59 protein-coding genes and 2 tRNA genes (1 of these 61 running past the window's edge) are annotated in these 54,419 nt (G+C 69.4%); 27 read left to right on the top strand and 34 right to left on the bottom strand.

Going from position 1 to position 54,419, the window contains the following annotated elements:
• The 3 genes in view from FVP33_RS18470 to FVP33_RS18460 are tightly spaced (each overlapping or abutting the next) and all read left to right on the top strand, a layout consistent with a single transcriptional unit that may run on beyond the window.
• A protein-coding gene (locus tag FVP33_RS18470; RefSeq protein WP_147785168.1) for a nuclear transport factor 2 family protein crosses the window boundary here: on the top strand, positions 1-393 show its 3' portion. 36 nt of this gene lie to the left of the window's left edge; only the last 393 of its 429 coding nucleotides appear in the window; its start codon lies off the left edge, out of view; its stop codon occupies positions 391-393.
• A complete protein-coding gene (locus FVP33_RS18465; protein ID WP_147785167.1) occupies positions 390-1,217 on the top strand; it encodes an SDR family oxidoreductase in 828 nt (275 codons plus the stop codon). The genes FVP33_RS18470 and FVP33_RS18465 overlap by 4 nt, the downstream gene beginning before the upstream one ends.
• Positions 1,192-1,530: a hypothetical protein gene (locus FVP33_RS18460; RefSeq protein WP_222706791.1), complete on the top strand. Its 339-nt coding sequence runs from the start codon at positions 1,192-1,194 to the stop codon at positions 1,528-1,530. Before FVP33_RS18465 ends, FVP33_RS18460 begins: the two co-directional genes overlap by 26 nt.
• 36 nt (positions 1,531-1,566) lie before the next feature.
• On the opposite strand, the gene FVP33_RS18455 is transcribed toward FVP33_RS18460, so the two are convergent.
• From FVP33_RS18455 to FVP33_RS18440, 4 genes are all read right to left on the bottom strand, one after another.
• Positions 1,567-1,938, bottom strand: coding sequence for a hypothetical protein (locus FVP33_RS18455; protein ID WP_147785166.1), 372 nt, complete (start codon positions 1,936-1,938; stop codon positions 1,567-1,569).
• Positions 1,939-2,050: 112 nt separating this feature from the next.
• Positions 2,051-2,569, bottom strand: a complete 519-nt coding sequence (locus FVP33_RS18450; RefSeq protein ID WP_147785165.1) for a hypothetical protein — start codon at positions 2,567-2,569, stop codon at positions 2,051-2,053.
• A gap of 12 nt (positions 2,570-2,581) precedes the next feature.
• Positions 2,582-3,433 (bottom strand): patatin-like phospholipase family protein, encoded by an 852-nt coding sequence (locus FVP33_RS18445; protein ID WP_147785164.1) that lies wholly within the window; start codon positions 3,431-3,433, stop codon positions 2,582-2,584.
• 55 nt (positions 3,434-3,488) lie between these two features.
• Positions 3,489-5,579, bottom strand: a complete 2,091-nt coding sequence (locus FVP33_RS18440) for an MMPL family transporter (RefSeq protein WP_147785163.1) — start codon at positions 5,577-5,579, stop codon at positions 3,489-3,491.
• 52 nt (positions 5,580-5,631) lie between these two features.
• Here FVP33_RS18440 and FVP33_RS18435 point away from each other — a divergent pair, with 52 nt between their 5' ends.
• From FVP33_RS18435 to FVP33_RS19630, 4 genes are all read left to right on the top strand, one after another.
• Positions 5,632-6,165, top strand: coding sequence for a MarR family winged helix-turn-helix transcriptional regulator (locus tag FVP33_RS18435; protein ID WP_147785162.1), 534 nt, complete (start codon positions 5,632-5,634; stop codon positions 6,163-6,165).
• A gap of 52 nt (positions 6,166-6,217) precedes the next feature.
• A complete protein-coding gene (locus tag FVP33_RS18430; protein WP_147785161.1) occupies positions 6,218-6,916 on the top strand; it encodes a hypothetical protein in 699 nt (232 codons plus the stop codon).
• Between the two features lie 95 nt (positions 6,917-7,011).
• Positions 7,012-10,893 (top strand): SCO7613 C-terminal domain-containing membrane protein, encoded by a 3,882-nt coding sequence (locus FVP33_RS18425; RefSeq protein WP_147785160.1) that lies wholly within the window; start codon positions 7,012-7,014, stop codon positions 10,891-10,893.
• A gap of 201 nt (positions 10,894-11,094) precedes the next feature.
• Positions 11,095-11,262: a DUF2510 domain-containing protein gene (locus FVP33_RS19630; protein WP_187270806.1), complete on the top strand. Its 168-nt coding sequence runs from the start codon at positions 11,095-11,097 to the stop codon at positions 11,260-11,262.
• A 27-nt stretch (positions 11,263-11,289) separates the two neighbouring features.
• Here the strand turns inward: FVP33_RS19630 and FVP33_RS18415 are convergent, their stop codons facing one another.
• The 9 genes from FVP33_RS18415 to FVP33_RS18375 all read right to left on the bottom strand — a co-directional run bounded on the left by FVP33_RS18415 (position 11,290) and on the right by FVP33_RS18375 (position 19,965).
• The gene (locus FVP33_RS18415) at positions 11,290-11,943 is read right to left on the bottom strand and encodes a response regulator transcription factor (RefSeq protein ID WP_246142422.1); all 654 of its coding nucleotides are present in this window, start codon (positions 11,941-11,943) and stop codon (positions 11,290-11,292) included.
• A gap of 48 nt (positions 11,944-11,991) precedes the next feature.
• Positions 11,992-13,335 (bottom strand): sensor histidine kinase, encoded by a 1,344-nt coding sequence (locus FVP33_RS18410; protein ID WP_246142421.1) that lies wholly within the window; start codon positions 13,333-13,335, stop codon positions 11,992-11,994.
• A gap of 668 nt (positions 13,336-14,003) precedes the next feature.
• Entirely contained in the window at positions 14,004-15,470 is a 1,467-nt protein-coding gene (locus FVP33_RS18405; protein WP_147785158.1) for an amidohydrolase, read from the bottom strand.
• A complete protein-coding gene (locus FVP33_RS18400; RefSeq protein WP_147785157.1) occupies positions 15,467-16,081 on the bottom strand; it encodes an FMN-binding negative transcriptional regulator in 615 nt (204 codons plus the stop codon). The genes FVP33_RS18405 and FVP33_RS18400 overlap by 4 nt, the downstream gene beginning before the upstream one ends.
• Positions 16,078-17,064, bottom strand: a complete 987-nt coding sequence (locus FVP33_RS18395; protein WP_147785156.1) for an Fpg/Nei family DNA glycosylase — start codon at positions 17,062-17,064, stop codon at positions 16,078-16,080. The genes FVP33_RS18400 and FVP33_RS18395 overlap by 4 nt, the downstream gene beginning before the upstream one ends.
• A 2-nt stretch (positions 17,065-17,066) precedes the next feature.
• The gene (locus tag FVP33_RS18390; RefSeq protein WP_147785155.1) at positions 17,067-17,552 is read right to left on the bottom strand and encodes a ribose-5-phosphate isomerase; all 486 of its coding nucleotides are present in this window, start codon (positions 17,550-17,552) and stop codon (positions 17,067-17,069) included.
• Positions 17,553-17,562: 10 nt separating this feature from the next.
• On the bottom strand, positions 17,563-17,916 hold the full coding sequence (locus FVP33_RS18385) for a cupin domain-containing protein (RefSeq protein WP_147785154.1): 354 nt from the start codon (positions 17,914-17,916) through the stop codon (positions 17,563-17,565).
• Positions 17,916-18,497, bottom strand: a complete 582-nt coding sequence (locus FVP33_RS18380) for a hypothetical protein (RefSeq protein WP_147785153.1) — start codon at positions 18,495-18,497, stop codon at positions 17,916-17,918. The genes FVP33_RS18385 and FVP33_RS18380 overlap by 1 nt, the downstream gene beginning before the upstream one ends.
• Positions 18,498-18,540: 43 nt before the next feature.
• Positions 18,541-19,965, bottom strand: a complete 1,425-nt coding sequence (locus FVP33_RS18375) for an NAD(P)/FAD-dependent oxidoreductase (protein ID WP_147785152.1) — start codon at positions 19,963-19,965, stop codon at positions 18,541-18,543.
• Between the two features lie 228 nt (positions 19,966-20,193).
• On the opposite strand from FVP33_RS18375, the gene FVP33_RS18370 reads away from it, so the two are divergent.
• The 4 genes from FVP33_RS18370 (at position 20,194) to FVP33_RS18355 (ending at position 25,063) form a co-directional block, all read left to right on the top strand.
• Entirely contained in the window at positions 20,194-20,787 is a 594-nt protein-coding gene (locus FVP33_RS18370; protein ID WP_147785151.1) for a hypothetical protein, read from the top strand.
• 122 nt (positions 20,788-20,909) lie between these two features.
• A complete protein-coding gene (gene pepN, locus FVP33_RS18365; RefSeq protein WP_147785150.1) occupies positions 20,910-23,468 on the top strand; it encodes an aminopeptidase N in 2,559 nt (852 codons plus the stop codon).
• A 120-nt stretch (positions 23,469-23,588) separates the two neighbouring features.
• Positions 23,589-24,611: a mechanosensitive ion channel family protein gene (locus tag FVP33_RS18360; RefSeq protein ID WP_425460959.1), complete on the top strand. Its 1,023-nt coding sequence runs from the start codon at positions 23,589-23,591 to the stop codon at positions 24,609-24,611.
• Positions 24,608-25,063 (top strand): globin, encoded by a 456-nt coding sequence (locus FVP33_RS18355; protein WP_147785149.1) that lies wholly within the window; start codon positions 24,608-24,610, stop codon positions 25,061-25,063. Before FVP33_RS18360 ends, FVP33_RS18355 begins: the two co-directional genes overlap by 4 nt.
• 4 nt (positions 25,064-25,067) lie before the next feature.
• On the opposite strand, the gene FVP33_RS18350 is transcribed toward FVP33_RS18355, so the two are convergent.
• The 6 genes from FVP33_RS18350 to hutH are packed head-to-tail and all read right to left on the bottom strand — an operon-like array spanning position 25,068 to position 32,453.
• On the bottom strand, positions 25,068-26,081 hold the full coding sequence (locus tag FVP33_RS18350; RefSeq protein ID WP_222706794.1) for an agmatine deiminase family protein: 1,014 nt from the start codon (positions 26,079-26,081) through the stop codon (positions 25,068-25,070).
• 8 nt (positions 26,082-26,089) lie between these two features.
• A complete protein-coding gene (locus FVP33_RS18345) occupies positions 26,090-27,097 on the bottom strand; it encodes a nitrilase-related carbon-nitrogen hydrolase (protein ID WP_425460958.1) in 1,008 nt (335 codons plus the stop codon).
• 53 nt (positions 27,098-27,150) lie between these two features.
• Positions 27,151-28,293, bottom strand: coding sequence for an imidazolonepropionase (gene hutI / locus FVP33_RS18340; RefSeq protein ID WP_187270811.1), 1,143 nt, complete (start codon positions 28,291-28,293; stop codon positions 27,151-27,153).
• A 5-nt stretch (positions 28,294-28,298) separates the two neighbouring features.
• Complete coding sequence (locus FVP33_RS18335) at positions 28,299-29,216, bottom strand: arginase family protein (RefSeq protein ID WP_147785146.1); 918 nt, start codon at positions 29,214-29,216, stop codon at positions 28,299-28,301.
• Between the two features lie 10 nt (positions 29,217-29,226).
• Positions 29,227-30,888, bottom strand: coding sequence for a urocanate hydratase (hutU, locus tag FVP33_RS18330; RefSeq protein ID WP_147785145.1), 1,662 nt, complete (start codon positions 30,886-30,888; stop codon positions 29,227-29,229).
• Positions 30,885-32,453, bottom strand: a complete 1,569-nt coding sequence (gene hutH, locus FVP33_RS18325; RefSeq protein WP_147785144.1) for a histidine ammonia-lyase — start codon at positions 32,451-32,453, stop codon at positions 30,885-30,887. The genes hutU and hutH overlap by 4 nt, the downstream gene beginning before the upstream one ends.
• Positions 32,454-32,536: 83 nt before the next feature.
• Here hutH and FVP33_RS18320 point away from each other — a divergent pair, with 83 nt between their 5' ends.
• On the top strand, positions 32,537-33,304 hold the full coding sequence (locus FVP33_RS18320) for an IclR family transcriptional regulator (protein ID WP_147785143.1): 768 nt from the start codon (positions 32,537-32,539) through the stop codon (positions 33,302-33,304).
• 554 nt (positions 33,305-33,858) lie between these two features.
• Positions 33,859-35,508: an FAD-binding dehydrogenase gene (locus FVP33_RS18315; RefSeq protein ID WP_147785142.1), complete on the top strand. Its 1,650-nt coding sequence runs from the start codon at positions 33,859-33,861 to the stop codon at positions 35,506-35,508.
• Positions 35,509-35,718: 210 nt separating this feature from the next.
• On the opposite strand, the gene FVP33_RS18310 is transcribed toward FVP33_RS18315, so the two are convergent.
• Together FVP33_RS18310 and FVP33_RS18305 are read right to left on the bottom strand one after the other, a co-directional pair.
• Positions 35,719-36,363, bottom strand: coding sequence for an NUDIX domain-containing protein (locus FVP33_RS18310; RefSeq protein WP_342779882.1), 645 nt, complete (start codon positions 36,361-36,363; stop codon positions 35,719-35,721).
• An 11-nt stretch (positions 36,364-36,374) separates the two neighbouring features.
• Positions 36,375-37,052, bottom strand: coding sequence for a DUF8185 domain-containing protein (locus tag FVP33_RS18305; protein WP_147785140.1), 678 nt, complete (start codon positions 37,050-37,052; stop codon positions 36,375-36,377).
• A gap of 65 nt (positions 37,053-37,117) precedes the next feature.
• Between FVP33_RS18305 and FVP33_RS18300 the strand changes: the two genes are divergently transcribed.
• Together FVP33_RS18300 and FVP33_RS18295 are read left to right on the top strand one after the other, a co-directional pair.
• Positions 37,118-37,984 (top strand): acyl-CoA thioesterase, encoded by an 867-nt coding sequence (locus FVP33_RS18300; RefSeq protein ID WP_147785139.1) that lies wholly within the window; start codon positions 37,118-37,120, stop codon positions 37,982-37,984.
• A gap of 101 nt (positions 37,985-38,085) precedes the next feature.
• The gene (locus tag FVP33_RS18295) at positions 38,086-38,931 is read left to right on the top strand and encodes an aldo/keto reductase (protein ID WP_246142420.1); all 846 of its coding nucleotides are present in this window, start codon (positions 38,086-38,088) and stop codon (positions 38,929-38,931) included.
• A gap of 35 nt (positions 38,932-38,966) precedes the next feature.
• On the opposite strand, the gene FVP33_RS18290 is transcribed toward FVP33_RS18295, so the two are convergent.
• Entirely contained in the window at positions 38,967-39,665 is a 699-nt protein-coding gene (locus FVP33_RS18290; protein WP_147785138.1) for an anti-sigma factor family protein, read from the bottom strand.
• Positions 39,662-40,168 carry a sigma-70 family RNA polymerase sigma factor gene (locus FVP33_RS18285; RefSeq protein WP_281289418.1) on the bottom strand — a complete coding sequence of 169 codons (507 nt, stop codon included), beginning with the start codon at positions 40,166-40,168 and terminating at the stop codon, positions 39,662-39,664. Before FVP33_RS18285 ends, FVP33_RS18290 begins: the two co-directional genes overlap by 4 nt.
• A 188-nt stretch (positions 40,169-40,356) precedes the next feature.
• On the opposite strand from FVP33_RS18285, the gene FVP33_RS20120 reads away from it, so the two are divergent.
• Both FVP33_RS20120 and FVP33_RS18275 read left to right on the top strand, forming a co-directional pair.
• The gene (locus tag FVP33_RS20120) at positions 40,357-40,899 is read left to right on the top strand and encodes a Rieske (2Fe-2S) protein (RefSeq protein WP_281289417.1); all 543 of its coding nucleotides are present in this window, start codon (positions 40,357-40,359) and stop codon (positions 40,897-40,899) included.
• A complete protein-coding gene (locus tag FVP33_RS18275) occupies positions 40,899-41,405 on the top strand; it encodes a hypothetical protein (protein ID WP_147785136.1) in 507 nt (168 codons plus the stop codon). Before FVP33_RS20120 ends, FVP33_RS18275 begins: the two co-directional genes overlap by 1 nt.
• Before the next feature lie 40 nt (positions 41,406-41,445).
• On the opposite strand, the gene FVP33_RS18270 is transcribed toward FVP33_RS18275, so the two are convergent.
• From FVP33_RS18270 to msrA, 6 genes are all read right to left on the bottom strand, one after another.
• Positions 41,446-41,931, bottom strand: a complete 486-nt coding sequence (locus tag FVP33_RS18270; protein ID WP_147785135.1) for an acyl-CoA thioesterase — start codon at positions 41,929-41,931, stop codon at positions 41,446-41,448.
• A gap of 2 nt (positions 41,932-41,933) precedes the next feature.
• Positions 41,934-43,616, bottom strand: coding sequence for an energy-dependent translational throttle protein EttA (gene ettA / locus FVP33_RS18265; protein WP_147785134.1), 1,683 nt, complete (start codon positions 43,614-43,616; stop codon positions 41,934-41,936).
• Between the two features lie 58 nt (positions 43,617-43,674).
• Positions 43,675-44,187 carry a DUF6993 domain-containing protein gene (locus FVP33_RS18260; RefSeq protein WP_147785133.1) on the bottom strand — a complete coding sequence of 171 codons (513 nt, stop codon included), beginning with the start codon at positions 44,185-44,187 and terminating at the stop codon, positions 43,675-43,677.
• A gap of 119 nt (positions 44,188-44,306) precedes the next feature.
• Complete coding sequence (locus FVP33_RS18255) at positions 44,307-44,843, bottom strand: single-stranded DNA-binding protein (protein WP_222706790.1); 537 nt, start codon at positions 44,841-44,843, stop codon at positions 44,307-44,309.
• 88 nt (positions 44,844-44,931) lie between these two features.
• Complete coding sequence (locus FVP33_RS18250; protein ID WP_147785132.1) at positions 44,932-45,177, bottom strand: methyltransferase; 246 nt, start codon at positions 45,175-45,177, stop codon at positions 44,932-44,934.
• A 48-nt stretch (positions 45,178-45,225) separates the two neighbouring features.
• The gene (gene msrA / locus FVP33_RS18245; protein WP_147785131.1) at positions 45,226-45,753 is read right to left on the bottom strand and encodes a peptide-methionine (S)-S-oxide reductase MsrA; all 528 of its coding nucleotides are present in this window, start codon (positions 45,751-45,753) and stop codon (positions 45,226-45,228) included.
• Positions 45,754-45,863: 110 nt separating this feature from the next.
• Between msrA and FVP33_RS18240 the strand changes: the two genes are divergently transcribed.
• The 3 genes from FVP33_RS18240 to FVP33_RS18230 all read left to right on the top strand — a co-directional run bounded on the left by FVP33_RS18240 (position 45,864) and on the right by FVP33_RS18230 (position 48,356).
• Positions 45,864-46,868: an aldo/keto reductase gene (locus FVP33_RS18240; protein WP_147785130.1), complete on the top strand. Its 1,005-nt coding sequence runs from the start codon at positions 45,864-45,866 to the stop codon at positions 46,866-46,868.
• An 85-nt stretch (positions 46,869-46,953) separates the two neighbouring features.
• Positions 46,954-47,202: a hypothetical protein gene (locus FVP33_RS18235; protein WP_147785129.1), complete on the top strand. Its 249-nt coding sequence runs from the start codon at positions 46,954-46,956 to the stop codon at positions 47,200-47,202.
• Between the two features lie 104 nt (positions 47,203-47,306).
• Positions 47,307-48,356, top strand: coding sequence for a hypothetical protein (locus FVP33_RS18230; protein ID WP_147785128.1), 1,050 nt, complete (start codon positions 47,307-47,309; stop codon positions 48,354-48,356).
• A 21-nt stretch (positions 48,357-48,377) separates the two neighbouring features.
• On the opposite strand, the gene FVP33_RS18225 is transcribed toward FVP33_RS18230, so the two are convergent.
• The 4 genes from FVP33_RS18225 to FVP33_RS18210 all read right to left on the bottom strand — a co-directional run bounded on the left by FVP33_RS18225 (position 48,378) and on the right by FVP33_RS18210 (position 49,841).
• Positions 48,378-49,040, bottom strand: coding sequence for a hypothetical protein (locus FVP33_RS18225; protein WP_147785127.1), 663 nt, complete (start codon positions 49,038-49,040; stop codon positions 48,378-48,380).
• 126 nt (positions 49,041-49,166) lie between these two features.
• Positions 49,167-49,239, bottom strand: a tRNA-Arg gene (locus FVP33_RS18220).
• A 27-nt stretch (positions 49,240-49,266) separates the two neighbouring features.
• Positions 49,267-49,527, bottom strand: coding sequence for a thioredoxin family protein (locus FVP33_RS18215; RefSeq protein ID WP_147785126.1), 261 nt, complete (start codon positions 49,525-49,527; stop codon positions 49,267-49,269).
• Between the two features lie 35 nt (positions 49,528-49,562).
• Positions 49,563-49,841 (bottom strand): oligoribonuclease, encoded by a 279-nt coding sequence (locus FVP33_RS18210; protein ID WP_147785125.1) that lies wholly within the window; start codon positions 49,839-49,841, stop codon positions 49,563-49,565.
• Positions 49,842-49,946: 105 nt separating this feature from the next.
• On the opposite strand from FVP33_RS18210, the gene FVP33_RS18205 reads away from it, so the two are divergent.
• The 7 genes from FVP33_RS18205 (at position 49,947) to FVP33_RS18175 (ending at position 54,274) form a co-directional block, all read left to right on the top strand.
• Entirely contained in the window at positions 49,947-50,384 is a 438-nt protein-coding gene (locus tag FVP33_RS18205; protein WP_147785124.1) for a MarR family winged helix-turn-helix transcriptional regulator, read from the top strand.
• Entirely contained in the window at positions 50,384-51,622 is a 1,239-nt protein-coding gene (locus FVP33_RS18200) for an MFS transporter (RefSeq protein ID WP_147785123.1), read from the top strand. Before FVP33_RS18205 ends, FVP33_RS18200 begins: the two co-directional genes overlap by 1 nt.
• Before the next feature lie 667 nt (positions 51,623-52,289).
• Positions 52,290-52,913, top strand: coding sequence for an oligoribonuclease (gene orn, locus FVP33_RS18195; protein WP_147785122.1), 624 nt, complete (start codon positions 52,290-52,292; stop codon positions 52,911-52,913).
• 67 nt (positions 52,914-52,980) lie between these two features.
• A tRNA-His gene (locus FVP33_RS18190) sits at positions 52,981-53,053 on the top strand.
• A gap of 89 nt (positions 53,054-53,142) precedes the next feature.
• Positions 53,143-53,448 (top strand): ATP-dependent Clp protease adapter ClpS, encoded by a 306-nt coding sequence (gene clpS, locus FVP33_RS18185; RefSeq protein ID WP_147785121.1) that lies wholly within the window; start codon positions 53,143-53,145, stop codon positions 53,446-53,448.
• Complete coding sequence (locus tag FVP33_RS18180) at positions 53,445-53,924, top strand: DUF2017 domain-containing protein (protein WP_147785120.1); 480 nt, start codon at positions 53,445-53,447, stop codon at positions 53,922-53,924. The genes clpS and FVP33_RS18180 overlap by 4 nt, the downstream gene beginning before the upstream one ends.
• Positions 53,924-54,274: a metallopeptidase family protein gene (locus FVP33_RS18175; protein WP_147785119.1), complete on the top strand. Its 351-nt coding sequence runs from the start codon at positions 53,924-53,926 to the stop codon at positions 54,272-54,274. The genes FVP33_RS18180 and FVP33_RS18175 overlap by 1 nt, the downstream gene beginning before the upstream one ends.
• Here FVP33_RS18175 and FVP33_RS18170 read toward each other — a convergent pair.
• On the bottom strand, positions 54,271-54,419 hold a 149-nt coding region (locus FVP33_RS18170), incomplete at its 5' end, for an integrase core domain-containing protein (protein ID WP_147785118.1). The genes FVP33_RS18175 and FVP33_RS18170 overlap by 4 nt on opposite strands.

Below are 54,419 nucleotides of genomic sequence, written 5' to 3'. Positions count from 1 at the left end.
AGGCTCGCCGCCGCGACCAATGCCCACGACCTGGACGCCCTCGTCGATTGCTTTGCCGATGACTACCTCAACGAGACACCAGCTCACCCGTCACAGAGCTTCACCGGCGCCGAACAGGTCCGGCGAAACTGGGCTCAGCTGTTCGCCGGCATACCTGACCTCCGGGCGCTGGTGCTGAGCACCGCCGTCGACGGAGCGGTGGCCTGGACCGAGTGGGAGCTGTCGGGAACCCGCCGTGACGGTGCGCCACAGCTGATGCGCGGAGTCATCATCTTCACAGTGGCCGAGGGTCGAGCCACTTCGGCGCGGTTTTATCTCGAGCCCGTGGAACTCGACGGCCCCGACGCCGACGCCGCTGCGGCTCGAGTTGCGGCTGCCGGCCCACGACCATGATTCTCGTCGTCGGCGGTACCGGGACTCTCGGAAGACCCCTCATGGCCAGGTTGGCAGCGCGCGGGGTGCCCCTGCGCGTTCTCACCAGAGACTCGGGGCACGCCGCCGCGCTGCGAGCGACAGGCGTCGAGGCGGTCGAGGGAGACGTGCGCGACCCCGCGGCCGTCACCGCAGCCGTCAACGGATGCGACACCGTCATCAGCGCCATCCACGGGTTCGCGTCCGGGCGAGGAATCAGTCCGGCCGCCATCGATCGAGATGCGAATATCTCCCTCGTGCGGGCCGCCGTCGACGCCAACGTGGATCACATGATTCTCGTTTCGGCCTACGGCGCGTCCGCATCGCATCCGATGAGCCTGCACCGGATGAAGTTCGCTGCAGAACAGGCCCTGCAAGCGAGCGGACTGCACTGGACGATCATCCGTCCGACCGCGTTCCTCGAGACCTGGACGAAGCTCATCGGGGCGAAGCTCCCCACCGGAGGGGCGGCCCGCGTCTTCGGTCGCGGAGACAATCCGATCAACTTCGTGGCCGTCACAGAGGTGGCGAGTGCCCTCGATCGGGCCGTCTTCGACGAAGGGTGGCGAGGCCGCTCAGTCGATGTCGTCGGCACCGACTCCATCACCTTGAACCAACTTGCGGAACGCCTGACTGCGGCGGCCGGCTCGTCGTCCCGCACCGATCATGTTCCCCTCTTGGCGCTCCGCGCGCTCTCCATTCTCGCCAGACCCGTCGCTCCGGCATTCGCCAGAATGGCTCACGCTGCCGTGGAGATGGACACCTCGAACATGGAGGTCGATGGCCCTGCACCTGCCGCGAAATGAAGCGTACAGTGTGGCCATGAATGAGGAAAAGGGCGTCGACGAGCACCGCGGAGGGCACAGATTCGTCCATTTCATCGACTGGTTGAACCACAAACTGGTCGGGGTGATGGGGCCGCCACCGATTGGCCCGTACGACGCGATTGTGAAGAAGGTCGGGGATGCCGTGTGCCCCGTCTGCGGCAGGCCGATGTCCGAACACATCATCGATCACTCGACGCCGAACACGCTGTTGACCTGCCCCGTGCCGCACCAGCCCCTGGCGGAGAACTACGAGCCGATCAACGAGTTCGGGATGCCGAAACGCGACCGCTGACTCGACCGTCGCCCGCACCAGTGGGAGCCATCGACGTCAGCCGACGAGTTCCTCCACGAGTTGGAAGCTGATCGACTCATCGTGTTCCGCTTCCGCCTCCGCTTCCGGCTCCGGCTCGGGTTCGTCGCGCGCCACGCGTCGCCCGGCCGAGCGGGTGGAGTTTTCGACGGCGCCGAGGCCGAGTTCGAGCAGTTGCTCCTCGCTCCAGCCCGCGGCAAGCGCGGCATGCCGGGCGGTGTCGACAGCGGTGATCGTGGCCTCGAGCGCGCTCAGCCGCACGGCGAGTTGGTGCACCAGATCCATCCGGCGGCTCATCTCGGCCTCGATGATCGCCTTGGCGGCGACCGTCGAGTTGTCGGGATCGAACGTCTGCCGGGATAGGTAGTGCACCTGCGCGTAGGACCTCATCCCTTAAAGATGTTGCATCCCGCGATTGACGCCCAGTCCCCAGTAGGGGGGACGTTTTTGTACCCCGTTCTGTGGGGTGCCTCAGTCGTTGTACCCCGTACTCCGGGGTGTCTCAGTCGGCCGTGAGGAGGCTCACGCGGTCGGCCAGATAGGCGTCCAGAGTGGAGACGCCCTGGCCATCCGCCCCACCCCAGCGCACCAGGACTGAGCCGTCGACCAGGGCGAGCGGCCCGGATCCGGCACGCAGGCTCCCCGCGTCGACGGCGAGGGGGACGAACCCGAAGTTGACCACGTCACCGCGAGCGAACGGACCCCGAGACGCCGTGCGCCGGGCGGCACGGCGCAGTTCGGCGGCGGGCGACTGGTTGGTCACTCGGCCGGGTTCCACCGCGCGGGTGACGGATCCCGTTGCGAAGAGGCTCCCGGACCGGTCGAGCAGGAGCACCCCCAGACGCCAGGCCCGGCCGGCCGGCACCATCGCCTCCGCGGTGCGGAACACGGAGAACCCCCGGGAGGGCCTGAGGATCGCCAGCGCCTCGTCCCTCACGCCGGCAGCGTCCAGCACGCCGATGGTGCCGGCCAGCAACTCCCGCACCTGGCGCTCGACACGCTCGGCCTGCTCGTCAGGCACCGTCGTTGACCGTCATCGCCAGAATCGGACGATCTCGGGGGCGAGTCGTCGGCCCAGATCGCGGCCGGCGAGCGCGGACGCCCGACGCACACCCGGATCGAGGGGGTTCGGCCCGAACGCGGCGATCGCGTCGGCGTCCGCAAAGACCGTGTGGATGCGGGCGGGCGCGAGGGTGTCGAGCTCGGCGGCGGAGATTGTCGGGCCCGCCGGGGACGATTCCGGCCCCGGCACGAGGATGAGTACCTGGCCGGACCCGGCGGCGAGGTCCGCGTTGGCGATCGTGCGCATCCCGCCGTCCATATAGTGGCGACCGTCGATCTCGACTGTGGGCCACACCCCGGGCACCGCACAGCTCGCGGCGACCGCGTCGACGAGGTCGACCCCGGAATCGCGGTCGAATACCCGGAGCTCGCCGGTCGCCGTGTCCACCGCGGTGATGAGGAGCGGGCGATCCGGCCAGGACTGCGAGGGCAGGCGGGCCGCGATGATCGCGAGACGGGTTGCGGCTGGGACGGTCTCGGCATCCCGGGCGATCACGCCGAGGCGACGTCTGGCCTCCTCGGGCGACGTCGAGCCCGCGAGCGCGTCGGCAATCATCGCCCCGAACTCGGCCAGGTCGATGTGCACGAACAGCTCGGCGGACTCCTCGGAGACCTGGGAACCGAACAGGCCCTCCAGTGCCGCACCGCTCGCCACCTGGGCGGCGACCGCGGATCCGGCGGATGTCCCGACCAGCAGTGTGTCGTCGCTCAGAATCCTTCGGCAGGCGTCGGGTTCCGCCTCCTGCAGACCGCGCAGCACCCCGATCTCCCAGGCGATTCCCGCCACTCCGCCACCGGCAAGAACAACTGCACTCTGTGTCATGCGAACGACCCTACGTGAGCCGGATGACTTCGGCCCGCGGCGGCACTGTTCTCGGTCAGCTCGCCGGAACGTGGACCGGCTCGGCCGTGCTGGAGTCGCGCGGTGCGCGGGACGGCCACCAGAAGCTGTCCCCGGTGAGGAAGACCAGCGCCGGCACGAGAACGGTCCGCACGACAAGGGTGTCGAGGAGCACGCCGATGCAGACGATCACGCCGATCTGGGTGAGCGCCACCACCGGCAGCACCCCGAGCACCGCGAAGACCGCGGCGAGCAGGATGCCGGCGCTGGTGATCACACCGCCGGTGGAGGCGAGTGCCCTGATCATGCCCTCGGTGGTGCCGTGGAGGATCCTCTCCTCCCGCGCGCGGGTGGTGAGGAAGATGTTGTAGTCGACACCGAGGGCCACCAGGAAGAGGAACGCGAACAGGATCACGTTCGTGTTGAAGGCCGGGAAGCCCAGGAGGTGCTGGAAGATCCAGTTCGACGCGCCGAGGCTGGCGAAGAAGGTCGCGAGCACGCTCGCGATCAGCAGCACGGGGGCCACGAGCGAGCGCAGGAGCAGGGCGAGGATCACGAACACGATCACGAGGATGATCGGGATGATGAGGTCCTGGTCGCGCTGCGATGCCTGGCGGGTGTCGAGAGCCGTCGCATCCGTGCCGCCCACGATCGTCCTGGACGCCGCCCCGCTGGCGTCCGCGAACCCGGAGCGCAGCTTCGTGATCGTGGCGAAGGCGGCGTCGCTTCCGGGGGCGGCGGCGAGGGAGACCTCGAGGCGGGTGAGTCCGTTGGCGCTCTCCCCCGGTCGAACCGAGTCGACCCCGTCGGTGGCCGAGGCGAGTTTGGCGGCGTCCACGGCCACGGCATCCGGGGCGAGAACCACGGTCTGGCTGGTGAGGCCGGCCGAGAACGACCTGTCGACGATCTTCTGCGCGACGACGGACTCCGGGTTGCCGAGCAGCTGCTCGGTCTGGGAGAGGCCGACCGAGAATCCGATCAGACCGAGGCTGAGGGCGCCGACACCGACCAGCGACACCCCCGTGATGACGGCAGGGCGACGCGAGACGCCGCGTCCGAGCCTCGTCCAGAAGCCGGCCCGCTGCGGCGACGCGGCGTGCTCGTGCACGCGCGGAACGAAGGGCCAGAAGAGACCTCGTCCGCAGACCACCAGGGCGGCCGGCAGCACGAGCAGGGCGAAGGCGATCGCGACCACGACACCCACGGCACAGGCGAAGCCGAGCGCGCGGTTGCCGGCGAGTTCCGCGAAGAGCAGGGTGACGAGACTCAGCGCGACCGTTCCGCCGCTTGCCGCGATCGCCGGTCCGGCGCTCTTCACGGCGGTGAGCATGGCCGCCGATCGGTCCTGTGTACGCAGGAGTTCCTCGCGATAACGCGCAACGAGCAGCAGCGCGTAGTTGGTGCCGGCACCGAACACGAGTACCGAGAGGATGCCGGAGACCGAGGCATCGATGGTGACCCCGAGGGGCTTGGCCAGGGCGCCGGCGACGATGCCGGCAAGACCGTCTGCCGTGCCGACGACGGCGAGCGGAACGATCCAGAGAATGGGGCTGCGGTAGGTGACGATGAGCAGCACCGCCACGACGATGACCGTCACGAGAAGGAGCTTCACGTCTGCCCCGGCGAAGGCGTTCGAGATGTCGGACTGGAAGCCCACCGCTCCCGTGAGGTAGCTGTTGAGGCCGGAAGGCAGGTCCTTGGCTGCGACAGCGCGGAGGGCGTCGGCGGCCGTGCCGACGTCCTTCTCGACCGTGCTCTTGTCGAGCGGCACGACCGAGATCGCCGCGGTTCCGTCGTCGCTGAAGCGCGGCGCGGTGGCCCTCGGTGCGGTGGACTCGGTGCCGAGCGCGGCGGACCTGGCCGTGATGGCCTCCCTGTCGGCGGCGGTGAGCGCCTTGCCGTCCCGGCTCCAGACGACCACGGCCGCGGTCTGTTCCGCCGACGGGAACTTGGCGAGGGCGGCATCGACCTGGGCCGCCTGGCTCGAGTCCGGCAGCCCGGTGGAGGGGAAGCCGGCGGACTTGGTGGCGGGCAGCAGTGCGAAGAGCAGTCCGACAGCCACGATGGTGCCGGCGAGCACTGCCCAGGCCGTGCGACGGCCGCTGATGAAACGCCAAATGGCGGTCATTTTTCTCCAAGTTGATTGATTGCTAGATCGTTTAGCTATCTCACGGATTAGCATGTCCCGTGTGGAAGAAAAGCGCAAGTCCGATTCGCCGGTCGAACCGGCATCACTCGCGCCCGCAATATCGGCGAACACCGGAGGGGTCGCCCTCCCCGATTCGGGACTGATCGGCGCACAGCTGCGCGAGATCCTCACCCTCTCCACCGCCTTCGAGCGGCATCTTGGTCGGGCACTCTCGGTGAACGACACGGACCTCGCCGCCATGGAGCACCTGATCAGCCACGGGCCCCTCAGTCCGAGCGAACTGGCCAGACACCTCACGATCTCCACCGCGGCCACCACCATCGTGATCGATCGCCTCGTGGCCGTCGGGCACGCGCATCGGGAGGCGCACCCCCACGACCGACGCAAGATCGTGGTCGTGCCGACGCCGGCGTCGGTTCGCGCGACCTTCGAGGCGCTGATGCCCCTCATCGGCGGCGTCGCCTCGGTGACCAACGAGCTCTCGGCCGAGGATCGCAGGACGGTCACCGACTTCCTCGCGTCCGTCGTGGGCGTCTATCGGAGGGCGCTCGAGCCTCCGGTCTGATGCCGCCCGCCGGGTCTTTCGTCGGTCGGCGCCGGGGGTGCAGAATTCTCGCATGGAGGAACCGAGCGGATCGGATCAAGCGAACGGCGTGCCGGCCTCCGTTCGCGCCCAGCTTCTCGCGACCGAGCACTGGAGCCTGCTCGCCTCTCGGGGAAGCACCCAGAGCGAAGTGCTCACCCGGATCAGCATCTTCCTCACCCTGGTCTCCGCCGGACTCGTGAGCATCGCGCTGGTCGGACAGGCCACTCAGTTCTCCGGTACCTTCCGACTGTTCGCCGGCATTCTCCTCATCGTCGTGATCGTCGTCGGGATTCTCACCCAGGTTCGGGTGTCCAACGTTTCGCTCGAGGACCTCATGTACGTGCTCGCGATGAACCGGCTTCGGGCAGCCTACGTGGAGCTCGATCCCGGCATCGCGCCGTACCTGATGGCCTCCCCGTACGACGATCGCGCCGGCTCCGTCCAGACCTACTTCTTCCTCGGGCGCCGTCGAGGAACAACCCAGATTCTCGGCAGCAGCATGGTGTTCATCATCGCCGTCAACGCGACGCTGATCGGCCTGCTCGCGTCGTCGGTCGCGAGCGAATTGGGCGCTGTGACCGCCGCCGTGATCGCGATCGGAGCGGCATCCGGGCTCGCATTCTTCGGGCTGAGCCTCGCTCGCGGGGCGCGACGCTACTTCGGACTGTGGAAGACCTACACCCCGCTGCACCCCGGCCCGGCCGAGTCAACCCCGCCACCGGCGGATTAGGCGAGGAATTCTTCACAAGTCGAGCGGTGCGCGGAAGTGGCCCCTCGGCATGCCGCTAATCTGAGCGCACGACCGTTCAGAGGGGCACGAGAGCAATGGCCGAACCAGACACCGATTTCAGGGCCTATGCCGGGATGGTCGCCTTTCCGCGCGGCCCGGGCGACCTCACCTCGACGACGTCCTGCCCGGCCTGCTTCAGTCCGCTGCGCAGGGAGGTGTGCCCGGAATGCGGCCTCGACCTCGGCAACCCGGCATCCGCGGAGCTGGCGGCCGCCTCGACGCACGCCGCCGCCCTCCTCGACCGCCGCCTCGACCTCATCGGCCGCATCCGTTTCGAGACGGCGCAGGTCCTCGCCGCGCGCCGGTCGACGGCGGCCGCCTTCGCCGCGGCCGCGCCCGTGCTGTCGTCGCCCGCCCGCGAGGCCGCGCCTGCGCCCGATTCGCTCGGGTCGGCGCCGTCAGCGCCTCCCGTGTCGTCTCTGCCGTCGGCGCCGACCACGCCTCCCCCGTTCTCCGGGCCTCCCGCGTCGCCAGCCGGGGGATCTCCCGCCTCTCCGACCGCGCCACGCCGCTCCGGCGTGCAGGTGATCCTGCTGGTCGTGGGCATCTCGCTGCTCTCCGTGGCTGCGATCTTCTTCCTGGTCTACGCGTTCATCAACTTCGGCATCCTCGGCCGGTCACTCATCATCGGCGCGATCACCGCGGCGGCGTTCGCGGTGGCGTCCCTGCTTCGCCGTCGGGACCTCACGGCCACGGCGGAGGGCATCGCGGTGCTCGCGGCCGTGCTCGCCTACCTTGACGTCTACGCCCTGCGCGCCAACGACTTCTTCGGCCTCGGCGCGAGCAACGACGAGCTCTACTGGGGCGTGGCCCTGGTCGCGACCGCCGTGCTGTTCGTCGGCTGGAATCGGCTGTCGGGGCTTCGAACCGCCAGCGTGGTCGGCTTCGCCGCGATCGCGCCGGGGGCGGGACTGCTCGTGTCCGGTTTGGGTGAGCGCACGGATGGCGCCACCAGGACGGTCTTCGCCCTGGGCGCGGTGGCGGTGGCCGGCCTCGCCCAGGTCGCGGCGGGACGACGCGGCACGCCGACGAGACGCGGGTTCACGGGCACCCCGGAGCGGGCCATTCTGCTGTCGAGCGCCGCTCTCGCCCTCGTCGCCGGGTTCGCCGCAAGTTTCGCACTTCCGGGTGCCGGCGTGTGGACGAGCGCGGTGGCCATCGCGGCGCTCGCGGTGATCGCCCTGTTTCATGTCGCGGCACTGGGCATCGCCGCCCCCGGGCGCTCGGTCTCGAAGGCGTTCGGGGCGGTCTTCGCGGTGCTCGGCGGAGTGCTCTCCGCCTCCGTCGTCGCTTCGACGGTGATCCGCGGCGTGGACGATCGAGTCGCGGTGATCGCGCCCTCCGTCGCCGCCGTCACGGTGGCACTGCTGTTCGAGCTGGCCTCCCGACGGGGCCCTCTCGCCCTCGCCCTCCAGACCCGCACCGCCGCCATCGCGGCCGGGGTGATCGCGGCGATCACCGGGCTCGTGCCGGTTTTCACCGCGGTGGCCGGCACGGTCCTTCCCGTGGCCGGTTCCCTGCTGAGGTCGTGGAAGGTGAGCCCGACGTCCGAGATCTCCCGGCTCGATGACCACTTCGGACTCGCCGTCCTGGCCCTGGCGTCGATCGGAGTGATCGCGACCGGCTTCTGGACCGCCGGCCGCTCCCTCCGCGGGAGGGCCGCCGTGCTCGCGTCGTTCGCCGCAGCGGTGGCCGTGCTCGCCGTGCCATTGCTCTCCATGCTCTGGCTCGTGCTGGCCGGCTGGCTGCTTCTGGCCGCGGTGTCCCTCGCGCTGCTCGTCGCCGCGCCCGGCCGACCGCTCGTCGCCCGCGTGGGCCGAGGGTCCCTGGTCGGGGCGCTCGCGGCATCCGCGGCCCTCGCCTACTTCGTGGGCTGGGCGAGCACGGGCACCTGGCTCGCCGCCTCGATCGCGGCCGTCCTGCTCCTGCTCGCGGCCCGCGGCATCCCGCGCACGACGTCGGTCCCCGCGACGGCCGTTCGCGCGGCCCTGCTCGGCACGGCCGTCGGCGTGCTCCTCATCGGCTCCGCCGCCCTCGCACGGCAACTCGCCCTGGACGGCGCGCCCTCCCCCGCCGTCGATCTGCTCAACCTGAGCCGGGCCGTCGAGATCGCCGCGATCGTGCTTCTCGTGCTCGCCGCAGTCGGCCGCGGACGACTCGTCTCCGAGGCCGACCGGCGCACGGTGTTCTGGATGTCGATCGCCGCGGCGGGCGGTTTCGCCACGACCGCCCGTCTGGCGTTCGCCGCGCCGGGCGGCGACCGAGGACCCCTGTTGCCCGAGCCGGCGACCGGGCTGGTCGTGAACGCCCTGCTGTTCGCGGCGCTCGTGGCCTGGGTTGCCGTGCCGACCCTGTCCGCGTTGCGGATCGAGCGGATCGTCGCATCGATCGCCCTCGGCCCGGCGCTGCTGCTCGTGGTCGATTCCTTCGCCCACGTTCTCCACTTGCCGGAGTTCGCCCTCACGGTGGTTCCGGTCACCTCCGCCGTGCTGGCGAGCGCGGGGGGCCTCGCGGTCGCCATGCTCCGGCCGGCGAGCGCCCGCTGGCCACGCGAGGTGGGAATCGGTCTCGTCGCACTGCCGGCACTCGCGAGGGCCGTCCTCGACCGCCACGAGTCCGGCTGGCTCGTGCTCGTGCTTGCCGCGGTCGCCGCGCTGATGCTCGCGATCGGACGTGACGGCTTGTTCGCCTCGAGTTCCCCCCGGCGCCGGGTGGGCTGGGTGGCGCTCGGGCTCGCCACCGTCGGGCTGTGGTGGCACCTGTCCGACGACAGGGTGCTCGGCCTCGAACCCTACGTGCTGCCCGTTGCCGGCGCGCTGCTGCTCATCGCGCTGCTCGTCTGGCGGGCCGAACCTCGCGAACCGCACGACACCCCGAGCCGGTCCGCGCCGCTCATCGCGCTCGGCGGCCTGCTCGTCGCCATCCTGCCGCTGGGACTGGACGCGGCGACCGGCGGGCCGGCTCGCGCGCTGGTGGTGGGCGCCGTGTCGGCCGTGTTGCTCGTGGCCGGGAGCGTGATCCTCGGCGGTGCCACCATTCGCCCATACCTCGATGCCGCCGCGCTCGCCGGTGCGATCGGCGTCATCGTCGTGACGGCCGGACGCTCGATTGCCATCAGCCTCGAGCCGGGCAGCGCTTCGGCGATCGTTGACGGTTGGCTGGTCGGCGGAATGGTCCTGCTCGTCGGGGCCGCATTCGGGCAGGCGAGGGTGCGCGGCGACTCCCACGACGCGATTCGCTCGGTCGCCAGCCAGGCTCTCGGAATCATCGCGATGACCTCCACCCTGCTCATCGAGCTCTCGATCTTCTCGCCAGACGGCCTGGGGCCGCTGCGAGCACTGAGCCTCGTGCTGCTCTTCGCCGCGCTGCATGTGATCGCCTTCCTCGTCAACCGCGCGCCGTTCAGCCGAGCGGTGGGCTGGCTCGCCATCGCCTACGCGGCGGTCGCCGGCATCGGTGGAGTGGCGTCCGGCGCGCTGGACTCGATCGAACTCGCGTCGATTCCGGTGGCCCTCGCCCTGCTCGCCACGGGGGCGACGGTGCTCGCCGGCTCCCCCGCGGCCCGGAGCTGGGCCTGGCTCGCCCCGGGGATCACCGCGCTTCTTGTTCCGTCGCTTCTCGCGACGGCGGTGGATGCCCCGCTCTGGCGACTCGTCGGCCTCGGCGTGGCGAGTGTCGCCGTCGTGATCGCCGGCGTCCGCTGGCGGCTGCAGGCGCCGTTCCTGATCGGTGCCGTGGTGGCGCTCGTGCACGCGATAGCCACCTTCGCCCCGCAGATCCGGCTCGTCTACGATTCGGTGGAGTGGTGGTTGTGGCTCGCGGTGGGCGGTGTGATCATCGTGGTCATCAGCGCCCGCTTCGAGAAGAGTATGCGCGGTCTTGCGACGCTCGCGACGCGCATCCGATCCCTGCGGTAGCACCCCCCAGACGGGGGCTGCCTGTCCTCTAAAAGGGGGACTAGGGTCGAAACAACCTCACCCGAGAGGTCTCTACCCGACATGCCCGTTCCCCGCTGGGCTTTCAAACGCTGTGCCTTCACCCGCTGTGCCTTCTACCCGCTGTGCTTTCACCCGACTGGCCCTCCCCCGAAGAGGGCTCCACCCCCAGGAGCTTTCACCATGTCACTCAACGACACTTCCGTGCCCGCAGGTTGGTACCGCGATCCGCTGGGCCTCCCCCAGCTTCGCTGGTGGAACGGCACGAACTGGACCAACAAGGTGGAGGAACCGCGCCCGGAACTCCAGATCGCCGAGAGCATGGATCGGGCGACGGCCGTCACTCGCTGATCGACCGGCGGGCCGCACCGGCCTCGACTAGCGCTGCAGCCAGGCGAGTACGGCGAGCACGCGGCGATGGTCGCTGCCCGAATCGTCGAGTCCCAGCTTCTGGAAGATCGACGTGACGTTCTTCTCGACTGCGCCCGTGCCGATCACCAGCTGGGCAGCGATCGCCGCGTTGGTGCGGCCCTCCGCCATGAGGGTGATGACCTCGCTCTCGCGCGGCGTGAGCCTCTCGAGCGGGTCGTGCCGGCGACCGATGAGCTGGGCGACCACCTCCGGGTCGAGCACCGTGCCGCCAGACGCGATGCGCTCGATCGCGTCCTTCAACTCGTCGAGGGACGCGACCCGGTCCTTCAGCAGATAGCCGATGCCACCGGTGCCCGACGACAGCAGGTCCTGGGCGTAGGCCACCTCGACATATTGCGAGAGCAGCAGGATCCCGACCCCTGGCAGCAATTGTCTCGCCCGGATCGCGGCGCGCACGCCCTCGTCGCGAAAGGTGGGCGGCATCCGCACGTCGAGCACGACGAGGTCCGGGGCGAGTTCCACGAGGCGTTCCAGCAGGAGGTCGGCGTTCGCGAAGGCGCCGACGACCTCGTGACCCGCCTCCACGAGAACCCGCACGAGCCCTTCGCGCAACAGCACCGAGTCGTCGGCGACGAGAACGCGCAGGGGGGTATCGATCACGACACCACCCTATTGCCCGCCCGGGCCGCGACCCGGTCGGGCCCGGCCTCAGTAAGTGACGGGGAGGTGCGCGCTCACCCTGGTCGGACCGCCGACGGGGCTCGAGACGGAGAGGATGCCGCCGAGACCGCGCACACGCTCGTCCAGGCCGGCGAGGCCATGCCCGTCCGTGACCGCCGCCCCGCCGGTTCCGTTGTCGGTGACGGTGAGGTCGAGCCAGGTCGAGTCCGGCTCCGGCACTCGGCGCAGCGCGACCCTCAGTTCGACGTCGGTCGCCGACGCGTGCTTGGCCACGTTGGTGAGGAGCTCACTCGCCACGAAATAGGCGTTGCGCTCGATCTCCTGCGGTAGATCCACGTCGGCCGCCAATTCGTTGACGAGCCTGATGGGCACGGGGCTGCGCACGGTGAGCGACTCGAGGGCCGCGACGAGCCCCCGGTCGAGCAGGATCGGCGGGGCGAAGCCACGCGAGAGGGCCCTCAACTCTTCCAGGGCCTCTCGCGACTGAACCATGGCCTCCGCCATGAGGGCACGGGCCTTCTGCGGGTCGGTGTCCAGCTGCCGGTCGGCGGCGGCGAGGTCCATCTGAAGGCGCACCAGTCGCTGCTGCGGCCCGTCGTGGATGTCTCGCTCGAGGCGACGCAGCGAGTGACCCTCGGCGGAGACCGCCGCGCCGCGCGACGCGCTGAGAGCGATCACCTCGCGCTGCAGGGCATCGGACCGGAAGGCGCCGAGTACCCCGCGAGCGATCACGTGGTGGAGCAGCACGAGTCCGCGGGTGACGAAGGGCAGGGTGGCGATCACGACGAGGCCGATCGCGGCCGTGAACACGACCTCGAGCGCGTCTCGAGCGCCGCCCTGGGCCGATGCCCCGAAAAGCCCGAGCAACCAATCGGCGAGGTACCAGTTGCCGTCGCCCTTCGGCACCGTGCGCCACCAGAGTCCGTAGCTGAGCGCGCCGAGGCCCACCGACACCCAGACCACGGTGATCACCCAGGTGATCAGGGAGATGGCGAAGTTGATGACGAGGGTATGGAGCAGGTACAGCCAGTAGTGTCCGTTGCCGAGCACCGATCGGAGCCAGCCCCAGAACCCCTCGCGTGCGCGGGCATCCTGCCACTCCGGACGCTCGATGCGTGGACGGCCCGCCCACTCGAGGCGCACGAGCTCGAGGATGCCGAAGCCGCGCGAGACGTAGAGCGCCCCGATCAGCAGGAACGCGCCAATGAAGAAGGTGACGAGGGTGCCTGCGCCCGCGCTCAAGAGGGTGACGGCGACGGCGAAGCCCACCACCGCGATGGGGAGGGTGAGGATGAGGAATCCGAGCTCTCGGGGAACTTTCCTCCACAGTCGCCAGTACGCGGCCGGTCGTTTCGAGGGCGGGGTGCTCACAGCACCCAGAGTGCCAGACTCTGAGGTCATAGGGGCGGTGTCGGTGATTGTCATAGCTCCAGCATCGCGAGTGCTTCCCCGCTCGCCCACCCGGCTGGCTCACGGATACGTGGTGGGGTTTACCCCCGGCCTTGCGGTTCCTCGCTCGCGTTTGGGCCGGGTTGTGCGGGACGGGTTGTGCAGGACGCGTTGTGCAGGACGCACTGCTCACCCAAACGACTCGTTGCGCAGGACCTCCTCCCGCCACACGCCCGCCCACCCCACAGACTCCAGTTCTGCAGGACACGTTCTGCAGGACGCTGCACGCCCGACAACACGTTGTGCAGGACAGTCTCTGCGGGACATCGGAAGGACACGGAGCAGAGAACAGGGTGGAGGTTGCGCGTTCTGCACAGCCCGCTGAAGACCGAAGCCAGGTCGGTGACCGTCCTGCACAACTCGACCGACGGCGATGCGTGCGGCGCGGCTCGGCGCGGGCTGTCCTGCACAGGCCGTCCTGCATAACGGGAGTCTGCGGGGTGGGCACCCGGTCCCTGTCCTGCAGAACGTGTCCTGCAGAACTGGAGTCTGTAGGGCGGGCACCGGGGCAACCGGGCCGCGTCCTGCAGAAAGCAGAAGGTGTCCTGCACAGGGTGTCCTGCACAACGTGCCGCGCACGAGCGGCACGGCTAGAGGGCCGAGAAGGTCCAGCTTCCGGCGAGCATCGTCGCGGCGACCGGCATGCGGCGGAGGGCGTCGGGCGCGGCCACGAGGGGGTCGAGATCCAGGACCACGAGATCCGCGTCCTCGCCGACCGCCACGCGCGAACGGCCGTTTGTGGACGCCACGAGCGCCTCGGCCGCCGAGATCGCCTGCTCCGGATGCCACGGCTCCAGCCCGTCGCGGGAACGTCCGACCGCAGCCGCCATGGTCACCCACGGGTCGAGCGGAGCGACCGGGGCATCCGACCCGAGGAGCAGCTGCGCCCCGGCATCGAGGAGGCTGCGCAGCACGAAGGCCCGGCCGGTGCGTCCGGCCCAGTATCGGTCGGCGACGCCGCGGTCGTCCATGGCCTGTTCGGGCTGCACGCTCGCCGCCACGCCGAGGGCGGCGAAGCGCGGCAGGTCTGCGTCGAGCAGCAGCTGGGCGTGCTCGATTCGACCGCGGCATCCGACCGCCTGGAACGCGTCGAGGGCGATGCGGTTGGCTTCGTCGCCGATGGCGTGAACGGCGGGGAGTAACCCGGCGCCGGATGCTCGCATCATCAGATCGGTGAGCTCGTCCCCCGGCACCGTCAGGATGCCGTTCGGGCGATCGGAGTGCTCGAGGCCCGGGTAGACGTGCGCGCAGTAGGCGGTACGGGTGTTGAGCGAGCCGTCGATGAGCACCTTGAACGGTCCCATCGTGAGCAGGCCGCCCGTTCCCGCGATCACCTCGCCGGTGAACCGCCCGGCGGCGATCGCCGCCTCGAGGTGCTCGGTGTAGACGCCTGCTGAGATCCGCAGCGAATCGAATCCCGCGGCGAATCGGCGACCCCAGACCGGGATGTTGTCCGCCATCTCGAAGTCCACTACGCCCACCACGCCGCGGCCGGCCGCCGCCCGCGCGGCCTCGCTCACCCACGCGTCGAGCACGGCGTCAGGCACGTCCTGGAGCGCGGCCGTGACCGGGAAGGCCTCGTCCTCACGGAGGATTCCGGTCGAGCGGCCGGCATACCCGAACCGCCCGAGAGCGGCGGAGTTGAGCCAGCAGCAGTGCAGGTCACCGCTCACGAGTACCACGGGCACGGTGTCCACCTGCGAATCGAGCAGCGCGGCGGAGGGCGCATCCGGCCACAACCCATCGCGAAAGCCGAACCCCACGAGCGGAAGCCCGGCCTCCGGCGGAGCCGTGCGGAACGCCTCGCCCATCACTCGGGCGGCCTCGGCGGCGGATGTCGCGGTCGAGAGATCGACCCGGCGCTGGGCGAGGGCATGCTGAGTGAGATGGACGTGGTTGTCCCACAGGCCCGGGATCACGAACCGGCCGCCGAGGTCGACGGACTCGTCACCCGACAGCTCGCCGCCGATCGCCGAAATCGATCCGTCGGACACGAGCAGGTCGGTGGGAGGCGCGCCCGCGCCGACAATCCGCGCGTTGCGCAGCACAATGCTCATTCGCCGTGCACCCGTCTCATCTCGCGCGCGAGAGCGGGTTGGGCGTAGTTCGCGCCGTGCTCGAGCTCGTCGATGATTGTCGCGACGACCTCGGGCGACTTGTTCTGGCTGAGTTTGAGCCGCGCATCGAAGCGCGTCACCCGCAGGCGGAAGCCCGCCGTGCCGTGCACGATCCGCCTGGCGTATTCCTCGTTCTGTTCGAGCCGTGCCGGATGCGGCATCCGGTTCTCGAAGAAGTCCACGAGGTCGCCGAGCACGCGGTAGTTCTCCTCGTCGGAGAGGATTTCGGGGGTGCCGTAGAGGTGAGCGGTCACGTGATTCCAGGTGGGGACGGCCGGGACCGCCCCGTACCAGCCGGGCGAGATGTAGCCGTGTGGACCCTGGATGATCACCAGCACCTCGTGCCGCCCCAGCTCGTGCAACTGCTCGTCCGGTCGCCCGACGTGGCTCACGATGCTGATGCCGTCCGCGTCCTCCTCGAGCACCACCGGGTAGTGCGAGGCGACGATCCCGGTCGCCGTGCTCGACACGATCGTGGCCCACGGGTTCTCCCGGATGAGCCTCTTGACCTCGGCCTCATCCTCGAGCAGGAAGGCTGGCGTGCGCCTCATGCCTGGTCCCTGGGGCACCAGTAGAGCTTGCGCCCGCCGAGCTCCTCCATGACGATGTTCGTGCCGCAGACCCGGCAGGGCAGACCGGCGCGGTGATAGACCCAGTGCCGGTCGTCGCGGGAGGCGAGCGCCTTGCGGTAGTCGTCGGGGTCGAGGTCGTCCATGGTGAGCATCTGGCCGGTCGCGACGCCCGTCGCGAGGAGCCTCGTCCAATCGCGCCACAGCTCCCGCAGCGTCTGCTCCGGAACCAGCTTGCCCGGAGTATGCGGGTTGAGACGTGCGCGGAAGAGAAGTTCGGCCCGGTAGACGTTGCCGATTCCGCTGACGACTCCCTGGTCCATGAGCAGGAGGGCGATGGGGGTCGGCTTCCGACGCACCACGCTCACGAAACGCTCCTCGCCCTCCGCCGCGTCCACCTCGAGCGGGTCCGGGCCGAGCTTCGCGATCGTGGCCTCCACCTGATCGGGCGTCAGCACCTCGCACGCGGTGGGGCCGCGCAGGTCCGCCACGGCATCGTCGGTGAGCAGCCGCACCCGCACCGCGCCGATCGGCTCCGGCGGAAAGACGTCGATCGGCTCCTCGAGTTTCTCCTGCTCCGCCATCCGCAGGCGGGTCCGCCGGGGCGCGCCGATGCTCGACAGCGAGCTCTCCGAGCCGTTCGCGCCGTCCTGGTCGGCGACCGTTCCTCGCTGGTTGGTCTGGCCCATCCGACCGTTCGCCGCGGCGACGGTCGCGTCGACGGTGATGTCGCCCGCGAAGTCCCAGGCGCCGTAGATTCCCAGATGCACCCGCAGCCACAGGTCATTGTCGAAGCGGAGGAACATCTGCTTTCCCACGGCCCTGGCCTCGGTGATCGTGTGCCCGTCGAGCCGAGCCGCACCGTCCACGAAGCGTCCCTGCGGCGAGGAAACGCGCACCGGATGCCCGACGAAGTGCAGCCCGAACTGGCGGGCGATGCGGTGGACGGAGTGGCCCTCTGGCACGGTCAGTCGATCTCGTGGCCGGCGATGAGCCCCGTGGCCTCGTATTCTGCGAGCTGCGCGATGCGGCGCACGTGGCGCTCCTCGCCCGAGAACGGCTCCGCGATGAACGTGTCTATGAAGAGCTTGGCCTCGTCGACGGTGTGCTGGCGGGCACCGATCGAGATGAGGTTCGCGTCGTTGTGCTGGCGCGCGAGCAACGCTGTCGACACATTCCAGACGAGTGCGGCGCGGGCGCCGAGCACCTTGTTCGCCGCCATCTGCTCGCCGTTGCCCGACCCGCCGAAGACCACGCCCAGCGCCTCGATGCCGGAGCGCTGGTCGGCCACGACCGCGCGCGCGGCGTTGATGCAGAAGCTCGGGTAGTCGTCGAGCGGATCGACGACGGTCGGCCCGTGGTCGACTACCTCGTGGCCCGCAGAGCGCAGGTGCTCCTGAAGGTCGGTGCTGAATTCGAGTCCGGCGTGATCGGTGGCGATGTGGATGCGCATGCTCACCAATTTAGGCGATGTAGACCTTGCGAATCGTCTCGGTGACCGTCCACACCGTGCGCTGTCCCGCGGCGAGCCGACCGACCGTTCCCGGGCCGAGCTGCAGAACGGTGCCGTCGTGGTCGAAACGCACGGTCGCCCGGCCCGCGATCACCACGAAGACCTCGTCCGACTCCACGTCGCGCATCGAGCCGGGGGTCATCTCCCATACCCCGATCTCCTCCGCGCCTATGTCCCCCGCGCCACGCGTGCAGAGCACCGCCGAGCCCGTCATCGGTTCACCGGCGACCACCTGCTCGCCGGCCACCGCCTCGAGTTCGAGATCGAGATCGACGGCGGCGACCGCGGAACCAGCATCGAGCATCACGGCTTCCAATACCCGACCTTGCCGAGAAGCTGCACCTCGGGGTCGGACCCGGCAGGAACCGGCACCTCCGGAGGGAACACGCCCATGGCGCGGAAGTCTGCGATCTGCGGCCCGAGGATCTGCCAGAGGCCGTCGACGAGAGGCTCGGGCAGGGAGAAGTCGAGGCCGAGCGAGTGGGCGATGGACCAGGCCTGGAAGGCGCGGTAGGTGCTCGTGTGCACAAGGTAGTCGCCGAGCGAGAAGTCGCCGTAGCTGAGGTGCACGATCCGGTCGAAGTCGAGATCGCGGGACACGGCCTCCATCGCCGCATCGTTGATGTCGTCGTAGCTCGCGATCGGGTCGTCACCGAGCAGGTCCCCGTCGTGGCGGGTGCCGACCTCCTCCGCGGTGCGGCCGGCCAGCACATCCGGAACCCACGCCTCGTCGTACGCGTGGTAGGCGATGATGTCGCGAAGCGTCGGGTTCGGCTTGCGCGACCACTCGGCGGGGGCGGGCTGGGCCAGCTGGTCGTGATCGATCATGTCGATCACATCGCGCAGCGCCGCGTCGGACATGAGAAAGAGATCCTGTTGATTCATGCTCGGAGGCTACTCCGGGGCGCCGACACCCCGGGGTGCACCGCTACGAATCGAAGCCGAGGCCCACGGCATCCAGGGTCTTCAGCAGCACGTTGCGCTTGCCGGAGTTGTGGTCTGCCCGGTCAAGGGCCCACCGGGTCGCCTGCACCGCCGCATAGGTGGCCGGCTCGGGAGGGAAGGGAAGCGGCATCTCGCGCACCATGCGCAGTTGCGTGCGCTCGGTCTGCTCGCCGGAGAGCTGGTCGAGCATGACGTTCGCCGCGAACCGGGTCGCGGCCACCCCGAGGCCGGTGAACCCCGCGGCGTAGGCGACGCGGCCCTGGCGGGCGAGCCCGAAGAAGGCGCAGAACCGGCTGCTCGTGTCGATGACCCCCGCCCAGCGGTGGCTGAATCGCACGCCCTCGAGCTGCGGGAAGGTCGTGAAGAAGTGGCTCGCCAGGGTGCGGAAGGTCTGCGGACGATCCTCGTACTCGCTGCGGATGCGCCCGCCGTAGTGGTACACGGCGTCGTACCCGCCCCACAGGATGCGATTGTCGGCGGTCAGCCGGTAATAGTGGAACTGGTTGGCGAGGTCGGCAACGCCCTGCCTGCCCTCCCAGCCGATGGAGGCGAGTTGCGCTGCGCTGAGCGGCTCCGTCATGAGCACGTGGTCGTACACCGGCACCGTGTGCAGCCGGTAGCGCTTGAGCAGCGAGGGGAAGGCGTTGGTGGCGAGGGCGACCCGGTCCGCGTGCACGAAGCCACCGTCCAGCGTGAGCGTGACCGGGCCGTTCGGCAACTCGCTGTCGATTGCGCGCACCGGCGAGTGCTCCACGATCTGGACGCCCGCCTCGACGCACGCCCTGGCGAGTTCCGCGGCGAGCCTCGCCGGGTGCACCATCGCCGTGTCCCGCTTGCTCCAGAGGCCCCCGAGGTAGGTGGGCGAATTCACCCGGCCTCGAATCTGCTCGGCGTCGAAGAAGATCTCGTCGACGCCGTCGTGGGCGTCCCGGAGCTCGGCGACCTGGTAGTCCTCCACGGCCACGGCGAGAGACCCCGTTCGTTCGAACTGGCAGTCGAGACCGAGACGGGCGACGGTGGCCTCGATCTCATCGAGGTTCTCGGCGCCGAGCCGATCGAGCTGTTCCAGCTCGTCGGCGAACCGGTTCTGCCCGTTCGCCTCCCCGTGGGTGAGGGTCGCCTCGCAGAAGCCGCCGTTGCGTCCGGATGCCGCCCAGCCCACCGTCTTGCCCTCCAGCACGATCACCCGCAGCGAGGGATCCCGCTCCTTCGCCTGCAGGGCCGTCCAGAGGCCGGCGTATCCTGCCCCCACGATCGCGAGATCGACGTTCGCGGTGCCCCGGTGCCGGGGGAAGGATGCCCGCGTGCCGAGGTCGTCGAGCCAGAACGGGGCGAGCCTCGAACCGTCGAGCGAGGCCGCGACGACGCGGGGGTCGGGAAGAGAACGTTCGAACACCATGGTGGCCATGGGCCAACCATACTGAGCGCACCCCGAGACGGTCGAATGTGGCGCCCACGCGCCGCATCCAGCCAGACGGGGTCTGGTTTTGGCGCGTTTCGAGGCGCACACTTGATTCACCAGTTGCGAGAGTGGCGGGAGGCACCTCAAATGTCGCGATCAAGGAACGTATCACCCGAACTCATGCCCGTGCTGTCACGAGGCAAACATCGAAGCCCCAAAAGCGGTGCGTGCTTCATGGAGTACGCGTCCTGGCTTGCCGGCGAAAAATGGAGCGACCATCCGGCCTGCACCCATCCCGCGCTGGCCTCGCTCGCGAGGATGGTGAATGACTGCAGCTCGGATGCCGCACGCAGCGAGCTCGTCACCCACATCCCCTCGGTGGTGGGCCTGAACGGCACGGATCCGTACATCGGACTCCTCGTCGCCGCGCGAGCGGCGAGTGTTGCCCTGCCGATCGCCAGCGAGGGCCGACAGCGCGCGCTGGCCGCCGGCATCCTCCGCTGCGACGAACTCCTCGCCATCTCCGGTGACCCCGCGGTCGCCGCGACGAGGGAGCGGATCGCGGAGGCGCTGCGGCTCACGCCGGGGGCGGCGGAATGGGCGCATGCCTTCCTCGCGACCTCGGGTTCGCTCAACCCGCGGTCGACCCCCCTCATGACGGATGCGATCATCCGCACCGCGGTGGTGGGCATCGCCGAGGCCTGCGTGACGGATCAGGATGCTCGTCTGCGCGCCCTGCTGGTCGCCGTGATCGGCGACGTCCAGTCACGGGTGCCGCGGGCCGTCACGTCCGGCGCGACGTCTCGGCAGTTCTCCCGCGCCGACTGAGCAATCGTGGGTTCCGGGCCGGATGCGGTCCGGAACCCGCTCCTTGCGCGCGGATTGGCGTCTCCGACGGTCGCATTAGGCTGGCTCTCGGACACAATCCCCCCGCTGTGAAGGAGCAACACGTGCCAGGAGAGAACCTCACCAGAGTCGAGGCAGCAGAGCGTAAGGCGCTCATTGCGGTCGAAAGCTACGATGTCACGCTCGACCTCACCACGGGGAGCGAGGTGTTCCGCAGCACGACGACCGTGCGCTTCACGGCCACTGCCGGGGCCTCCACCTTCATCGACGCCTTCACTCGCACCGTGCACTCGGTGACCCTCAATGGCACTCCGCTCGACCCAGCCGCCGTGAGCGACGGCGTGCGCATCCAGCTCGACGACCTCGCCCAGCAGAACGAACTCACCGTCGTCGCGGATGCCGAGTACACCAACACGGGAGAGGGCCTGCACCGTTTCGTGGACCCGGTCGACAACGAGGTGTACCTCTATTCGCAGTTCGAGGTTCCGGATTCGCGCCGCGTGTTCGCGGTCTTCGAGCAGCCCGACCTCAAGGCGTCGTTCGCCTTCACGGTCACCGCACCGGCGCGCTGGCAGGTCGTGAGCAACTCCCCCACCCCCGAGCCCGTCGTCGACGGCGACGCGGCCACCTGGGCCTTCTCCCCCACCCCGGTGCTGTCGTCGTACGTGACCGCGCTGATCGCCGGCCCGTACGAGGTGGTGCGCAGCGAGCTCACGAGCCGCGACGGTCGCGTCATCCCGCTGGGAATCTTCGCGCGCAAGTCCCTCTTCGAGTTTCTCGACTCCGACTACATCTTCGAGAAGACCCGCCAGGGCTTCGCGTACTACGAACAGAAGTTCGACTATCCCTACCCGTTCGCCAAGTACGACCAGCTCTTCGTACCGGAGTTCAACGCCGGAGCCATGGAGAACGCCGGAGCGATCACCTTCACCGAGACCTACGTCTTCCGGTCGAAGGTCACCGACGCGATCAAGGAACGACGCGTCGTCACCATCCTGCACGAGCTCGCCCACATGTGGTTCGGCGACCTCGTCACGATGAAGTGGTGGAACGACCTCTGGCTCAACGAGTCCTTCGCGGAGTGGGCCTCCACCATCGCCACCGCGGAGGCCACCGAGTGGACCGGTGCCTGGACCACCTTCCAGGCGATGGAGAAGAGCTGGGCCTACCGTCAGGACCAGCTTCCTTCGACCCATCCCGTCGTCGCGACGATCACTGACCTCGAAGACGTGCAGGTCAACTTCGACGGCATCACCTACGCCAAGGGCGGCTCGGTTCTCAAACAGCTGGTGGCCTGGGTGGGCATCGATGCGTTCTTCGCCGGCGTCGCCGCCTACTTCAAGAACCACGCGTACGGAAACACGGAGCTCGCCGACCTTCTGGCCGAGCTCGAGATCACGAGCGGGCGATCGCTCGGTGACTGGTCGAAGCTCTGGCTCGAGACCGCCGGTGTCAACACCCTGCGTCCGGAGATCACGACGGATGCCGACGGTTCGATCGCGTCCTTTGCGGTTCTGCAGACCGCCGCGGCCGACTACCCGACCATCCGTCCGCACCGCCTCGCCGTGGGCTTCTACGACCTCGCAACGGAGGGCGAGAACAGCGGCAAGCTCGTGAGGGTGCACCGAGTGGAGCTGGATGTCGACGGCGAGCGCACCGAGGTGCCGCAACTGATCGGGGTGGCCAGGCCCGCCCTCGTGCTGCTCAACGACGACGACCTCGCCTACGCGAAGATCCGTCTCGACGAGGCCTCGCTCGCCGTGGCGCTCGAGCACCTCAAGGACATCGAGAACCCGCTCGCCCGTTCCCTCGTGTGGGGCGCGGCCTGGGACGCTACCCGAGATGCCGAGACGCCCGCGAGCGACTACGTGCGGCTCGTGCTCGGCAACATCGCGACCGAGACGGAATCGACGACGACCCGCACGACGCTCGGTCAACTCGGTCTCGCCACCAAGCAGTACGTGGCACCCGAGCGGCGAACCGAGACGCTGATCCGCGTGGGCGACGCCCTCTGGTCGCTCGCCCGCAACGCCGAGGCCGGATCGGACGCGCAGTTCCAGTTCGTGAAGTTCTTCGCGTCGCTCGCCTCCACTCCCGCGCACGCCGCGGCACTGAGGGGCCTGCACGATGGCACGGCACCCCTCGACGGGCTGGAGATCGACACCGACCTCGGCTGGGAGATCCTCGAAGGACTCGTACTCAACGGCGAGGCCGGAGCGGACGAGATAGCGGCGGCGCTCGCGAAGGACAACACCTCAAACGGCCAGCAGGCCGCGGCGCGGGCGACGGCCACCATCCCCACCGCGGAGGCGAAGCTCGCCGCGTTCGAGTCGCTCGTCGACCCGGCCGGCGCCGAGCCGTCGAACGCGATCGTGCGCCAGACAGCCGTCGGCTACCAGCACACCAACGACCCGTCGTCGCTCGAGCCGCTAGTGGCCCGGTACTTCGGCGCACTCGGTGACATCTGGAAGAGCCGCAGCTACCACATCGCCGAGACGCTCGTCGTGGGCCTCTACCCGGCGCCGCTCGCCTCGCAGGCCCTCGTCGAGGCGACGAAGGCCTGGCTGGACGCCAACCAGGAGATCCCCGCGCTGCGCCGCCTGGTGATCGAAAACCTCGCTGGCGTGGAGCGCGCGCTCCGCGTGCAGGCGAGGGACGCGTAACCGCAGCCGCGGAACGCTTCCGGGCGTGCGCGGTCATTCCGGGTCGGCACGCTGGCCCGGGCTGACCGCCCACGCCCGGGATGCCCGAGCCTCACAACCGGCGCCGGTAAACTCGGTGCAATGATGACTGCGGTGACGACAGACGGCTGGACCGCATTCTGGGCGACCATGCACGACATCTACCAGATGACCTTCGTTAAGGTGATCGTGATCATCGTGGTCGCCATCGCGGTGCGCCTGATCTCGCGAGTCGTGATCGACCGGGTGGTCAACCGGATCGTCAACGGGGTGAAGAAGCGCCAGAACGCGCAGGACACCCAGGCCCTGATGACCTCGCCGATGAGCGCCGTGCGCATCGTGCAGCGCACCCGCACGCTCGGCAGCGTGCTCAACAACATCGTCGCCGTGGTGCTCGTCGTCGTCGCCACCCTGTCCGTGATCACGGCGATCAGCCCCTCGATCCTCGGCTCCTTCGCGATCATCACGGCGGCAATCGGCGCCGGCCTCGGTTTCGGCGCCCAGAACATCGTCAAGGACGTGCTCAACGGCCTGTTCATGGTCGCGGAGGACCAGCTCGGCGTCGGGGATGTCGTGGACCTCGGTCCGGCGACCGGCGTGGTGGAGACGGTCGGCATCCGGATCACCCAGATCCGCGACGTGAACGGCACCGTCTGGTTCGTGCGCAACGGCGAGATCATCCGGGTCGGCAACATGTCCCAGGGCTGGTCGCGGGTGATCATCGATCTCGCGGTGCCCTACGACGCCGACGTCGCCGCGGTGCAGGAGCGGATGCTGTCGATCGCCCTGCAGCTGGCCGCGGACATCAAGTGGCGCAGTCGCATCCTGGAGAAGCCGGAGATCTGGGGCATCGAGTCCATCTCGGCGGAGGCCATCGTGATCCGGCTCGTGGTCAAGACCCGGCCCGGAACGAAGGACGACGTGGCCCGCGAGTTGCGCTCCCGGCTCAAGTCCGGGCTGGACGAGATGGGCATCCGGCTCCCCGCCCTCAACAGCATCGTCTTGAGCGGATTCGAGGGAGCGGAGAGCATCCGCGGTGCCCGGCCGCCGCGCACGGCGCCGAATCCGATCGCGTCCACCGCCGACGCGAAGCCGCCGAGAGCACCGAGAAAGTCACGACAATGACCGAGAACGCAGAGATCCCCGGCGGCCAGAAGAGCCCCATCATCCTTCGAGTGACGGAGCACGGCGAGGCGGCCACCGGCAGCTTCTACGAGAAGGTGGGCGGACGCGCCACCTTCGAACGGCTCGTGCGCCACTTCTACGAGGGCGTGCGCACCGATCCGGTGCTCTGGCCGATGTATCCAGAGCAGGACCTCGAGGGCGCCATCCAGCGTCTGACCGGCTTCCTCGAGCAGTACTGGGGCGGTCCGGGAACGTACTCCGAGCAGCGCGGGCATCCGCGGCTGCGGATGAGACACGCGCCGTTCAAGGTCAACCAGCAGGCGCGCGACCACTGGCTCTCGCACATGCGCACCGCGGTCGACAGCCTCGGGCTCTCGCCCCTCGACGACGCGACCCTCTGGGGCTACCTGGATCGCGCCGCCCAGGCGATGGTCAACACCTTCGAGGAGTAGCCGGTCACACGGCGGGCTGCTGCTGGGTGATGCAGTGGATGCCGCCGCCGCGGGCGAACAGGGGCCTCGCGTCGACGGCGGTGACGGTGCGCCCGGGGTACGCGTCCCGCAGGATCGCGAGGGCGTCCGCGTCGCGCGGGTCGTCGAAGGCGCAGGCGATGACCCCGTCGTTGACGAGCACGTGGTTGACGTAGCTGTAGTCGACGAAGCCCTCCTCGTCGCGCAGCACTTCTGGCGCCGGCAGGTCGACGATCTCGAACAACCGGCCAGCGGCATCCCGCGCCTCGGACAGCGCGGCTCGCAACTCCGCCGAGACCGCGAAATCCGGATGCGCCTGGTCTCGCTGGTCGTGCAGGAGCAGCCGGCCGGGAGAGGCGATCGTCGCGACGATGTCGACGTGCCCGCGCGTGCCGAAGGTGCTCGAGTCTCGGGTGAGGCCGCGCGGCAGCCAGATCGTGGTCGTGGTGCCGAGGGTGCGGGCCAGTTCCGCCTCGACGGCCTTCCGGGTGATTCCCGGGTTGCGACCGGGGTCTCGCTGCACCGTCTCGGTCACGAGCACGGTGCCCGCACCGTCCACGTGGATGCCGCCGCCCTCGTTGACGAGAGGGGAGTCGATCCGCTCGGCCCCTGCCCAGTCGGCGACGGCGGGCCCGAGGGTGCTGTCGTGCTGCCAGCTCGCCCACTCCTGGCCGCCCCAGCCGTTGAAGGTCCAGGTGACCGCACCGAGCGAGCCGGGCACCTCGTCGTCGACGACGAAGGTGGGTCCGCTGTCCCTGATCCACGCGTCGTCGATCTCGCGCACGAAGACCTCGATGGAGCCGTCGAGGTAGCGGGCGACGAGGTCCACGTCCCGCGGGTGCACGACCACGCTCACCGGTTCGAACCCGGCCGCGGCGTTCGCGACCGCCGCCCAGGTGCGGCGGGCCTCCTCCGCCTCCTCCGCCGTGTCGCCGAGGGTGTAGCCGCCGGTGGGCCAGGCGAGCCAGAGGCGTTCCTGCCTCGCGCCCTCCGCCGGCATCCGCCAGCTCACTCCGTCACGACCGGCCAGGTGAGGGAGCCGTAGGTGTCCGGCCGCCTCGTGGCGAGGAACGGGAAGAGGTCGAGCCAGTCGGCGCGCTGAGCGAGGTCGAGGTCGGCCACGAGTACACACGGTTCGTCCCGGGGGGCCTGCACGAGGATGCGGCCGTATGGGTCGCTCACGAAGGACGAACCATAGAAGGTGTTGCCCCGGCTGCCGTCCGGCCGCGTCTCGGTGCCGGTGCGGTTCGGCACCACCATGAACAGGCCGTTCGCGATGCCGTTCCCCACGATCACCTGCTGCCAGAGCGGTCGGGTGTCGAACTCCGGATGGTCGGGTTCCGACCCGATCGCGGTCGGGTAGGCAACGATGTTGGCCCCGCCGAGCGAGTACGCGCGCGCCACCTCCGGAAACCACTCGTCCCAGCAGGTGGGGAGACCGAGCCGGGCAGCGCCGAGCCCGTCGAGCGCGTAGACCGGATAGGGGTCCCCGGCGGCGAGCCCGGGAGCGGCGGCGACCGGCGCGGCGGACCCCGGCCGGAAGTAGCGGTTCTCGTAGTACCCGGCCGTCACGGGGATGTGCAGCTTGTCGGTGGCCGCCACGAGTCTGCCCCGCGGGTCGACGATGATCGCCGTGTTGAGGCCGAGTCCGTCGCCCTCGTCCGCGGCGCGGTAGAGCGAGGCGTGCACGAAGACACCGGCCCGCACCGCGGCCCGGCTGGCGAAGGCGAGCGTCGGCCCGGCGAGAAGGTCCTCGGCGAGCTCGCTGGCGTCGCCCACGGGAAGGGTGTCGGCCGGGTAGCGGCTGAGGGTGATCTCGGGCAGGAAGACGATTCGTGCTCCGGCGGCCGCCGCCGTGTCGACCGCATCGTCGAGCCACTCGGTGAGCGCCTCGGCATCGGAGCTCCACGCGTGCTGGACGACCGCAATCCGCAGCGGAGGCTCCTTCGGCTCGGTGATCCGGGCGGGAGACGGGAGGAGTCCGGCGGTCTGGATCAGTCGGATTGTCGGGGACACTGAGCTCCTTCGCGGTGCGTTCCGTCGGTCACGGTGACTCCATCTTGGCCGATTCAGCCGGTGATCACACGATGCACGAGCGGCACGCCTGGCCGGTAGGCCAGGTGCACGTAACTGGGCGCGTCGAGCAGAACGAGGTCGGCGCGCTTGCCGACCGCAATCACCCCGACGTCGTCGCGCCACAGGGACCGCGCGCCGCCCGCCGTCGCCGCCCAGAGTGCCTCCGCCGGGCTCATCCGCAGATCGCGCACCGCCACCGCGATGCAGAACGGCATCGACGAGGTGAAGCTCGAGCCGGGGTTGCAGTCGGTGGCGATCGCGACGGTGACCCCCGCGTCGATGAGGCGACGGGCGTCCGGATACGGCTGGCGGGTCGAGAATTCGACGCCCGGCAGCAGGGTGGCCACCGTGTCTCCCGCGGCCAGGGCGTCGACATCCGCATCAGCCAGAAACGTGCAGTGGTCGACGCTCGCCGCGCCGAGCTCGACGGCGAGCCGCACTCCGCCGGAGACGCCGAGCTGGCCGGCATGCATGCGGGCCCCGAGCCCCACGGCCTGTCCGGCCCGCAGGATGGCACGGGCCTGGTCTTCGTCGAAGGCCCCGGTCTCGCAGAACACGTCGATCCAGCGCGCGTGCGGGGCGCAGGCGGCGAGCATCTCCCCGGTGACGAGCTCGACGTAACCGGCCGGGTCGTCCGTGAACTCCGGGGGCACGACGTGCGCGCCGAGGTAGGTCGTCTCGGCGGTGAGGCGACGGGCGATGGCGACAGACCGCTCCTCGTCCGCCACGCTGAGGCCGTAGCCGCTCTTGATCTCCACCGTGGTGGTGCCCTGGGCTCGCATCTCGGCTACCAGCCGCCCGGCGTTCGCCAGCAGGTCGGCGTCCGTCGCGGCGCGGGTGGCGGCGACGGTTCGGCGTATTCCGCCGGCGGCATACGCCTGCCCGGTCATCCGGTGCTCGAACTCGTCCGCCCTGTCCCCCGCGAAGACGAGGTGGCTGTGGCTGTCCACGAAGCCGGGGATGACGCACCGCCCGTCGGCGTCGATGCGCTCGTCCGCGGCGGGCGCGTCGACCGCGTCGCCGACCCAGGCGACGAGCCCGTGCTCGATCACCACGGCGGCCGCTGACCGCTCGGCGGTGAGCGATCCGTGCAGCGCATCGTTGGTGACGAGCAGGGCGATGTTGTCGACGAGCATGCTGGTCACCGGCGTGCCTCCAGTCCCGCGGCGGCCTCGAGCACGCAGAGGGCCACGAGCCGAACGGTGCGGCCGTCCGCCGAGTCCGCCGTCGAATCGACCTCGGCGAAATCGATCGACTCCACCGACGGATGCCCTCCGGCCGCCCGGACCGCGACCCTCAGCTCCCACGCCGCGATGCCGCCGGGTACGGAGGCGGGGCACGCGGGCGCCACGGCACGGTCGCACACGTCCACATCGACGTCGACGTGCACCGGACCGCCCGCCGAAGCCGCGATCTCGAGCGCCTCGGCCATCACCTCCGCCATCGGCCGCCGGTGCAGTTCGTCCCGATGGATCACGGTGATGCCGTAGTCGGCGGCCCGGGCCGAGTACTCCGCGGAGTTGGCGAAGTCGGCGATGCCCACCTGCACGACGCGTCGGCCGGCCAGCCCGGCCTCGACCAGCCGGCGAACCGGCGAACCGTTGCTCACGCCGTCACGCAGGTCGTGGTGGGCGTCGAGGGTCACGAGGCCCGCCGAGCCGATCCGGTCACCCCAGGTTCCGAGGGCCGCCGGCACCGTCGCCGCGTTGTCCCCGCCGAGGGCCACGAGCAGGCGGGTGCGGGCCGCCGCGGTTGCCATCGCGGAGATCGCACCTGCCTCGTCCGCATCCGGATCTTCGATGTCGCCCCAGTCGGCGAATGTCGTCGTCAGGCGGGCGCCAGACCGCACGCCGCGGTCCGGGGAGAGGAACTCGCTGTAGTACCGCAGCGCCGCGCGCACCGCGGAGGGGGTGGCCGCCGCCCCGGTGGAGGAGAGGGAGGTGCGCCAGGTGGGGATGCCGATCAGCCCGAGGTCGATCGCGCCGCCGGCGACTTCCGGGCCGGTCGCCGCCGGCCAGTCGCCCGAGCGCGCCCAGAGCGCGTCCCGCGAGAGCGTCATCAGCGCGTGCTCATGACTGCTCGTTCATGGGGATGCGCACGTCGAGCCGGTCGGCGGTCTCGATCGCCTCGTCGTAGCCGGCGTCCACGTGCCGGATCACGCCCATCGCCGGGTCGTTGCTGAGCACCCGGGCGAGCTTCTCGGCGGCCAGCGCCGTGCCGTCGGCGACCGTCACCTGGCCCGCGTGGATCGAGCGGCCGATGCCCACCCCGCCGCCGTGGTGGATGGAGACCCAGGTGGCGCCGGACGACGTGTTGACGAGCGCGTTGAGCAGCGGCCAGTCGGCGATCGCGTCCGAGCCGTCCTTCATCGCCTCGGTCTCCCGGTACGGCGAAGCGACCGACCCGGAGTCGAGGTGGTCGCGCCCGATCACCACGGGGGCGCTCAGCTCGCCGGAGGCGACCATCTCGTTGAACTTGAGGCCGGCCCGGTCGCGTTCGCCGAGGCCGAGCCAGCAAATGCGCGCGGGCAGGCCCTGGAAGTGCACGCGTTCCTGGGCGAGGCGGATCCAGCGGGAGAGCGACTCATTGCCGGGGAACATCTCGAGCACTGCTCGGTCGGTGGCGTAGATGTCCTTCGGATCGCCGCTCAGCGCCGCCCAGCGGAACGGCCCCTTGCCCTGGGAGAACAGGGGTCGGATGTAGGCGGGCACGAACCCGGGGAACGCGAACGCGTCGGCGTAGCCGGCGGTCCTGGCCTCGGTACGGATGTTGTTCCCGTAGTCGAAGACCTCGGAGCCGGCCCGCAGGAAGCCGACCATGGCCTCCACCTGCACCGCCATGGACGCCCGCGAGCGCTCGATGAAGCCGACCGGGTCCGACTCCCGGGCGGGGATCCAGTCCTCGAAGGCGATGCCCAGGGGGAGGTAGGCGAGCGGGTCGTGGGCGCTGGTCTGGTCGGTGACGATGTCGATCTGCACGCCCTGGGCGAGCATCCGCGGGAACACGTCGGCGGCGTTGCCGAGCAGGCCGATGCTCAGGGCCTTCTTCGCGTCCCTCGCCGAGTACGCGAGCTCCACGGCGTGCTCGAGCGAGGTGGCCTCGACATCGAGGTAGCCGTGCTCGATCCGGCGGGCGATGCGGCTCGGGTCGACGTCCACGCAGATCGCGACGCCGTCGTTCATGGTCACGGCGAGCGGCTGCGCGCCTCCCATGCCGCCGAGGCCCCCGGTGAGGGTGATCGTGCCGGCGAGGCTGCCGCCGAAGGACTTCGCGGCTACCGCCGAGAAGGTCTCGTAGGTGCCCTGCAGGATGCCCTGGGTGCCGATGTAGATCCACGACCCGGCGGTCATCTGCCCGTACATGGTGAGGCCGAGCTGCTCCAGCCGGCGGAACTCGTCCCAGTTGGCCCAGTCCCCCACGAGGTTGGAGTTGGCGATCAGCACGCGGGGCGCCCACTCGTGCGTGCGCATCACCCCCACCGGCTTGCCGGACTGCACGAGCATCGTCTCGTCGTTCTTCAGGGTGGTGAGGGTGCGCACGAGCGCGTCGAAGCTGTTCCAGTCGCGGGCGGCCTTGCCCGTGCCGCCGTAGACGACGAGCTTGTCCGGATGCTCGGCGACCTCCGGGTCGAGGTTGTTCTGCAGCATCCGCAGGGCGGCCTCCTGCGGCCAGCCGAGCGTGTTCAGGGTGCTGCCGCGGTGGGCGCGCACCGGGCGGGGTCCGCTGGTCATACGAGTTCTCCTCCTGCTTCGGATACGACGGATGCCGCGGCCGCGAGCAGCGACCCGTCGAGCACCATGGAGTGGGCGGCCGCGATGTCCGGCGCCAGGTAGCGGTCGGTGCCCGGTCCGGGCACCGCGCTGCGCAGCCGGCGCAGCACCGCCGACGACACCGGGGACGGCGCGACCGGGGCGCGCAGGTCCATCGCCCGGGCCGCGGTGAGCAGCTCGATCGCAATCACCCGGCCGACGCCGTCGATCGACTTGCGCAGCTTGCGGGCCGCGCTCCAGCCCATCGACACGTGGTCTTCCTGCATGGCCGACGACGGGATCGAGTCGACGCTCGCGGGAGCGGCGAGCCGCTTGAGCTCGCTCACGATGCCGGCCTGGGTGTACTGGGCGATCATGTGCCCGGAGTCCACGCCCGGGTCGTCGGCGAGGAAAGCGTTGAGGCCGTGGTTGCGCGAGACGTCGAGGAAGCGGTCGGTGCGGCGCTCGCTCATGCTCGCGAGGTCGGCGGTGACGATCGCGAGGAAGTCGAGGACGTATCCGATCGGCGCCCCGTGGAAGTTGCCGTTCGACTCGACCCGGCCATCCGGTGTCACGACGGGGTTGTCGATCGCCGACGCGAGTTCGCGGTTCGCGACGGTGGCGGCGTGCTCGATCGTGTCGCGCACGGCCCCGTGTACCTGGGGGGCGCAGCGCAGCGAGTACGCGTCCTGCACCCGGGTGAACCCCTGCGGTTTCGAGATCATGGGCGAGCCGGCGAGCACGGCGCGCATGTTGGCGGCCGAGTCGCGCTGGCCGGGATGCGGACGCAGCGCCTGCAGGTCGGCCGCGAACACCGCGTCGGTGCCGGTGAGCCCCTCGACGCTCATGGCGGCGGCGAGGTCGGCGGTGGTGACCAGAGCGCGCAGGTCGGTGATCGCCAGCACGAGCATCCCGAGCATGCCGTCCGTGCCGTTGATCAGCGCGAGGCCCTCCTTCTCGCGCAGCACGAGGGGTTCGATTCCCGCCGCCTGCAGGGCGGCGGCCGCCGGAACGAGGTCGCCGCGGGAGTTCCGCACCTCGCCCTCGCCGAGCATCGCGAGCGCGCAGTGGGCGAGCGGGGCGAGGTCGCCCGAGCAGCCGAGGCTGCCGTATTCGGCTACCCAGGGAGTGATGCCGGCGTTGAGGGCCGCGGCGTAGGTCTCGGCGACGACCGGACGCACGCCGGTTCGACCGGTGGCGAGGGTCGACAGGCGCAGCAGCACGAGGGCGCGCACCACCTCCCGTTCGACCTCGGGGCCGGACCCGGCGGCGTGGCTGCGGATGAGGGACCGCTGCAGCTGGCCGCGCAGCTCCACCGGGATCTGCTTGTCGGCGAGCGCGCCGAAGCCCGTGGAGACGCCGTAGTGCGGCCGGGTGTCCGAGGCGAGCGCCTCGATCACGGCGCGGCTCTCGGCCATCGCCGCGAGGGCATCCTCGCCCAGGCGCACGGGCGCGCCGTCGCGGGCCACCGCCACGACCTCCGAGAAGGTCAGGCCGCCCACGCCGAGGGTCACGATGTCGTGGCTGATCGTGCTCGCTGTGTCCATGCACTCATTAGAGCCGCACCGGTGCCGCGCCCGCGCCTCTTTTCGGGATATTCTGTCTGGGATACCAGACATTGGAGGCGCCCATGAGCGAGGTCCCGGCCGCTCGCCACACGCTTCGCATCATCCGGTATCTCGCCGGGCACAGCGGGCCGGTGCGCGCCTCGACGGTGAGCCGCGACCTCGGCCTCCCCCGCTCCACCGTGTACCACCTGCTCACGGTGATGCGCGACGAGGGATTCCTGCTGCACTCCCCGGAGGACCAGGCCTACCTGCTGAGCCCGCTCGTCGCCGACATCGGCTCGTCGGTGCTGCGCACGAGTTCGCTCGGGCAGCTCGCCAGGCCCATCCTCGAGCGGCTGGTCGCCGAGACCGGCCTGCCGATCGTCGCCCACCTCGGGGTGCTGCAGCATGCGGATGTCGTCTACGCCTCGAAGGTCTCGGCCGCGCGCGCGCCGGCCGTCGTCACGAGCATCGGGGTGCGGCTGCCCGCCCACCTCACTGCCACCGGTCGCGCGATGCTCGCGAGCATCCCGACCGCCCAGTTACGGGCCAGCTATCCGCGTGGGCAGACCCTCGCGGTGCGTGCCGGCCCGGGTCCCACCACGAGCGAGCAGCTCGACGGGATCCTGCTCGCGACACGGGAGCGCGGCTGGGCGGTGGAGGACGGTGACATCACGCTCGAATATGGTTCGGTCGCGGCGCCCGTCTTCGACCACAACCACTACCCCACCGCGGCCATCGGGCTCACCTTCCGCGGCTCCGCCTTCGACGACCGGCAGTGGAAGCGACTCGGGCTCGCCACCCGCAACGCGGCGGAGGCCCTCAGCCAGCGCATCCACGGCAAGAGCTGAGCCGCTGCTCCCGCTCCCGCTCCCGCTCCCGCTCCCGCTCCCGCCGACACGCGTTTCTCCGGAGGTTCGGGCCGTACAGGTGCCATTTCGGCCCAGAATGGGCACTCCGCACCCATTTCTCCGGAGAAACGGAAGTTGCCCGGCGCGCTCGACGCGTAACGCGCCACTCCCGCTCCAGCTCCCGCTCCCGCCGACACGCGTTTCTCCGGAGGTTCGGGCCGTACAGGTGCCATTTCGGCCCAGAATGGGCACTCCGCACCCATTTCTCCGGAGAAACGGAAGTTGCCCGGCGCGCTCGACGCGTAACGCCATCCTGCCGACGCTCCCCGCCGATACGCGTTTCTCCGGAGGTTCGGGCCGTGCGGGTGCCTTTTCGGCCCGGTAGGCGCCTTCCCGCACGAATCCTCCGGAGAAACGTGTGTGTGTGCGTGCGGGCGTGCAGCGCACCGGGGCGTTTGGCCGAATCGGGCACCAATTCGCCCCGGAGCGAGCATTTATCCGGAATCATGAACAGGAGGGCCGGATGAGCGCGGCCAGGACGAAGGAGTCGCACCATGTCCGAACAGCCCGATGTGATCATTGTCGGCGGCGGCCTGGCGGGCCTCGTGGCCGCCGCGGAGCTCGTGGACGCGGGCCGGCGCGTGACGATTCTCGAGCAGGAGCCCGAGGCGAGCTTCGGCGGCCAGGCGTGGTGGTCGTTCGGCGGGCTGTTCCTCATCGACTCGGCGGAGCAGCGACTCATGGGCGTCAAGGACAGCCTCGAACTCGCCCGTCAGGACTGGTTCGCCTCGGCCGGATTCGACCGAGAGGACGACGGCTGGCCGCGCAAGTGGGCCGAGGCCTACCTCGACTTCGCCGCCGGCGAGAAACGCGCGTGGCTCCACGCCCGGGGAGTGAAGTTCTTCCCCATCGTCGGCTGGGCCGAGCGCGGCGGCTACACGGCGCTCGGGCACGGCAACTCCGTGCCTCGCTTCCACATCACCTGGGGCACCGGCCCCGGCATCCTCGCCCCGTTCGTCCAGCGCGTGCGCGCCGGCGTCGAGCAGGGACTGGTGACACTCGCCTTCCGGCACCGGGTCGACGAGCTCATCGTGGAGGGCGGGGCGGTAGTGGGGGCCCGGGGCGCGGTGCTGGCACCGGATGCTGCGGAGCGAGGTGCCGCGAGCAACCGCATCATCTCCGGAGACTTCGAGCTGCGTGCCGGTGCCGTGATCGTCACGAGCGGCGGAATCGGCGGCAACCACGACCTTGTGCGCGCGCAGTGGCCCGAGCGGATGGGCACACCTCCGGAGAAACTGTTGTCGGGGGTGCCGGCCCACGTCGACGGACGGATGCTCGGCATCACCGAGCGCGCCGGGGCGCACCTCATCAACGGCGACCGCATGTGGCACTACGTGGAGGGCATCGAGAACTACGCGCCCGTGTGGGCGAGGCACGGCATCCGCATCCTTCCCGGTCCGTCGTCGATCTGGCTCGACGCGACAGGCTCACGGCTGCCCGTGCCGCTCTTCCCCGGCTTCGATACGCTCGGCACCCTCGAGCACATCGTCGCGACCGGCCACGACCACAGCTGGTTCGTGCTCACCCAGAAGATCATCGAGAAGGAGTTCGCGCTGTCCGGCAGCGAGCAGAATCCCGACCTCACCAACAGGGACTACCGCCTTCTGGCCAAACGAATCGGGCCCGGGGCGCCGGGGCCGGTGGAGGCCTTCAAGGAGCGCGGCGCGGACTTCGTGGTCGCCGACACCCTGGACGACCTGCTGGACGGCATGCAGCGCCTCACCCCCGAGGTGGCGATCGACGCAGAACGCGTGCGGCGCGAGATCGAGGCGCGCGATCGGGAACTCGCCAACCCGTTCGCGAAGGATGCGCAGATCAACGCCATCCGCCAGGCCAGAAAGTACCGCGGCGATAGGCTCATCCGGGTGGCGAGTCCGCACCGCATCCTCGATCCGAAGGCGGGTCCGCTCATCGCGGTGAAGCTCCACATCCTCACCCGCAAGAGCCTCGGCGGCATCGAGACCGACCTGATGGGCCGCGCCCTCGGTGCCGATGGCAATCCGGTGCCCGGGCTCTATGCGGCCGGCGAGGCGAGCGGCTTCGGCGGCGGCGGGATGCACGGCTACCGTTCGCTGGAGGGGACCTTCCTCGGCGGCTGCCTGTTCTCCGGCCGGGTCGCCGGACGCGCCGCCGCCCGCGCCTGACCGCTGATTGTTCCCGATTGTCGTTGCCGGGCCCGCTCGCCGTGGCCCGAAGTCGCCGAACGGGCACAGTCGCGAAGGCGGCGGGTCACCGCGTCGCGAAGGCGGCGGGTCACCGCGTCGCGAAGGCGGCGGGTCACCGCGTCGCGAAGGCGGCGGGTCACCGCGTCGCGAAGGCGGCGGGTCACCGCGTCGCGCAGGCCGCGCGGCGGGTCAGCCCGCGAACGGGCCCCTCAGCGCCGCCCACTGCAGGAGCATGATCGTCTTCGCGTCGGCGATGCGGCCGTCGTCGATCATCCCGAGGGCCTCGTCGAACTGCAGCTCGAGGATGTCGATCTCCTCGCCCTCCTCGGCGACGCCTCCGCCCCCGCTCGTGCGGGACGCGTCGCTGTAGGGTGCCGCGAAGAAGTGCACCTTCTCGGTGACCGAGCCGGGGCTCATGAACACGTCGAACACATGCTGGAGCTCGCCGACATCCACGCCGAGTTCCTCTCCCGCCTCGCGGCGGATGGCCGTGGCTGGATCGTCGTCGTCGAGAAGTCCGGCGGCCGTCTCGATGAGCATGCCGTCCGGATGTCCGTTCACGTACGCGGGAAAGCGGAACTGCCTCGAGAGCAGCACGGTGCGTCTCGCGGCGTCGTAGAGCAGGATCGTGGCGCCGTTGCCCCGGTCGTAGGTCTCACGCTGCTGGCTGCTCACCGCGCCGTTCGCATCGAGGTAGTCGAACGTGGTCCGGCGCAGCACGTGCCAGCCCGACGCCACCAGTTCGACGGCGGTCACCCGCACCCGCGGATTGCCGGTGAGGTCGAGGCCGACCCTGTCCAGGCCGATCCGACCTCGCTGGTCCGGTTCGTCCACGCCGACCGTCATCAGCGCTGCAGCGACCAGGAGCGTCGCTTGACGAGCACGTGACCGCGCTCGGTGGAGAGCCTGGTCCACGGCCCGGTCTCGTAGACGCGCACGGCATCCGGTCCGCCCAGGAACCCCAGCGACAGGGCGGCGAAGGCCGCGCCGGCCGGCACGTATTCGAGGCCCTCGATCGGGCGCCCCCACACCTCGGAGCGCACGCGGTGCACGATCTGGTCGCCCGTCCCCGTCGGGATCGCGGTGGCGACCTCGTCGATTCCGGATGCCGCGACCCGCTCCAGGGTCGCGCCGTCCACCTGCTCGAGGGCCGCCCATCCGCCACGCGGCGGGGAGATCGCCGCCCAGGTGACGGTGTTCACCTGCATCGGAAGGGTGACGGTGACGGCCGCGGTCGGGTCGGCGACGTCGCCCTGCAGCCGCGCGAGACGCTCGAGGAGCGAGCGCACCGGCACGACGGCGTCGAAGGTGTCGCGCTCGGTGAGGGCGAACGTGCGCAGTCCGAGGACAGTTGGGCTCTCGTCGAGAAGGCCGGACGGATACAGCACCGCCACGTAGACGGCCAGCACCCCGGAGCCGGCAATCAGGCGCACCGAACCGTCCTCCACCCGCCCGGCGCGACCGAGGAATACCTGCAGGTCGGCGAGGGAGAGGGAGTCAACAAGGGAAAATGTCTGGCTCATGTGCTCTCTAAACTATATGAGCGCGCACTCTCGCGCCGCCCGCACGTCCTTTCGACGGGAGACCCATGACCAACGCCCTCGACGGACTGCTCGCGGCACTCGACCTCACCGACACCGGCGCGAGAACGAACGAAGATATCTTCACCGGCCCTAGCCAGTGGATGCCGCAGGGGCGCGTCTTCGGAGGGCAGGTTCTCGCGCAGTCCCTGGTGGCCGCGCAGCGCACCATTCTGGCCGACCGCTCCGCCCACTCGATGCACGGCTATTTCCTGCGGCCCGGCGACGTCAACCTGCCGATCACGTTTTCGGTGGACCGCATCCACGACGGCCGCTCCTTCTCCACCCGGCGCACCCAGGCCTACCAGGAGGGCATGCCCATCCTCTCGATGATCGCGTCGTTCCAGGTCGCCGACGAGGGCCTCGACCACCAGATCGAGATGCCGAAGGACCTTCCGTACCCGGAGGACCTGCCCTCGGCCGCCGAGTCGCTCTCCGGCCTCGAGCACCCCGTCGCCAAGGTCTGGGCCAACGAGCGCCCGTTCGACATGCGGCACGTGCCGTCCCCGATCTATCTCTCGGTGGAGGGACCCCACGTGGCCCATCAGGCCGTGTGGCTCAAGGCGGTGGGCACCCTGCCCGACGACGAGAACCTGCACCGTGCCGCCCTCGCCTACGCGAGCGACTACTCGATCCTGGAGCCGATCTTCCGGCGGCACGGCATCGCCTGGACCACACCGGGGCTGAAGGCGGCGAGCCTCGACCACGCGATGTGGTTCCACCGGTTCGGGCGCGTTGACGAGTGGATGCTCTACGCCCAGGAGTCCCCGAACGCGACGGGCGGCCGGGGCCTGTCGCAGGGGCGCATCTACACGCGCGACGGCCTGCTGCTTGCGAGCGTCGCGCAAGAGGGCATGGTGCGCGTCCCCCGTTAGTGAATCGCCGGGTCCTGGATTCAGGATTCAGCAGCGCTGGCGCTGAATCTGTGCGATTTCAGTTGTTGGACCGCAGGGACGATGCGCCCTACGGTGGAAGCATGACTAATACCATGACCAATTCGGTACCCCAGATTGCCCTGAACTCCGGACGAACGATCCCCCAGGTGGGCTTCGGGGTGTTTCTCGTCGACCCGGCGGACACCCAGCGCGTGGTCGAAGACGCCCTAGCGGTGGGCTACCGCCACATCGACACGGCCACGGGCTACAACAACGAGACCGAGGTGGGCGCGGCGATCAGGGCGTCGGGCATTCCGCGCGAGGAGATCTTCCTCACCACGAAACTCCGCAACGACCACCACAAGGCGCGCGACGTCGATGGCGCATTCGCCCGCAGCCTCGAGATGCTCGGGATCGACTACCTCGACCTGTACCTGATCCACTGGCCGATGCCCGCCAACGGCTTCTTCGTCGACACCTGGCGCACCTTCGAAACCTTCTTCGCGGACGGCCGCGCGAGGTCGATCGGGGTCAGCAACTTCCTCGTCCCCCACCTCGAGACGCTTCTCGCCGAGACCGACATCGTGCCGGCGGTGAACCAGGTGGAATTGCACCCGATCTTCCAGCAGCGCGAACTCCGGGCGTTCCAGGCCACCCACGGCATCCACACCGAGGCGTGGGGACCCCTCGGCCAGGGCAAGTACGACCTGTTCGGCATGGAGCCGATCCAGGCCGCCGCGAAGGCGCACGCTGTGCAGCCCGCCCAGGTCGTGCTGCGCTGGCACCTGCAGACGGGCAACATCGTGATCCCGAAGTCGAACTCGCGCGATCGGATGGCGCAGAACCTCGACATTCTCGGGTTCGAACTCGACGCGCAGGAGATGGCGGCCATCGACGCCCTCGACGAGAACCGCCGCGTGGGCGGCGACCCGGCAGAGATCAACTAGCCCGACTCGAACGACGGCGGCTCAGGGCCGGCGGCTCAGGGCCGTCCGGTCAGCAGCACACGCCCGTCGGCCGAGCGAACGTCCACCGTGGCGATCTCGCTCGGCCGCAGGCTCGTCGTGCCTGACGGTTCGACGGTGCTTCCCGGCGTCGCGCTCCAGGTCGCGACCTGCGAGACGTTGCCGCGGGAATCCGTCACGAACATCTCGTACCGCCGGGCGACTCCGTAGCCGGAGGTGGTCGTGGATGCCGGCGCGGCATAGGTGCACTGCATCTCGATGCGGGTGCCCCAGCTCTCCTCCACGAGCAGCGCCTTCGCACTCAGGGTGGTGGGGATCACCTGGCTCAGCGACACCCGCGCGCCGCTCGCGGCGGGCGTCTGCGCCGGAGGCGCGAAGGCGAGCGGGATGGCGAGGGCGACGGCCGCGGCGGCGGCAGCGGTCGCCACTATCGCTCCGGCGACGAGCCCGCGGGAACGGCGACGACGACGGGCGGCAGAACGCACGAGCCTCGGCAGGAGGGTCGGCGGCACGGAATCCTCGACCGGGGCGACCATCTCCAGGTCGGCTGCCGGCACCTTCGCGAGCAGCCCCGGCAGTCCCGCGAGTTCCGCGACTCCGGCCGCGCACGCGCCGCACGTCGCGAGGTGCCGCTCGAACTCGCGCCGCTCCAGCGGCGACAGGGCGCCGAGCACGTAGGCGGCATCCCACTCGGCGTACAGGTCGACGGGGTTCACTGGGTCACCCCTCGTTCCTGGAGGGCGAGCCGAAGTGCCCGCAGCGCGTAGTGCAGGCGTGACTTCACTGTGCCCTCCGGTATGCCGAGCGCGCGGGAGATCTCCGCCGTCGATTCCCCCTGGTAGTAGGCGTGCAGCACGACCACCCGATGGTCCGGGCTGAGTTGGGCCAGGGCATCCGAGACGAGCCAGGCGTCGAGAAGGGCGTCCGTGCCGTCGTCGACCGGGCGCTCCGGCGGAGTGTCCGTCGAGTGCTCGTGCCTCGCGTGAGCGCTGCGGCGATCGTCGATCACGATGTTGCGCGCCACCGTGTAGAGCCAGGCGCGCGAGGAGCCGCCGCCCCGTTCGAGCACCTCGGGGTGGCTCCAGGCCCGCACGAGCGTCTCCTGCACGACGTCCTCGGCGAAGTGCCGGTCCCCGGTCAGCCAGACCACGTAGCGCCAGAGGGCAGGGGCGTGCTCGTCGTGCAGCGCACGCAGCAACTCGGCCTGCTCATCCGGCAATGGACTACCTCCACTGGTTACAACGTAGCCCGAGCAGTCTCGGTTCATTCCCAGCAGAATCGAACCGGATGAGTCGCTCGCTCGTTGCTACCAATGACATGCTTTTCGGGGGGGCCTCCAACCGGGGCTCCGCGCCCCACACGCTGGTCGCCCACACGCCGCTCGCCCCAGACGCCCGAAGGATCACCTTGACCGACCGCGAACAGACCACTCCAGACCGCCTCGCCCCGACTCACCGCCCCGCCGAACACCTCACCCCGATCCGCCGCACGACATCGCGCCGGGCCGCGATCATCGCGGGCGGCCTGACGGTGATGGGTGCCGGCGCCCTCGTGCTCGCCGCGTGCAGCACCGGCGGCGCCGCCGGGGGTTCCGGCGGAACGGCTGGCGGCTCGGGGGGCGCGGGCGGCACGGGAGACGGCAAGATTTCGATCCCGGCCGGCACCGCGGTGGCCAAGCTCGCGGACATCCCGGTCGGCGGCACCGCCGAGGCGACCGTCGACGGCCAGGCAGTGGTCCTGTCCCAGCCCACCGCGGGCGACGTGCGCTGTTTCGGCGCACACTGCACCCATATGGGCTGCGTGGTCAACGCGGCGGCGAAGGAGTTCGACTGCCCGTGCCACGGCTCGCGGTTCGACGCCGCCACCGGCGCGGTGCTCGGCGGACCCGCCCCGTCCCCGCTGCCCAAGATCGCAGTGAAGATCGCCGGCGACCAGGTTGTGACCGCCTAGTGGACTGGCAATTCGCCGGGCTGCCGCTGCACGTGCTGCTCGTCCATTTCGTGGTCATCGTCGTTCCCCTGGCCGCGCTGTGCACGGTCCTCGCCGCGGCCTGGCCGGCCGCACGCCGCCGACTCGGGGTCGTCACCCCCCTGATCGCGCTCGCGGCGCTCGTCTCCGTGCCGGTCACGACGGAGGCCGGCGAGTGGCTCCTCGCCCGGGTCTCGAACACTCCGCTCATCCAGGCTCACGCCGCGATCGGCAAGTCGCTGCTGCCCTGGGCCTTCGCGACCTTCGTGGTGGCGACCGGACAATGGGCCTGGTTCCGCTACTTCTCGGAGGGTGACGGCCGGTACCGCCGCCTCGTGGCCCACCGGAGCCTGAGGCTCGCCATCACGATCGCCCTCGGCGTTGCCGTGCTCGGGCTCGCCGCCGGATCGATCGTCACCGTCGTGCAGATCGGAGAATCCGGCGCCCGGGCGATCTGGACGGGCTCATACACCCCGAACCCTCGCTAGCCCGAACCGCGCCGTCGGCTGCGGTCGGGCACGGTTGCCCTCAGTGGCGGTTGCCGAACACGACGGGAGGCTCGAGGTACGGCTCCCAGGCCGCGCGCTGCTCATTGTCCAGGCGCAACGGCCTGCCGCTCGCCACCTCCACCATCACGAGGGTCGTCGCTGCGCGCACGTAGAGCACCCTCGGTGTCACCCCGGTCGGAGAGTAGATCTCGTAGCAGAGTTCGAGGCTCGCCCCGCCGATCCGTCCGATCCACAGCTCCACGTCGAGCGGCTGACGCATGTACGGGATCGGCAGCAGGTACTCGATCTCCTGCCGGGCGATGAGCGCGATGACCTTCGCCCCGGGTCGCGCGTCGAGAATGGCCGTGCCGAGCGGCTCACCCGCACTCTCCTGGCCGTGATCCGGCCGCCAGAAGGCCTGGATGCGCGCCTCCTCGAGCAGGCGGAACATCTCGGCGTTGTTGACGTGCGCGTAGGCGTCGAAGTCCGACCAGCGCAGGCCGATCGGCACGTGCAGCCGCGTCACGGTCAGCCCCTGGTGAGCTTGCGGTACGCCGACCGGTGCGGTTTGGCCGCGTCCGGTCCCAGTCGCTCGATCTTGTTCTCCTCGTAGGCCTCGAAGTTGCCCTCGAACCAGTGCCAGTATCCGGGATTCTCCTCGGTTCCCTCGTAGGAGAGGATGTGGGTGGCGATGCGGTCGAGGAACCATCGATCGTGGGTGATGACCACCGCGCAACCGGGGAACTCGAGCAGGGCGTTCTCGAGGCTTCCGAGCGTCTCCACGTCCAGGTCGTTCGTCGGTTCGTCGAGGAGCAGGAGGTTTCCACCCTGCTTGAGGGTGAGCGCGAGGTTCAGGCGGTTGCGCTCACCACCGGAGAGGATGCCGGCCTTCTTCTGCTGGTCGGGCCCCTTGAAGCCGAACTGGGACACGTAGCCGCGGGACGGGATCTCGGTCTTGCCAACCTGGATGTAGTCCTGGCCATCCGATACCACCTCCCACAGGGTCTTGGTGGGGTCGATGCCGCCGCGGTCCTGGTCGACGTAGGAGATGTCGACCGTCTCGCCGATGCGGAGGTCGCCACCGTCGAGCGGCTCGATGCCGGTGATGGTCTTGAACAGCGTGGTCTTGCCGACGCCGTTCGGGCCGATTACCCCGACGATGCCGTTGCGCGGCAGGGTGAAGCTCAGCCCGTTGATCAGCACGCGGCCGTCGAAGCCCTTCTCGAGACCCTTCGCGTCGATCACCTGGGCACCGAGTCGCGGGCCGACCGGGATGACGAGCTCCTCGAAATCGAGCTTGCGGGTCTTCTCGGCCTCGGTCACCATCTCCTCGTAGCGCGCGAGCCTGGCCTTCGACTTGACCTGGCGCCCCTTGGCGTTGCTGCGCACCCAGTCGAGTTCACTGGACAGCCGCTTCGCCAGCTTGGCGTCCTTCTTGCCCTGAACCTCGAGCCGAGCGCCCTTCTTCTCGAGGTAGGTGGAGTAGTTGCCCTCGTACGGGTAGAGGTGGCCGCGGTCCACCTCGGCGATCCACTCGGCCACGTGGTCGAGGAAGTACCGATCGTGGGTGACGGCCAGTACGGCGCCGTGGTACTGGGCAAGGTGCTGCTCGAGCCACAGCACGCTCTCGGCGTCGAGGTGGTTGGTGGGCTCGTCGAGAAGCAGCAGGTCCGGCTTCTGAAGCAGGAGCTTGGTGAGCGCCACCCGGCGCTTCTCACCACCGGACAGATTGGCGACCGTGGCGTCGCCCGGCGGCGTGCGCAGGGCATCCATCGCCTGCTCGAGTTGGGAGTCGAGATCCCACGCGTCGGCGGCGTCGATAGCCTCCTGCAGCGTGCCCATCTCGGTCATCAGGGCGTCGAAGTCCGCATCGGGATCGGCCATGGCGAGGGAGACCTCGTTGAACCGGTCGACCTTGGCCTTGATCGGGCCGACGCCTTCCTGCACGTTTTCGAGCACGGTCTTGGTCTCGTCGAGTTCGGGCTCCTGCATGAGGATTCCGACGCTGTAGCCGGGGCTCAGCCTCGCTTCGCCGTTGCTCGGGGTGTCGAGGCCGGCCATGATCTTGAGGATGGTGGACTTGCCAGCACCGTTCGGCCCGACGACGCCGATCTTGGCGCCGGGGAAGAACGACATCGTGACGTCGTCGAGAATGAGCTTGTCGCCGACCGCTTTGCGGGCGCGGACCATCGAGTAAATGAATTCGGCCATGGCGACAAGTTTAGTTGCGCTCGCCCACGCGACCTGACCGACCGCAAGAATCCGGCGCTCACCAGTCGATGGGCCGGGTCTTGCCGACCAGGCAACTGCCGTCGGCGAGCGCCGGCTGGACGGCGCTGCTGAACCCGCCGGGCCCACGCTGGCCGAGCAGACACTGGCCGCCCAGCCTCACCGAGAACAGGATCGAGTCGACCGCACCCCCATTGGATGTCCTGTCAGGGGTGACCTGCATCGCCGCCTTGTCGAAGCCTGCCGCCGCGAGGGTGTCGATGATCGTCTTGCCGTTGGCGGATGCCGCCGACGCAAACAGCGTCTTGCCGACCAGGTCGAAGTAGGCCTTGTTCTCGACCGCGGAACCACCGGCCACCATCGACGGCGTGGGCGTCGGTGCTGGGGCGTTTCCGATGGAGGGTGAGCTGGCGGCCGAGCCGGTTCCCGCGCTCGGCACCGCGCTCGGCACCGCGCTGGGTTCCGGCTCGGTGGAGCAGGCGGCGAGGGCGGCCGCCAGCAGGAGTGCGGAGGCCGCCGCTGCCGCGCCGCTGATGCGCCGAGAAGTCCCCATCGCGTGCGACCCTTTCGTCCGGCGTCGGTGTTCCCGCGGCGCGAGTGCGGCCGGTCCGATCGAGTCTAGAGCGACGCGGCGCGCGACCCGACGGGCCGCGTCCACGGGGCGCGGAGGTGCTAGAACGGCACGGCCGCGCTCTCGAGCGACTCACTGTCCGGGTCGACGAACCGCACCGGGCCGTCCCCGTCGTCGGAATCGTCCTGCTCCGCGCCTGCGCTGGACGCCGCCGCGCCGTTCGAGTCGGCCCCGCCGCTCGGCTCCAGGGGGAAGACATCCGCCTTCTCGACAATCGTCGAACTGATGCTCCGGCTGAAGGTGGTCGTGCCCCAGGCGAGGTCGTGGCCCACCGCGTCTGCGTCGACCTCGATGTTCGTGCCCGCCTTCTCGCCGCTCGTCCAGTCGCGGATGCGCAGCCGCCCCGTCACGACGACCCGGTCGCCCTTGAGCACGGACCCCGAGACGTTGACGGCGAGTTGCCGGAAACACGTGATGGTGTACCAGTTGGTGTCCCCGTCCACCCACCGGTCGCGGGATCGATCGAAACGGCGCTGGGTGGAGGCGAGCCGGAAGCTCGTGATCGAGAGGCCCTCGGTGGTGACGAGATGCCGGGGAGTCGTGGCCACAAGGCCGGTGAGAGTGATCGTGTCTGTCATGCGAGCCAGTGTGCCGATTGTCGCGCAGTCCAAGAGCCGGCCGCGTCCCGGTTGGGGACGCGACCGGCTCTGTCGCGCAGGTTACGGACTAGTGCTCGCGAAACTCCGGCCACTCGGCACCGGGGAGCAGGCTCGCGTGGAGCGCGCTCTTCGCCACCTCGAGGGTCGGGTATTCGCCGCGGAAGTCGGCATCCGCAATCAGCTTGAAGGTGTATCCACCCTCGGTGCTGTGGATGGAACCGACGGCCCCGGCCGGCCCGAAGGCCACCCAGGTCTTGCCGGTCAGCGTCCTGTCGGCGCGCGTGGTTGTCTCGTTCGCTGTTCCAGTGCTCATCATTGAGCTCCCTTCCTTACGCTGGCAGTTGCCAGAGACTGCCCGGCCCTAGGAGGCCAGGACGTATTCCGCAAAACTCTTGCGGATCTTGTTCACCTTAGGCACGGCCACGGCCATGCAGTACCCCTGTCCGGGATTCTTCGCGAAGAAATCCTGGTGGTAGGACTCCGCCTCGTACCTGGTGCCGAGCGGTTCGATGGTGGTGACGAGGCCGCCGTCCCAGTATTCGCCGGCCCGATCGCGGGCCGTCTCGAAGGCTGTCTTCTGCTCCTCGTCCGAGTAGAACATCGCCGACCGATACTGGGTTCCCACGTCGTGGCCCTGCCGGTTGAGCTGCCGCGGGTCGTGCAGCGAGAAGAACACGTCGAGAATCACGTTCGCCGGGATCACCTCGGGGTCGAAGGTCACGGCGACCGCCTCCGCATGGCCGGTCTGACCGGTGCACACGTCGTCGTAACTCGGGTTCACGGTGCTTCCTCCGGTGTACCCGGACACGACGTCGCTCACGCCACGGAGGGTGCGATACACCGCATCGAGACACCAGAAACAACCGCCGGCGAGAACGAATGTCTGCATGCTGAAAGCCTACTTTCTTAGGGCTGGGAGAGACGGCTAACCCGCGGATCTGAACAACCCCCGTTGGGGGCGCGTCATTCCTCGATGTGGGGCCGCCCTACGCTTGTCGGATGACCTATGTTGCTGCGACCGACCGGTACGAATCCATCGAGTACAAGCGGGTGGGGCGAAGCGGACTCAAACTCCCGGCGGTGTCGCTCGGCCTCTGGAACAACTTCGGATTCGACCGCCCGATCGAGACGCAACGCGCGATCCTGCGCCGCGCCTTCGACCTCGGCGTCACGCACTTCGACCTCGCGAACAACTACGGTCCGCCCGCGGGAAGCGCCGAGACCAACTTCGGCCGCATCTTCGCCGACGACTTCCGCCAGCACCGCGACGAGCTCATCATCTCCACCAAGGCCGGCTACGGCATGTGGGACGGCCCATACGGCGAGTGGGGATCGCGCAAGTCAATGCTCGCCTCCCTCGATCAGAGCCTCGAACGGATGGGGCTCGACTACGTCGACATCTTCTACTCCCACCGACCGGACCCCGAGACCCCGATCGAGGAGACCATGGGCGCGCTCGCGACCGCCGTCACCTCCGGCCGGGCCCTCTACGCGGGCATCTCGAACTACGACACCGAGCAGACCATCGCTGCGCACAAGGCCCTCGCCGAGCACAAGATCCCCCTGCTCATCCACCAGCCGCGCTTCAACATGTTCGACCGTCACATCGAGACCGAGGGGCTTCTGCCGGTGCTGGACGACCTCGGCATGGGCAGCATCGTCTTCTCCCCGCTCGCCCAGGGCATGCTCACCGACCGCTACCTGGCCGGCATCCCAGCCGACTCGAGGGCCGCCGAGGGCCGCTGGATCACCTCGGAGAACATCGACGAGACCTACCTCGAACGTGCCAGCGCCCTCAACGAGATCGCCGCCGGCCGCGGACAGAGCCTCGCCCAGCTCGCCCTCTCCTGGGTGCTCCGTCACCCGCAGGTGACCTCGGCGCTGATCGGCGCGTCGAGCGTGGCCCAGCTCGAGAACAACATCTCCGCACTCGAGAGCGCGCCGCTCAGCCAGGAGGAGATCGCCGCGATCGAACCATTCGCGGTGCACGGCACCGGTGACTAGCCTGCGACGCCGGCGGATGTCGGTGGCGGCCCTTAGCCTGATCCCACGTTGACAGCCGGGGCCGGCCACTACTCGAGGATCGCACATGACCACTCTCGCCTTTGTGGGGGATCTTCCCCTCGTCCGACCGGGAATCACCCTCGTGCAACTGCACGACGAGCTGTGGCGGGTCACCCGTCCGCAGGGTGACGTGCTCGGCTACATCGAGCAGTTCCGGGTACGCGACGGGCTGCGATTTCGGGCGAAGCGGTTCATGCCCCACCAGCGCCGCTTCCTGGTGATGGGCGAATTCTGGAGCATGGATGACGCGATCGAGTGTTTTCGCACGAGTTGAGGGCCCCGGGAAGGGCGGGCGCGTCTATTCATGATTTTGATTTAGTTCCAGACTCGCCCTTCCCGCACTCCCGCGCGTAGCACGCGGCGGGTTAGTGTGCGGGCATGCAGTGGTGGAATGACTTCTTAGGCTGGCTCTCTTCTGACGACGGGGCGCGCATCATTTCCAGCGCCGTCATCCCGTTCCTCGCGATCCTCATCGCGGGGGTCGTGGCGGCGGCGATCGGGCGCGGCTCGGCGAAGCGCGTCATAGCGCTGAGCGACCGGGAGGTGAAGGCCTCCGCGGTGACCGCGCTGATCAGCGCCGCACGCAAGGCCGCGGTGTGGAACACCCTGCCCGCACCCGAGCAGCAGCACATCGACCACCTCATCGGCGACGCCGACATCCGACTGCGACTGCTGCCGGTGCCCGGCACAGCCCTGGCCGCCGACTGGGCGAGCCACGAGATCATCAGCATGAAGCGCAACGCCGTGTCGTTCAGCTTCCAGGCGGAGCAGTCCCTGCTCGTCTTCCGCGACCGCCTGATCGAATGGCAGGCCAGACCCAGCCGCGCGAAGAGGCTGTTCAAGAACGACCTCGACTCCTGGGCCTACGATTCGTCGCTGAGCGAGCAGGAGCTGGTGCACAACCAGCAGGCGTGGGCGGCCGCACAGGTCGCGAAGACCGGCCCGGTGGACACCGTGTCCGCCGCGGCCATCGCCGCTCCCACCGTGGCAGCCGCCGCCACTCCCCCGGTCGCCACGCCCCCCGTCGCCACGCCCCCGGTCACCAGGCCCTTCGCCCAGTCCCGTTTCTCGCGCCCGGCCGCGGTGCCCGTGGCGCCATCCGAAGCCACCCATGACCCGGCCGTCAGCGAGCCGACGGCCGCACGCACTCCCGAGCCGACTCCCGCCGCGGCGGAGCCCGACGCACCGGAGGCGGAGACCGTCGAACCCGAGATCGTCGAACCGGAATCTCATCAGCCGGCTCAGACCGAGCACCTCGAGGAGATCGTCGTGGACGACGACGAGCAGGACGAGGATCTCCCCGAGCTTGTGGAGCCCGCGCCGGAGGAACCCCGCGACGTGAGCCAGGCCTCGGTGTTCGCCCCGGCCGACAGGAACGACCACGACGGTCACGACCGCCAGGAGCACGAGCACCACCAGCACAACTAGCCCGGCAGGGCCCTCCGCGGCTCAGTCGGCGCTCGGCGCCTCGATGGTGGCGAAGAGCCTTCTGGCCAGCGGCGCCGTGAGGGCGGCCACCGTCGTCGCCATGAACAAGCCGGCGAGCGCGTAGGCCACAATCAGTCCTTGCATCGGTGTCGTCTCGTCGATGAACGGAGACGGCAGAAACGTCCACCCGATGCCCACCGCCCAGGCTCCGGCGTTCACCGGTATCCAGAGTGCCGACCGGGGGATGGTGCGCCTGATGGTGAGGTATTGCAGCGTGGGCATGGCGACGAGTCCGGTCAGACCGAGCACGACGGCCGCGACGATCACCGCGGCGACCGGCGCGGCGGACTGGGCGATGGCCGAGATGCCGAGGCCGCAGGACCAGGCGATCGCCGCCCCGAGCGCGGTGGTTCCGATCCAACCCCACAGCGGCGGCGGACGACGGAATCGCCTCGCCGCGAGCGCCTGGGCGGCTCCGAGGAGCGCACCCTCGACGATGCCGGCCAGGATGAGTAACGGCACCTGCCAGCGTTCGAGCGACGGGCTCGCCGTGAGCGTCCCCGTCGCCGCCGGCACGAGGAAACCGACGGCCTCCCCGACGGTGACGAAGAGGATCCAGCGACGCTTGAACCGAAGCGGCTGCTCGCTGGTGCCGGCGGTGAGGTCCACCTGTGCGATCGACATGCTGCCGCCTTCCTCCGAGCCCAGTCTTCGCCGAGGATGTCAGGATGCGCCGAAACCGCGGCACTCGCAAGGGTCGAAGGTCACAGCGCGGAAGGTGCCGCGGCATCGAGTTTTCGGGTGAGTCGGTGCCCCCGGCAGGATTCGAACCTGCGACCAAGAGATTAGAAGGCTCCTGCTCTATCCCCTGAGCTACGGAGGCGGGCGACTCAACTTTACCGCAGGCGCGTCAGACGGCCTTTGCCAGGGCGACGAGCACCTGGTTGAGCGTCGGAACGCCCTCCGCGCGAAACACCTCGGCGTCGTCCCCGTCCAGCACGATCACCGTGGGAGTGGAGCGCACGCCCGCCTTCTCGGCCTCCGCGGTGTCTCTCGCGACATCCAATTCGGCGATCTTCAGCGCCGGCACGAGCTTCGCGGCCTGATCCAGCACGGCGCGCGTCTGCATGCACGGTTCACAGAACGACGACGCGAAGAAGATGAGTTGCACGATCGGTCCAACGCGGGCAGCGCCCGGCTGATTCCCTACTGGCGTCCGCCGCGATCTTCCGGCGCCTCGACCGGCTCGCTGTCTGCGAGGTCGAAGTCGTAGACGACGTGGTACTGGCCGCCGACCTCGGTCCAGCTGGAGCGGGTGTAGTCGAGCAGCGTCTCCTTGCCGTCCACCGCCGTGAGCACGGTGATCTCGTCGTCGAAGCTCCCGTCGGTGCTGATGCGCTTGTCGACCTGGCCGTCGTTGGGACCGCCCTTGTAGAGAACGATGTATTCGTCGCCGTGGGCGAGCGTGGGGAGTGCGTCAGTCATGTTGCATTACTACCACGCTCCGATGGGTGATGCGATCGGCGCGCAGAATCCCGGCGAATCTGATTTACATAGTATGGCTATATAGGTTTGCTATATACTTGCCGGATGCCTACCGAACGTTCACGACTTCTCGAAGACCTCATCGTCTCCGCCCACCGCCTCACCCGGGTCGCCGCCCAGCTCACCGGGAGCACCACGCCCGCCGCGGTGTGGCGCACCCTCTCGATCCTCACCACCGACGGCTCGCTCCGGGTGGGCGACCTCGCCAGGGCGAGTCGGGTGACCCAGCCGACCATGACCAAGCTCGTGCAGCACCTCGCCGAGGAAGAGCTGGTGTACCGCATCGCCGACGTCGACGACTCCCGGGCGTGGCTCATCGCGATCACCCCCAAGGGCACGACCGCCCTCGAGAACTGGCGGCGCGAACTAGCCGAGGCCCTCTCCCCCGTCTTCGCCGACCTCACGGACGACGAATCGACGATCCTCGAGAAGGCGGTCGCCATCCTCCAGGTACACACGAGCACGACACGGAAGGCGGCCTGATGACCCGGCACGACACGACCCAGGGCACGAGCATCCTCAGGCAACCCAAGGAGGTGTGGGCGGTCGGCTTTGCGAGCGTCGTCGCGTTCATGGGCATCGGCCTGGTCGACCCGATCCTGCCGGCCATCGCCAAGGAGCTGTCGGCCACCCCGACCCAGACCGAGCTGCTGTTCACGAGCTACCTGCTGATCACCGGAATAGCGATGTTCTTCACGAGCTGGCTGTCCAGCCGGATCGGCGCGAAGCGCACCCTGATGATCGGGCTCGCCCTGATCGTGCTCTTCGCCCTCGCCGCCGCCCTGAGCGGGAGCGTCGAGGATGTCATCGCCTTCCGGGCGGGCTGGGGACTCGGCAACGCGCTCTTCATCTCGACCGCCCTCGCGACCATCGTCGGCGCCGCCAGCGGCGGCACCTCATCGGCGATCATCCTCTACGAGGCCGCGCTCGGACTCGGTATCGCGATCGGGCCGCTGCTCGGCGGCCTTCTCGGCACGGTCAGCTGGCGTGGACCGTTCTTCGGCACCGCGGTGCTCATGGCCGTCGCCTTCATCGCGATCTCGGTGCTCCTCGGCAAGGAAGACCGCGCGGCGCGGGTGCCGACCCGACTGTCCGCCCCATTCCGCGCCCTCGCCAACCCGGCGATCGCGATTCTCGCCGCGGCCGCGCTCTTCTACAACATCGGATTCTTCGTGCTGCTCGCCTACACGCCGTTCCCGCTGCACATGGAGGCGATCGGCCTTGGCCTCGTCTTCTTCGGCTGGGGGCTCTCGGTGGCGGTGACCTCGGTCTGGATCGCGCCGCTGCTCACCGCGCGGCTACGGCGCACCACCGTGCTCGGCACCGTCCTGCCGCTGCTGACCATCGACCTCGTGGCCGCCGGGGTCTTCATCGACTCGCAACTGGGGCTCATCCTGTGCGTGATCGTCGGAGGGATGCTTCTCGGCGTACTCAACACCGTGCTCACCGAGTCGGTCATGGAGGCCACGGACCTGCCTCGCTCCGTGGCGTCGTCGGCCTACTCCGGCGTGCGCTTCCTCGGCGGGGCGGCCGCTCCCCCGCTCGCGACCCTGCTCGCCGCGACCTTCTTCCCGGCGATGCCGTATTACGTGGCCGGCGGATCCGTACTCATCGCGGCCATCATCGTGCTCTGCGGGGTGAAGCAGCTGGCGAGGGTGAACTCGGGTGCCGAAGAGCTCGTCGTCGAGGCCGAGGCGATCACCGCGGGCGAGCTCGCCTAGGTGTACTGAGTCGGGACGTCGGCTAAGCAGCTGATGGGTGGGTGGGCTCCGATCGCGGCGTGGGGCCGATGTCCCCGCCGCTGTGCGGCACTCCCGTGCCCCTGGCACGCGTTGTGCAGGACGGTGCCGCCGCCCACGGGTGCCCGCCCCGCAGACTCCAGTTATGCAGGACGGGTTATGCAGGACGGCAGGACGGGTTCTGCAGGACGCCTCGGGCGGATAGCGGATAGCGGATAGCGGATAGCGGATAGCGGATAGCGGATAGCGGATAGCGAGGACGATAGGTGCAGAACCGACGGGAGCGTCCTGCAGACCGGGACCCTTCGGGTCGCCACACCCGTGCCGTGTCCTGCACAAGCTGTCCTGCACAAGCTGTCCTGCACAACTGGAGTCTGTGGGGGTAGGCACCCACATCACCGGGGCCCGTCCTGCAGAACGCGGCCCAACCGACGCGGGCGGCACAAACGAACGTCGTCGCGGCGACCGGCATGCGGCGGAGGGCGTCCGGGGCGGCCGCGACGGGGTCGAGGGACACGACCACGAGATCCGCAACGTCGCCGACGGCCACGTCACACCCAATCAACCAACCTGCCTGGGCAGTACGCCTAGCGCTCGGCCGCACGGGCACACGCATCCGGGCTCCGCCGCGCAACGATAGAATTTTGGGATGTCTGCCTCCTCCGACCGCCTCGTCTGGATCGATTGCGAAATGACGGGACTCGACGTCGAAATCGACGAACTCGTCGAGGTGGCGGTGGTCATCACCGATTTCGACCTCAACCTCATCGACCCGGGGTTCGACATCGTGATCAAGCCCGACCACGCGGCCCTCGACAACATGAACGACTTCGTGCGCAACATGCACACCGAGTCCGGCCTCATCGAGTTGATACCGGATGGCGTGAGCCTGGCCGACGCCGAGTACGCGGTTCTCGAGTACATTCTCAAGTTCGTGCCGGCCGAGCAGCACGCTCCCCTCGCCGGAAACACGATCGGCACCGACCGCACATTCCTCGCCAAGTACATGCCGCGCGTGGACCGCCACCTGCATTACCGCAACGTGGACGTGTCGTCGATCAAGGAACTCTCCCGCCGGTGGTTCCCCCGCATCTACTTCAACTCCCCGGCCAAGAACGGCGGCCACCGCGCCCTCGCGGACATCCTCGAGTCGATTCGCGAGCTCGACTACTACCGCAAGGCCGCCTTCGTGACCGATCCTGGGCCGACGACGGAGGAAGTGCAGACCATTTCCAGCTCCGTAGTGGAGAAATTCCTCCCGCATCTGCACTAACCGCTCGCAAGCTGTAATAAGCTAGTGGAGTTGTGTCGGTCATGAATCATCGTGGTCGGCGCGCATGGTGGTCGTAGCTCAGTTGGTAGAGCGCTGGCTTGTGGAGCCGGATGTCGCGGGTTCGAGCCCCGTCGATCACCCAGATGCTGCAGTGAGCAGCGGCGAAGGGCCTCGCGAGAGCGGGGCCCTTCGTCATCTCCGGTGTCTCCGGGTGTGTGAGGGTTGAATCATGACCGATGTGCTCGAACGGCCGGACCTCGTGGAGGTGCCCGAGATCGTGGAGTCGACCGTGTTCGACACGCCCTGGGTGACGATCGTCTGGAATGACCCGGTCAACCTCATGAGCTACGTCAGCTACGTGTTCCGCAGCTACTTCGGTTTCAGCAAGGCGGAGGCCGAGCGTCGGATGCTGCAGGTGCACAACGACGGGCGCGCCGTGGTGGCAACGGGCAGTCGCGAGGAGATGGAGCGACACGTGGAGGCGATGCACGACTTCGGCCTGTGGGCGACACTCGCGAAGGCGGATGACGCATGAAGGCCTTCAGGCGGGTGGGCGAGGCGGTCTCCGCGAAGTTCGAGCCGGCCGAGGCCGATGCGCTCGCCACCATGGCCGGCCAGGTCGCGGCGCTCGTGGCGGACCGCGCGGAGTACGAGAGCGACCCGGCCGTGCTGCGTCTCCTGCCCGATGCCTATCCGGACGACGAGGAGGCGTCGGCCGAATTCCGGCGCTTCACCGCCGACGATCTCGCCGCCCGCAAGGTCGCCAACGCGACCGTCGTGGTCCGCTCCCTCGAGGGCGCGGTGCACGCCCGCTCCGCGACCACGGTGACTCTCGACCAGCAGGCGGCGCAGGCCTGGCTGCGGGCGCTCACCGACATCCGTCTCACGATCGCCGCCCGGCTCGGCATCGACGACGAGGAGGCGGAGCCGGCCGGCGATCCGCTGCTCCTCGATGTCTACGACTGGCTCGGCTTCGTGCAGGAGTCGCTCGTCGCGGCGGTCAGCGACTGATGGATGCCCTCACCCCCGACGAGTTCGAACGGCTCGTGATCGCCGAGCTCGACCTCCTGCCGGACGATATGGTGGAGGGCCTCGAGAACCTCGTGTTCGTGACCGAGTCGCGGCCGGAGGACGGCTCCCTCGACCTGCTCGGGCTCTACGAGGGCGTGGCCCTGACCGAACGCGGCAACTACGGATTCGGCGAGCTGCCCGACCGGATCGTGCTGTTCCGCGAGCCGTTGCTCTCCGTCTCCGAGGACCTCGACGAGCTGAGGGACCAGATCCACGTGACCCTCGTGCACGAGATCGCGCACTTCTACGGGATCGACGACGACGAGCTGCACGACCTCGGCTGGGGCTAGGTGTAGTTCCCGGGGACGTTGTGCACGCGTTCGATTGGTGATCTGCCGCCGATGCCGGTGTGGGGTCTGTGGTGATTGTAGTCATGGAGCCACTGCTGGTAGGTCGCAGCCCGGGCCTCGTCGCACGAGTAGGTGTGGGCGTAGG

Source organism: Lacisediminihabitans profunda (assembly GCF_008040105.1).
Taxonomy (GTDB): Bacteria; Actinomycetota; Actinomycetes; order Actinomycetales; family Microbacteriaceae; genus Lacisediminihabitans; species Lacisediminihabitans profunda.
The sequence above is the reverse complement of the archived record's forward strand: the minus strand, read 5'-3'. Positions and strand labels throughout refer to the sequence as shown.

What these genes read in the sequence shown, in the direction of transcription:
- FVP33_RS18350 (WP_222706794.1), bottom strand. Translation starts at nt 26,081, where the DNA reads ATGCCGGCGGAGGGCGCGAGGCAGGAACGCCTCTGGCTCGCCTGGCCC.
- FVP33_RS18435 (WP_147785162.1), top strand. Translation starts at nt 5,632, where the DNA reads ATGTCCCGTGTGGAAGAAAAGCGCAAGTCCGATTCGCCGGTCGAACCG.
- FVP33_RS18205 (WP_147785124.1), top strand. Translation starts at nt 49,947, where the DNA reads ATGCCTACCGAACGTTCACGACTTCTCGAAGACCTCATCGTCTCCGCC.
- FVP33_RS18425 (WP_147785160.1), top strand. Translation starts at nt 7,012, where the DNA reads ATGGCCGAACCAGACACCGATTTCAGGGCCTATGCCGGGATGGTCGCC.
- FVP33_RS18210 (WP_147785125.1), bottom strand. Translation starts at nt 49,841, where the DNA reads ATGACTGACGCACTCCCCACGCTCGCCCACGGCGACGAATACATCGTT.
- FVP33_RS18375 (WP_147785152.1), bottom strand. Translation starts at nt 19,965, where the DNA reads ATGGCCACCATGGTGTTCGAACGTTCTCTTCCCGACCCCCGCGTCGTC.
- FVP33_RS18355 (WP_147785149.1), top strand. Translation starts at nt 24,608, where the DNA reads ATGACCGAGAACGCAGAGATCCCCGGCGGCCAGAAGAGCCCCATCATC.
- FVP33_RS18250 (WP_147785132.1), bottom strand. Translation starts at nt 45,177, where the DNA reads ATGAGCACTGGAACAGCGAACGAGACAACCACGCGCGCCGACAGGACG.
- FVP33_RS18180 (WP_147785120.1), top strand. Translation starts at nt 53,445, where the DNA reads ATGAAGGCCTTCAGGCGGGTGGGCGAGGCGGTCTCCGCGAAGTTCGAG.
- FVP33_RS18460 (WP_222706791.1), top strand. Translation starts at nt 1,192, where the DNA reads ATGGCCCTGCACCTGCCGCGAAATGAAGCGTACAGTGTGGCCATGAAT.
- FVP33_RS18335 (WP_147785146.1), bottom strand. Translation starts at nt 29,216, where the DNA reads ATGACGCTCTCGCGGGACGCGCTCTGGGCGCGCTCGGGCGACTGGCCG.
- FVP33_RS18400 (WP_147785157.1), bottom strand. Translation starts at nt 16,081, where the DNA reads ATGAGGCGCACGCCAGCCTTCCTGCTCGAGGATGAGGCCGAGGTCAAG.
- FVP33_RS18175 (WP_147785119.1), top strand. Translation starts at nt 53,924, where the DNA reads ATGGATGCCCTCACCCCCGACGAGTTCGAACGGCTCGTGATCGCCGAG.
- FVP33_RS18370 (WP_147785151.1), top strand. Translation starts at nt 20,194, where the DNA reads ATGGAGTACGCGTCCTGGCTTGCCGGCGAAAAATGGAGCGACCATCCG.
- FVP33_RS18255 (WP_222706790.1), bottom strand. Translation starts at nt 44,843, where the DNA reads ATGACAGACACGATCACTCTCACCGGCCTTGTGGCCACGACTCCCCGG.
- FVP33_RS18300 (WP_147785139.1), top strand. Translation starts at nt 37,118, where the DNA reads ATGACCAACGCCCTCGACGGACTGCTCGCGGCACTCGACCTCACCGAC.
- FVP33_RS18465 (WP_147785167.1), top strand. Translation starts at nt 390, where the DNA reads ATGATTCTCGTCGTCGGCGGTACCGGGACTCTCGGAAGACCCCTCATG.
- FVP33_RS18295 (WP_246142420.1), top strand. Translation starts at nt 38,086, where the DNA reads ATGACTAATACCATGACCAATTCGGTACCCCAGATTGCCCTGAACTCC.
- FVP33_RS18360 (WP_425460959.1), top strand. Translation starts at nt 23,589, where the DNA reads ATGATGACTGCGGTGACGACAGACGGCTGGACCGCATTCTGGGCGACC.
- FVP33_RS19630 (WP_187270806.1), top strand. Translation starts at nt 11,095, where the DNA reads ATGTCACTCAACGACACTTCCGTGCCCGCAGGTTGGTACCGCGATCCG.
- FVP33_RS18235 (WP_147785129.1), top strand. Translation starts at nt 46,954, where the DNA reads ATGACCACTCTCGCCTTTGTGGGGGATCTTCCCCTCGTCCGACCGGGA.
- FVP33_RS18200 (WP_147785123.1), top strand. Translation starts at nt 50,384, where the DNA reads ATGACCCGGCACGACACGACCCAGGGCACGAGCATCCTCAGGCAACCC.
- msrA (WP_147785131.1), bottom strand. Translation starts at nt 45,753, where the DNA reads ATGCAGACATTCGTTCTCGCCGGCGGTTGTTTCTGGTGTCTCGATGCG.
- FVP33_RS18260 (WP_147785133.1), bottom strand. Translation starts at nt 44,187, where the DNA reads ATGGGGACTTCTCGGCGCATCAGCGGCGCGGCAGCGGCGGCCTCCGCA.
- FVP33_RS18380 (WP_147785153.1), bottom strand. Translation starts at nt 18,497, where the DNA reads ATGAATCAACAGGATCTCTTTCTCATGTCCGACGCGGCGCTGCGCGAT.
- FVP33_RS18225 (WP_147785127.1), bottom strand. Translation starts at nt 49,040, where the DNA reads ATGTCGATCGCACAGGTGGACCTCACCGCCGGCACCAGCGAGCAGCCG.
- FVP33_RS18230 (WP_147785128.1), top strand. Translation starts at nt 47,307, where the DNA reads ATGCAGTGGTGGAATGACTTCTTAGGCTGGCTCTCTTCTGACGACGGG.
- FVP33_RS18455 (WP_147785166.1), bottom strand. Translation starts at nt 1,938, where the DNA reads ATGAGGTCCTACGCGCAGGTGCACTACCTATCCCGGCAGACGTTCGAT.
- hutH (WP_147785144.1), bottom strand. Translation starts at nt 32,453, where the DNA reads ATGGACACAGCGAGCACGATCAGCCACGACATCGTGACCCTCGGCGTG.
- FVP33_RS18315 (WP_147785142.1), top strand. Translation starts at nt 33,859, where the DNA reads ATGTCCGAACAGCCCGATGTGATCATTGTCGGCGGCGGCCTGGCGGGC.
- FVP33_RS18445 (WP_147785164.1), bottom strand. Translation starts at nt 3,433, where the DNA reads ATGACACAGAGTGCAGTTGTTCTTGCCGGTGGCGGAGTGGCGGGAATC.
- FVP33_RS18385 (WP_147785154.1), bottom strand. Translation starts at nt 17,916, where the DNA reads ATGCTCGATGCTGGTTCCGCGGTCGCCGCCGTCGATCTCGATCTCGAA.
- FVP33_RS18240 (WP_147785130.1), top strand. Translation starts at nt 45,864, where the DNA reads ATGACCTATGTTGCTGCGACCGACCGGTACGAATCCATCGAGTACAAG.
- FVP33_RS18440 (WP_147785163.1), bottom strand. Translation starts at nt 5,579, where the DNA reads ATGACCGCCATTTGGCGTTTCATCAGCGGCCGTCGCACGGCCTGGGCA.
- hutI (WP_187270811.1), bottom strand. Translation starts at nt 28,293, where the DNA reads ATGCTCGTCGACAACATCGCCCTGCTCGTCACCAACGATGCGCTGCAC.
- FVP33_RS18390 (WP_147785155.1), bottom strand. Translation starts at nt 17,552, where the DNA reads ATGCGCATCCACATCGCCACCGATCACGCCGGACTCGAATTCAGCACC.
- FVP33_RS18430 (WP_147785161.1), top strand. Translation starts at nt 6,218, where the DNA reads ATGGAGGAACCGAGCGGATCGGATCAAGCGAACGGCGTGCCGGCCTCC.
- orn (WP_147785122.1), top strand. Translation starts at nt 52,290, where the DNA reads ATGTCTGCCTCCTCCGACCGCCTCGTCTGGATCGATTGCGAAATGACG.
- ettA (WP_147785134.1), bottom strand. Translation starts at nt 43,616, where the DNA reads ATGGCCGAATTCATTTACTCGATGGTCCGCGCCCGCAAAGCGGTCGGC.
- FVP33_RS18305 (WP_147785140.1), bottom strand. Translation starts at nt 37,052, where the DNA reads ATGAGCCAGACATTTTCCCTTGTTGACTCCCTCTCCCTCGCCGACCTG.
- clpS (WP_147785121.1), top strand. Translation starts at nt 53,143, where the DNA reads ATGACCGATGTGCTCGAACGGCCGGACCTCGTGGAGGTGCCCGAGATC.
- FVP33_RS18405 (WP_147785158.1), bottom strand. Translation starts at nt 15,470, where the DNA reads ATGAGCATTGTGCTGCGCAACGCGCGGATTGTCGGCGCGGGCGCGCCT.
- FVP33_RS18320 (WP_147785143.1), top strand. Translation starts at nt 32,537, where the DNA reads ATGAGCGAGGTCCCGGCCGCTCGCCACACGCTTCGCATCATCCGGTAT.
- hutU (WP_147785145.1), bottom strand. Translation starts at nt 30,888, where the DNA reads ATGACCAGCGGACCCCGCCCGGTGCGCGCCCACCGCGGCAGCACCCTG.